This is a genomic window from Fodinibius sp. SL11, assembly GCF_052060035.1.
In the GTDB taxonomy this organism is placed as follows: domain Bacteria; phylum Bacteroidota; class Rhodothermia; order Balneolales; family Balneolaceae; genus Fodinibius.
The window spans coordinates 230686-288356 of record NZ_JBPOEA010000003.1; the positions used below are offsets into that span (position 1 = coordinate 230686).

Genomic DNA, 57671 nt, shown 5'->3' on the forward strand with positions numbered 1-57671 from the left:
ATAATTTGCTAAATAATTTTCCATATACTTTTATTTTTGATCAACGAAGATATACAAGAGCCGGTCCGATCTCCAATTTAATTTATCCTTGGGCTTGCTAACAAAGCAGCATAGTAGTTATATTTGACCACTGTTAAGCCGATGTAGCTCAGGGGTAGAGCGATTCTCTCGTAAAGAATAGGTCGCTGGTTCGAATCCAGTCATCGGCTCATTTGTATTACGATATCAAACAGGGTGCCCATTCTTCGATTAGTTTGTTGAATACTTTTCTTCTTTAAAAATTTCATTAACAGTATGAAACAAATAATCCCCAATCCGGTTGCATAAGACTAACGCAATTAACCCACAAGCACTGTGGATTTTTATATCCTGTAAAAATATATTACCACATACTTTAAAAATCAGGCATAACTACTTTGCGTTCTCTTCCCTTATTTATTTTAGCGATCAGTTTATTTATAAGTTCTTGCGGTACCAGTTCCCGCTTTGGGAAAAAGGATGATCCCCCAAAATCCCGAGAAGCAGGCGAAAAAATTGAAGAAGGAGTAGCCAGCTGGTATGGCCCCAATTTTAATGGCAAATTAACAGCCAATGGGGAAACCTACGACATGTATGGTCTTACGGCCGCTCACCGCACCCTTCCTTTTAATACCATCGTCAAAGTTAAGAATCTGAACAACGGCAAATCAGTCAAAGTTCGCATTAACGATCGCGGACCTTATGCAAAAAATCGTATCATTGATCTGTCTAAAAAGGCCGCCGATGAAATCAATATGCTGGGATCCGGCACTGCACCTGTAGAGTTGATAATGTTGGAGGGAGACCTCAAAAACTCAAAAGTGACGAATTTAAAAGTACCTACCTATACGGTTCAGCTTGCTTCCTTTAATTATGAACATCAAGCCCAATCACACGCAAAAAAAATACGGGGTTCCCGAGTTGCAAAGGTAGACATGGGAAGCAAGAGGGTCTATCGTGTCTATCACGGTATTTACACGGATAAAAATGATGCCCGTAAAAAACAGCGTCAGCTGAAACGACAAGGGTTCAGCGGCTACGTTAAACAGATAGAAAATTAATTTTAAAAAAAATTCTCTCTGTCGGAATGTATTAATTCCAATTTTTGGTTGTAGCATCAGCTATTAAACCCATACCCAACATACAGATGAAGAAAAAAATCATTGTCATTGGCAGCGGCTTTGGCGGACTTGCTACAGCATCCCGACTTTTATCACAAGGACATGACGTCGAAGTTTTTGAGAAACGGGAAAAACCCGGTGGACGTGCATACGTCTACGAAATGGACGGCTTTAAATTTGACGGGGGGCCCACCGTAATTACAGCCCCTTTCTTATTTGATGAGATTTTTGAAGCAGCCGGTAAAAAGCGGGAAGATTATTTTGAGCTAGTCCCCTGTGATCCGTTTTATCGAATCTTCAATTCCGAAGGGAAAAAGTTTGATTACAACGGAGATCACGATTTCGTCTTAAATGAGATCGAGCAATGGAATCCCGACGACAAAGAAGGATACACCAAATTTCTCAAAACCACTGAAGCCATTTTTAACAAGGGTTTTGTCGAGCTGGCAGACCAGCCCTTTTTAAGTCTGTGGGATATGATCAAAGTCGTGCCCGATCTGCTCCGGCTACAATCTCATAAAACCGTGTATAAATACATCGCACAATTCATTGATAATGATTTTCTTCGTAAAGTTTTTTCCTTCCATCCGCTATTAGTAGGAGGAAATCCGTTTGATACCACCTCCATCTACGCCATGATTCATTACTTGGAACGCGAGTGGGGCGTGCACTACGCCATGGGCGGCACCGGATCTATTGTTAATGCATTAGTAAAGCTAATTGAAGAACAAGGGGGTACGTTTCATTATGAGACGGAAGTTGACCAAATAACCATTGATAATGGAAAGGCAACGGGCATTCAGCTTAAAGATGGAACCAAACATTCTGCCGACCAAGTAGTTTCCAATGCCGATGTCGCATTTACTTATCGAAATATGATCCCAGAAGCGGAACGGTCTACATGGACAAACCGTAAAATCGAGCGCACCAAGTACAGCATGTCGCTCTTTGTCATTTATTTTGGTACCAAAAAACGCTATCTGGATTCCAATCTGGAACACCACAATATTATACTGGGTGAGCGATACGAGGAGCTGCTTTCCGACATCTTTCATGACAAGAAGCTGGCTGATGATTTTTCTCTATATCTGCACATGCCTACCAAAACCGATCCTTCTTTGGCGCCCGAAGGGTGCGAAGGATTCTACGTGCTATCGCCGGTACCTCATTTAGATGGTGACACTGACTGGAACGAAAAAGCCAAACCCTATCGCGATGCGATTATTTCATTTCTGGAAGAAAACTATCTGCCGGACCTCGAAGAAAATATCGTTGTTGAGCATCATATTGATCCCCTTCATTTTAAAAATATGCTCAACAGTTATAAAGGATCGGCCTTTTCAGTAGAGCCTATTCTTACGCAGTCGGCCTGGTTTCGTCCGCATAATAAATCCGAAGATGTAGATGATCTGTTTTTTGTGGGGGCCGGTACCCATCCCGGAGCGGGATTGCCGGGCGTTCTCTCATCTGCAAAGATTGCCGAAGACTTGATTTGTAAGTAAGATGAGTAAAAATACAAATGCCCGGCACTTCGAAAATACCGGGCATTTATACAAACCATAAGAAATCTTACAGCGGCAGATTATCGTGCTTTTTCTGAGGCACTTGATCCACTTTGTTTTCGGAAACTTCGAGCGCACGAATTAATTTTTCACGCGTTTCGCTCGGTAGAATCACATTATCAATAAATCCGCGTTCGGCTGCCTTATAGGGATGGGCAAACTCTTCTTTATAATAATCGATGAGCTCTTGTTCTTTAGCTTCGGGATCATCAGCTGCAGCAATTTCCTTGCGGAAGATAATCTCGACGGCACCTTTGGGGCCCATCACCGCAATCTCGGCTGTAGGCCATGCCACGTTATAGTCCGCGCGGATATGCTTGGAATTCATCACGTCATACGCACCTCCGTATGCCTTACGGGTGATAACGGTCATCTTGGGTACTGTCGCCTCACAAAACGCATACAACAGCTTAGCACCATGCTTAATGATGCCGCCCCACTCTTGGTCAGTACCGGGCAAAAATCCGGGTACATCCTCAAAAGTTACCAGCGGGATGTTAAACGCATCACAAAAGCGCACAAATCGTGCCCCCTTTAATGAGGCATCAATATCTAATACTCCGGCAAGAGATAACGGCTGATTAGCCACCACCCCCACGCTGCGCCCGTCAATGCGTGCAAAGCCAACTACAATATTAGTGGCATAATGCTCGTGGACTTCCATGAACGAGTCCTTATCTACAATACCCTCAATAACATCTTTAATATCATAGGGCTTATTGGGATTATCAGGAACAATATCATCCAGCTTTTTAGCCTTGGCCGGATCGGGATCTTTGGATTCTTTTCGCGGCGGTTTTTCCTCACAATTCTGAGGCACATACGTTAGCAGACGACGTAGCTCTTTCAGGCAAAGTGCATCATTCTCCTCGGTAAAATGAGCTACTCCTGACTTTGATCCATGGGCACTGGCGCCCCCCAACTCTTCTGAGGTCACTTCTTCGTGCGTTACAGTCTTTACGACATTCGGTCCTGTTACAAACATATAGCTGGTATTTTTGACCATAAACACAAAATCTGTCAATGCAGGACTATAGACCGCACCACCAGCACAAGGTCCCATCACCGCCGAAAACTGTGGCACCACTCCCGATGCCATACTGTTACGATAGAAGACTTCGGCATAACCGCCCAGCGACGAAACGCCCTCTTGAATTCGAGCACCACCAGAGTCATTAAGTCCAATTATGGGGATGCCATTTTTCATGGCCATATCCATAATTTTGCAAATCTTCTCGGCATGTGTTTCCGAAAGGGATCCGCCAAAGACCGTAAAGTCCTGACTAAATACATAAATTGGACGACCGTGAATTTTTCCAAATCCCGTAACCACTCCATCGCCATCAATTCTCTTCTCTTCGAGACCAAATTTATGGCTGCGATGTTTTACAAAGGGATCAATTTCTTCAAATGATCCCTTATCTAATAAAATATCAATACGTTCCCGCGCTGTCAGCTTCCCTTTGTCGTGCTGTTTTTGAATTCGTTTTTCGCCGCCACCCTTTTCTGCCTCTTTACGCTTTTGTTTAAGTCGCTCTACTTTTTTATCCGAAGCCATCTAATTTTCTTGTTTATTGCGATTTTGTTTCTCCAAAAAATAACTCTGCAGCCGATCGGTGAAATCCACCGCTGCCTCAGAGTACATATCAACTAAGTTACGTTTAAAAATATCCTTCTCAATATACTTACTAACCTCGCGCCAGCTATCATAGGCAGCAATATCTTCAATTGCCTGATCATAAGCACGATCAGAGCCACGGAAGATCTGCTCTACAAAGAACGCCTCATCATCTGATAGCATATTGCGCAGCTTCTTAATTTCTTTATCTGATGCATCTTCCTTCGTCAGATCAATAATGGGCTCTTCAATAAAACCATCCTCATCAATCTCGTCGTTCTCTTCCGCTTTCTGTTCTTTTTTATACTCCTCAATTTCCTCATCACTCATAAAGCGCATCCAAATAGGCGTTGTTTCCTCACCATCTTCTTCAGATACGGATTTCTGCTCTACTTCTGTTACTTGTTCTCGTTTTTTTTCAGAAGATGGAGTATTATTTGGTGATGATGAACCATCCTGCTTTTCTTGTATAACTTCTTCAGGTATCTCTTGTTCGCCACCTGCCTGCGCATCCGTCTCCTCTGTTTCAATCGCCTCATCCTCTGATGGTGCTTTCTTAATCTCCTCTGTTTTCTCAGCTTCATCCGGGGAAACGGTATTCAAAGAATTTGGGTCGGCCTTTTCCTCATCAGTTTCATTAGAATTCGATTGCTGATCTTCTTCGGGCGACAGTTCTTGCACGTCATCCTCTTTTGCTTGTCGAATGGATTCATCGATATCTTTTGAGCCCACCGTTTGGGAATCATGTTTCTCTTCATCTTTTTTGGAATTCGGCTGATCCTCAAAAAGTGAAGACTGATCATCTTCATAACCGTCAAAGTCCAGCAAATCCGGTGATGAAAGCGTTTCAATAAATTCGGCCCTGCTAACGACTGTATTCATTAGGTCAAACTTACGGGCAATTCGCGGCATTTTTTTATCCTCAAAAAATAATCGCAAAAGATTGGTGTCGATCCCATCATTTTGTAGTTGAAAAAGAGGCTCCAGCAATTGTGCCCAATTCAACGGAGAATACCCCGAAGTTAACTTTTGATCGCCTTTGGCAATGATCGTGGTGCATTGTTTCTTACTCAGCGTGTCCAGATCTTTCTTCTGCACATATCGGGACAGCAAAACAGCAAAATGCCGATATACAACAACTGCTTCTAAGCGCTGTTGTAACTGCTCAACTGAAAGCTCATCCTTGGCTCCAAAAACCACTTCCGGCACATTTTTGCGTGGCTGCACCAGCATCTCTATAACATCGGAAACCGCAGTTTCAATAACCGCTTGAGCATAACTGGCCGGCAGACGAGCTTCATCTTCAATAGCATCAATAAACTGTTGCCAGGCATCAATGACGGCATCAGTACCAGTATTTGCCCAATCCGTTTTGGGGATGATCATAGAGTCAGAAAGATTGCGCTTTAGCTCAACACTGATACGGCGAACAATAAAGGGTGGGAATTCCCAGGATCGGAGTTCGTCAATTCTGTAATACTGATCGTTTTCGGGCAAACGATCAATTAATTTTTGCGTTATTTGCTGAATTATTTGTCTCATAATTTTGAGGAAATATATCGTCTAACGAAAGGCAATACAACCAAAGAACTGCTCAATATGTTAAATCCTGAGAATCTTTTGAAATATGCTTTCCATTAGGGGCCTTTCAAAATTGTAGTGTCATCCTGAATTTAGTTCAGGATCTGTTTTTTACGTGCTATAAACCAACTTTAGATTCTGAAAAGAGTTCAGAATGACACAATGGGTTGGATTTGCAAAACCATCTATATAAGTAACGAGTTTAAAAATATAAACTGTCAAATTTTTCATTTAGGATTTGATGATCCCTTATTACCTTTGGCCTATGATCACACTATCTGTTAAACAACTAAAAAAATCATTTGGTCCGAATATTGTTTTTTCGGATGTCTCTTTTGAACACCAGTCGAGTGCCCTTGGCATTGCCGGATCAAACGGTTCCGGAAAATCAACCTTCCTAAAATGCCTGGGCGGACTCTTGGCTCCAAACACAGGAGAGATTGCATGGGAAGATAACGGAACTACCATCAAGAAAACAGTACTGAAACAGAAGTTGGGATATGCCGCTCCCTATATTAACCTTTATAATGAGTTGAGTTGCCGCGAAAATTTGCTATTCATCTCAAAAATGCGACACCAGTCGGATTCTGTAAAAACAATTGACCTGTGGATTTCCAAGGTGGGACTTAAACAGGCTCTTGATCAGCCGTTTGGGAAATTATCCACCGGACAGCAACAAAGGCTGCGCCTGGCATCGGCGCTATTTTATGATCCTGACATCCTGCTTTTGGATGAGCCGGGATCCAATCTTGATAAGTCGGGACGCATGCTTGTCAGTGAAATAGTCGAAGCGTTTGATACCCCAGAAAAACTGCTCATTATTGCATCGAATAATCCAGATGAATTGAGTCTTTGCGATCAGGTATATTCTATTGAAGAGGAGTCATTTGTATCAAGAGAGATATTTGATTGAGTTATGTAGGGACTTTGATTCCGAGTTATTCGCGTAACATCAATCTCCATTCTCCATGCCTTAATTACGTTTCAATCTATAGGGATAATAGCTTAATAACGTATTTTCACTACAGCATCGCAGACTCTGTCTCTCAAACAAGCCTTTATGGTTAATCCCGCTGGCAGGTTTCCCCTTGACAACATTCCTGCACATTAATCCCGCAGCTTGCACATTGCCCGTGACCGTGTACCCAAACCAGTGGAGCCTCCACGCCACAATAAGTACAGCGACGTCTTTCTTGAGAATTATTTTTTGTCGTTGATTGTAGCTCTTCAGCCATAACTCCTATTCCATCAATTCTTCATAAGCAACACCCAGATTATCAGAGAGTGTCCAAAAATCAGCATATAAAAAATGCTCAAACTCTTCGAGTGATTTCTTGTCCATGATCTCACCCTTGCTCAAACCCTGCTCAATACCCTTCTGTGCATAATCCAGCACTGCAGAAAGATAATTTTTCATCACATCGAGGTCTTTCTTGTCACCAGTTACGCCGAACTCCGGCTTAGCATGCCCAAAGATATAGATCGCATCGGAAGGATACTCATCCGCAACCGTCGATAATATCTTAACCCAATTCTTCATGGAACCGCCCGAAGGTCGATCCGTGAAGGGATTCATCCGATTAAACACCAAGTCTCCCATGTGTACCACATTGGCTTTCTCAAAATAAACAACTGAATCGCCGCCGGTATGTCCGGGGCCAAAATAGGTAGTGTGAACGGTTTCATCCCCCAAATCCATTTTCCAATTTTCGGAATAGGTCGTCTCGGGAAAAGCCGTATTCCCTTCACCCTCACTTTCTTCATTCGCTTTTTTCATTAATTTAGGCACATTTTCATGTGCTGCCATCTTTTCAGCCACTCCCTTAAAAATCGGATTGCCGCCGGTATGATCACCGTGGTGATGAGTGTTAATGAGTAGGTTTAAAGGCTGATCCGTTTTATCCTGCAATCCATTTAAACAGTTTTTAGCTGACTCAGGATATTGTGAGTCGACTACTGCCATGCCATTTGGTGATGCAAGCCATCCGATCGTTCCACCGCGCTCTGTAAAATATCCTACATTGCGACGAACGGTGGTAAAATCCCCCTGTTTTTTTGCCAATAGAGATTTAAAAGGAAGAACAGCACCAGCTGCAAGTAAAGAAGATTGAAGTAAAAATTTACGACGATCCATAAGTAGTTTGATTTCTTAAAAGTAAAGGATACAGCACTAATAAACCGAATTGCTATGAAATCATTCCTGCAGAATATGAATTTGAGATGACCTAAACTATTATTTCAAAAAGAAATAAGTAGGCTAAATTTATTTGAATGATCCTTATATCAAATTCTACTTAATAGCCATATCATCCCTAATTAATAATAAAATAGCGGCGTGTGGACAAATTAAATACTTTTCGTTTTCGAACTCAATTTCATGGGTTTGATCCTTAATGAATATGGCTAAATCACCCTCTTCGGCCTGCATTCCAATATATTTGGTTTCGCTGGTTTCTTTCCAAGCTTCATCCACTTCATTGGATGGGATAGGATATCCGGGTCCTGTTTTTACTACATAACCGCTATGGATGTCTTCTTTTTCTTTCACCGTAGCAGGTAATACGAGCCCACTCTTGGTTCGGGTTTCCATATCGCGCGGTTTGATGAGCACCCGATCGCCCACAACTATAAATTTATCAACTGAATTAAGATATTCTTGAATCATCGCTGAAATTTAATTTGTAAAGCTATTGTTCAAACGCCTAAAGGTAACGTCTTTGTCTCACAATCTGAATTAAAGATTCTCTCCATCAACTGTAAAATTATGGACTTAGCAAACAAGTTATGTATTGTGACCGGGGCTAATTCGGGTATCGGTAAAGAAACAGCCCGTAACTTTACTGCCAAGGGTGCATATGTAATTATGATCTGTCGAAGCAAAAAACGCGCTGAAGCTGCTCGTCAAGAAATAATAGAAGATACTGGTAATACGCGCATCAAAATTATTCTTGCTGATCTGTCTATACAGCAAGATGTACAGGATGCGGCTGAGCAGATCAGCAACGAATTTGATCAAATTGATGTGCTTGTTAACAATGCCGGACTCATTGCCAATGAGCGTGAAGAAACGATCGACGGCATTGAAAAAACGCTGGCCGTAAATCATTTAGCTCCTTTTCTACTTACTAACTTATTGTGGGCTGAACTTCTACAATCCGAAGATGCTCGCGTTATCAATGTTTCCTCAGAAGTCCATAAAATGGGTGCTAAGGTATTTGATCTGGACAACCTTCAACTTAGTGAAAACTATTCTGCGATGAATGCTTACGGCATTTCCAAGCTCTGTAACGTTATGTTTACCCACGAACTGGCAAAGCATACCACAGATAGTTCTATTACTACTTACAGCCTTCATCCCGGAGTAGTGAGAACACAATTGGCGGAAGAGGCCGGTTGGGCAATGAAACTTTTTTATTGGATCGGAAAACCATTTATGCGATCGCCAACCTCAGGAGCTGCTACAACAATTTATCTGGCTACATCTGATGATGTAACATCGATGAACGGCCAATATTTTAAGGATGAAAACGTGGCTGAACCAGCTGACATTGCTTTTGATGATGATATCACTTCTCGATTGTGGGAAAGGAGTAAAACATTAACAGGATTATCCTAATACAAAAAATCGCTTCATGCGTATTTTTCGGGATCGCCAGATTAAATTCCCGACCGTATCCTCTGAAATTTTAACATCTACAAGCTCCTCATCCGAAGCTTCTGCAGGCATTTTTTCCTTAGCCTCATCCAGATGAAGGTTATCAAGGAAAAGTTTTAACTGCTTGCGATTGTAGTGCGAGTAGCGATTTTCCAACGCCTGAATGATATCTGGCCAGATTTCGGGTCGCGCCGACCACTCAATTCCTAAGCCAATAGCATTTTCGGGAGCGTCTTCCCCCAAACAAATATTTAGTCGCTCATTAATATCGCTAGGAACCGGCTCATGACGCAATAATTTAGGGCCCAACACATCATCATTCGCACGTGGAAAAAAACTTTTCCACATCTGGTTTGTATAGGGATGGTGGTAATAAACCTCATACTTTTTGCTGTCCTTCCACAGTTGTTTCATCTCATTTATTAGAGCAACCTGCTTGTCGTGATCAGTAATATACATGGGGATCATTTTTTTTAGTTCAGGGTAGTTAGCCCCGAGCCAACATCAACATCGATTCAATAGCAATACCAACTATATGTACAGAGGATCGAGCAATTTGTTCCATTGCTCTAAGACATTTCCTTCAACTCTTTGATTGCATTCGGTAAAGGAATATGCCATACTTCATTTTATATTCTCATTGAAGCGCAACCTCCTTCAATTAATCAATTATTTGATGGTACCCAGATTATATAAAATCTCCAATTTGTCAAAGTTGCAATTTGCTACTGCTGCAATAGCTTTGCTCGGGGTATACCTTGCAGTTGCTTTCACTAATGCAATGGGACAATCAGCCTTTGATCGCGGTAAAAAAATGTACCACCAACGCGCTGCTAATGCTGATTCATTCAAAGCAGATCCTACCAATATTAACCGGGCTATTGATCTTTTCGAAACAGCCCTGGAACAGAATATTAAGTCCGAAGAGTCAGCAATTTACCTGCTTCGTTCCTATTATTTTAAAGGCATGTTTACCGGGCTAAATAACGATCAGCAAAAGGACATTTATGACAAAGGACGCAATTTGGGTGAGAAAATGATGGACCGCTACCCCGAATCAGTTCCCATTAAATTCTGGTATGCAGCTAATATTGGACGCTGGGCGGATGTGCACGGTTTTTTGAAAGCCGCAACCAACGGCATCTCTAAAAAACTGAGAAGAGTTTGCGAAAAAATCATTGAACAGGATCCTGAATACCAAGGAGGCGGTGGCTACCGTATCCTGGCGCAAGTACATTTTCACTCTCCCAATATACCTATAGTGATGGGATGGCCTTCAAAAGAACAGGCCCTAAAGCTTATACAAAAGGCTTTAGAAATTGCTCCGGATCATCCTACAAACCAAATGTTATATGCTAACATATTACTCGAGTTTGACCGGTATCAAGAAGCAAAAGAACAGTTTGAAAAAATAAGCCAAATGGCTATACGAGATTCACACGTAATAGAAGACCGATATATTAAATACCGCAGTCAAAAACTACTCGAAGAACACTTCCATTAACGTAATAGGTTTATCACGAATCCGATAACTTCCCTGTTGAGCTGATCCTCCTTGATTCGTCCGTTAACCTGTTGATCGGCCATAGTTATATACCCTTCAAATGAAAAAGACACCTCTTTGTCCTCATCATTTGGATCGGCAAGCTTGAAACTGATATCTCTTATGTTTTGAAACTCTTCAGTTATATGCCCCAGCGAAATCGAAAAGTCAAGCATGGGATCCTTAAAACCACCGCCGGTATCAATAGCCGAAAACTCCAATTCAATAGTCTGATCTTTGTCCAGTTGTATATCTTGGTCTTTTACTTTTAGCTTCTCCAACACTGCCTGAGTCTGCATTTTCATTTGTTCTTCGTCTTGTTTTACTTTCTGCGGTAACCTATAATAGCCAAGATGAGGATTTATTAAAACGATATGGATAAGAAAGAATGCCCCGGTTGTGCGGTAGAAGTTGATGCCGATACAGAGGTATGCCCCATTTGCGGATATGAGTTCCCGAATCAACCGTTAGGTATTCAAATCGTGACCTGTATCATGATTGTATTGCTTTTACTCTTTTGGGTAGTGTTTTAAAGTTATTACAGATTAAAAATCTGCGATATCTTCATCTAAACCATACAAATATCTTCGTTTATCATCAGGATCTTTCATTCTTGTGATGATATCTGACTCAACCGCTAATCGGTTTCTGAATTTTTTGTTGATAGAATTGATGGTATCATTTCTCAACTTTCGGCGGTAATCGTAATTATCAATATCCGGCCATACCGCCTCATCAATCTTCATCGACTCCAGAAAACCCTGATTTTCAAACAAATATTTTAGCAGCAGCTTTTCATCTGATTTTAACCATTGAATTTGCTGAATCCCTTCTTCGCTCAACAACTCTTTTTCTTTCGGACTATTAACTTTTTGCTGGGAGCGCTTTTTCAGATAATAAGCCCCTGTCAACCCGGCAAGTAAGATAAATAACAGGACATATACCCAGCTACCATCTTCTTCTGACGAGGGAAACTGTAATTCAGATAAAAGAGAATCCTCACTAATCCTGATAATTTCAACAGGGTATTCAACCCGGTCCGTAACCTTCTTTATTCCCACAACGATCAGATCTCCCGAGCTCCGATTAAAAAGAAAATTGGTTGGCACAATTTGGTTTGACTCAATCGAAGGCAATAAAAAAGATTTCCCTACCTGCCCCGTTGCTGTATTAACCGGCGTTAAGAACACTAATTCATCAGAAGTATCTTCGTTAATGGTTGGAATGTACCAGATGTTACTTTTATTGCTATAGGCTGAACCACTTATCCCATTCACCCGTTGTATTCTAACAAGAGATGACGGATCATAAAATCGGTGACTTTGACCAAGTTCTGCTATCTTTTGCCAAGAGTTATCAGCAAAAGAGAAACTCCATATATCATTGCTAAACTTCTTGGCGGTATATTGATCATCAGCTCGCTGTTCCTGACTGGGAATATTTCCACCATAAACGAAAAGCTTATTCAGCGATGAGGAGTAAGAACCCGCATAAGGAACACGAGCACTTGGCACTCGGGATTCAGGATTTACATTTTGCACGCTCCACTCCTGCAGTTTCGAGTTGTAATAAGTAATATAATTTTTCCAGATCCAGTACCCGTATCCTCCGAAAGCATAAATATCGCCCTCTTTAATAAAGGGTTGGTGCTTAAACTGGTTTTTATGAGTGTGAGATTGATCAATTCTTTTAACGCTAAAAGTTTCAGGTTCAACCTCAAAAACGCGCCCCACGCCGCGGTCCCAAAAGCGCAATACATTCTTTTCATTATTATAGGCAAATTCGAACTCAAAAAAATCTTCTGGCAACGCTTTTACGTCTGACAAAAATTGCCACTGTCCCGAACCTAAATCGTATTGCCATATCCCATCACTTAGTACAATAACTAAACGGTTATTGGTGGCATCAATATCAGCGTAAATAATTTCTGCATGAATAAATCGGGGTACTTTTTCCGATCCAGCAACTGAGCTATCCGCTGATTGAGCTAACGTATTATCCACACCCACAAACAATATGCACATAACCAACAAACAGGCTGAACCAATTCTTTTTCTATTCCTTTTTATGAACTGGTTCATAAAAATATTCGAAGAAATCATCTTTTAATCCTATTGTATAAATGCTTCATCAAGGGAGAGGCTACTTGCGCCATAACATATATCATCTGCTAAGCATAGGTCTGTTTATTGTTTCATGCAAATGGAACTCTTCAGTTTTACTTTGTAGATGTTTTTCATTGCAATCGAAAAAAAAATAGACTATTCAAATAAAAGTTTAGGTTTTTAAGAATAGCTAATCTTAAGCCCTATCTGATTTAAATTCGGCAGGGCTTTTTTATAACAATGCGATAACAATTGGTGCGTATATGGTCATCCGTTGATCAGAAAAAACATCTTCTAAAACAAAAAAGCCTCCTAACAGCTATCAAAAGCTATCAGAAGGCTTCTAAAAGTCGGGACGACTGGATTTGAACCAGCGACCCCTCGACCCCCAGTCGAGTGCTCTACCTGGCTGAGCCACGTCCCGATTACCACATGTCAATATTTTAAAAAGAACTACTTTCTATCCAGAATTAGAATTGCTAAAGATAGGGCGGTCGGCGGCAAAACTCAACATCTATATGTATCTATATCTTAATTTATACGAGGTATGTTTTACCTAACTCCGTGACTAATTATTGCTCAAAATCCTGTAATGTTGCGAAGAACCGGGATCATCAGATTTTTGAAATCTAATTCTAATTCCAAAACCAATTTCATCCCCTTTTATAATTTCTGCCTCAGCCCCTAATTGTGCTAACAAGGTATTTATAACCGTAAATCCAATGGTACCGGATGCAAAAATGTCAATATTTTCGGGAAAGCCCTTGCCAAAATCCACGATTCCTATTGTAACAACTCCGTTGTCGTCTTCTATCAGCTTTATAGAAATTCGGCCCTTTAATTGAGCGGGATATGCATGCCGATAAACATTTTCAATCAATTCACTGACAATAATAGATAAAGGAATTGCCTGATTGATATTGACTTCTACATTATCTAACGCAAAATCATATTCCAAATCCAGATCAAATTGACCCGCATTTACTAACTCCGAATTTCTTAGATCTTCAATAAAATCAGTCAAATTTAAGTAAGCGAACCCTTCTTTTTGATAGAGCTTTTCGTGTACCGTAGCCATTGAATCAATCTGGAGCTTACCTTTTTCAAGCACATTGTTTTGCTGATCACTGCTTTGCTCCAATTCCATAAGACTGGACATTACCGCAAGATTATTTTTGACCCGATGATGAACTTCAGAAATTAGCACCTTGCGTTCCTCTTCAACATCCGACAGTTTCCGGTCCAAGGCGATGATATCAGTAACATCGTCTTGAAGTCCCATATAGTGCGTTAACTTCCCGTTTTGATTAGTAATAGGAGAGATACTGAGTCGGTTACAAAAAAAGTTCCCCATTTTTCTTATAGTTTGGGAGAACAACCTTGCACGGTTCATGGTTTTTTATGGCTTCTCGTAAAACATCGAGTCCTTTTTGCTGGCGATCATCCTGCTGGAGAAACCTGCAATTCCTTCCAATCACTTCTTCCCTTTGATATCCTGTCATTTCAAGAAAGGTGTCGTTACAATAAGTTAACGGCCGATCCTCCTGGCGCATATCAGATATTACGGCCCCTTCCAAACTCTTGTCCAACACATCTTTAAGCTCTTTGATACACTCTTGTTGTTCTTTGTTAGCTTCCATAACAAACAAAGTTTCTTTACATAGATTCTTATAATCTAGTAACGCTCAAGAAAATTAAGCTCGCTCTTGACATAATTCAACCAGCACCCCGTGGTTATCTTTCGGATGTACGAAAGCCACCAACTTATTGTCAGCCCCGCGACTGGGTTCATCATTCAATACCGTAAATCCCTCTTCTCGTAACCGATCAAGCTCGGCATGGATATCCTCAACCTCAAAAGCCACATGATGCATGCCTTCTCCCTTTTTGGATACGTATTTGCTGATCACCGAGTCAGAATCCGTTGCTCCCAACAGCTCAACCTTCGATTCACCTGTACGAAAAAAAGCCGTTTCTACTTTTTGATCTTCTACGACTTCGCGTTTATAACATTCTCCGTCCAGAAGCTTTTCGTAGGTTTCCACCGCTTCCTCCAAATCATTAACCGCTATACCAATATGATCGATATGCATTACACAAATTTTATTTTGAAAGTTATTCCAATCAGTTCGCCGATAAACTTATATATTGTAATGCTCTTATACCTTCGAGTCCAAGAATTGGCTTCAGCTCCTCATCAGACATACTTTTATCAACCGAAACCGCGGTAATGGCATTCTCTCCCTTTGTGGTGCGTCCCAAGCTCAAATTAGCAATATTAATATCTTGGTTGGCCAAGGTACTGCTGACTGATGCCAACATCCCTGGTTTATCCACGTTTTGATACATGATGATATCCCCCTCCAGGCGAAGCTCAATACCAAATCCGTCAATCTCGACAATGCGATAATCATCCTCCCCAAAAACCGTAGCTGAAATCTTTTTATAATCAGCTTCTTCATTAAGCTTGATGGTTATCAAGTCATTAAATGTTTTGGTCTGAGTTGCTGTTGTTTCACGGATATTCAAGCCGCGTTCCTCGGCATAGTGACGAGCATTAATAAGGTTAACCGATTCACTTACGTGATGCGACAAAATTCCTTTCAGGATAGAATCAGTTAACACATCGGCAAATTTAGTACACGTACCACTGTATTCAAACGAAAATTCATTAGCGTGCTCAGGTGCCAGCTGAATGGCAACACTTCCCAGCTTTTCAGCCAGTTTTAAATAAGGCTGCACCTCTTTATTGGTAATCAAGGAGATCGATTTACCATTCAGGCTTCCTTTAAAACTTTTCTGCTCCAGTGCATCCGCCATCTGGTGTGCAATCTGTTCGGCCACCTTTTCCTGTGCTTCCTCAGTAGAGGCCCCAAGGTGCGGGGTCGTAATAATTTGAGGATGCTTTAATAACTCGTAAAGTTCTTCGGTGGGCGGCTCACTGGAATAAACATCCAGTGCAATACCTTCAATATATCCCTCATCAATAAGCGTATTCAGATCCTCTTCTTTATAGATCCCCCCGCGGGCACAATTCACAAGGTACATTCCTTTTTTTAGCTGATCAGCGTTGTCCATCGAAATCAAGTTTTTGGTCTTCTCCGTCAGCGGAGTATGTACCGTCAGAAAATCGGTCTCGGAAAGTAACTCATCGAGCTCAAGTAGTTCTACGTCCAGACTTTCAGCCCGTTCCACTGAGGCAAAGGGATCGTATGCTTTCACATTCATTCCAAATTCTTTCATGCGCTTGGCCACTTCACCACCAATTTTCCCGAGTCCCACAATACCAAGGGTCTTGTTATGAACTTCAGTCCCCATGTACTTCTTGCGATCCCAACCGCCGCTTTTCACTTTCTGCACGGCCTGTGGTATGTTACGCGCCATTGCTAAAATCATCCCACAGGTATGTTCTGCGGTAGAAATCGTATTTCCATCGGGCGTATTCATGACCAACACACCGCGGGCTGTAGCTGCATCAATATCGATATTATCAACGCCCACTCCGGCTCTACCTACGACCTTTAAATTTTCTGCAGCTTTTAATACTTCTGGCGTCACATCTGTAGAACTCCGCACCACAATACCATCGTAGGACTTTATTTCATCAAACAGTGCCTGTCCACTTAAATTGTGGTTTCGGACGACTTCGATTCCTCGTTCTTCAAAAACTTTTTCGCAGCGTTCATCAACGTTATCTAACAGTAAAACTTTAAATGACATGGGTATGTGGAATTTTGATTGATTTAAAATTCGGCAAATTCAGTTATTAATTGTTTGATGTCTCCTATTCCCTTTTTGTCTTTAGTCGAACTGACAATAATTGGGACTTCAATATTCATCTCATCCAAAATTCCTTGAAGGCGAAATTTGGATTGTTGTTGCTTGTTGTAAGAAAGTTTATCAGCCTTCGTTAGCACCACGGCAAACGGCAGTCGATTGGTTCCCAACCAGTAGAAAAATTCTTCATCAAGGTCGCTGGGCTCATGTCGAATATCCACCAAATGCAGTACCAGTCTCAGCGTAGATCTTTCAAGCAGATAATCGCGAATATCTCGTCCCCAGCGCTCTCGTTCTTCTTTTGATACCTGGGCATAGCCAAATCCCGGCAAATCAACTAAAAACAACTTGTCATCCACCTGATAATAATTCATCTGCTGGGTTTTACCCGGCACGTTACTGGTACGCGCCAACCCTTTGTGATCAACTAATGCATTAATCAAAGATGATTTACCCACATTAGAACGACCAGCAAAACAGATCTCGGGGAAATAAGGATCAGGACAAACATCCAGAGAAGGGGCACTGGTAACAAAATCGGCTTTTTTAAATGGCATTATATTATTTCGTTATCCTCTTTTTCAATGCCAAAGTTAACCGGTACAGGATACTCTTCGGTAAAACAGGCGGTACAATACCCTTTGGGTGATACATTCGCCTCTTTTACGGCATTTACCAATCCATCAGGGGATAAATACCGTAAGCTATCCACTCCAATCTCTTTAGCCATTTCCTCGATATTGCGATCAAACCTATTAGCCATTAATTCTTTAGGAGTGGGGAAATCCATTCCGTAATAACAGGGGCTAATGATGGGAGGTGAACTTACCATAAAGTGCACTTCGGCCGGATTATCCCTCCGTATCATATCCACTAAATAACGCGAAGTCGTTCCGCGCACAATCGAATCATCTACAATAATAACCGAACGTCCTTCGATCACTCCCTGCACCGTATTGAACTTGGTTCGCACTTTCTGCTCCCGAGATTTTTGTCCCGGTGATATAAAAGTACGCCCCACATAATGATTTCGGATCAATCCAATCTCAAATTTACAGGCATGACCCAATTTTTGATTTTCATGCACATATCCCAAGGCGGCTGTATTACTTGAATCGGGAACTGAAATAATAATCGGCTTTTTATCTCCGGGAGCATTACGTATAACCTCATCAACGGGATGCTCTTTAGCCAGATATTTACCCAAATTGCGACGTACTTTATCAACATTTTCGCCAAAAATTTTGCTGTCAGGACGTGAGAAATACACATACTCAAAAATACACTGACTGGTATCCGTCCCATATTCCGCATCCAGGTGATACGACTTCGGCTCCGAATCGGCCGTTGCATCCTGATCCATTACCAATACTTCACCGGGTTCGATATCACGAATATATTCCCCATCGATAATATCAAAGGCACAGGTTTCGCTTGCCACACAATACGAGCCGTCAACTTTGCCCAGCGCCAATGGACGAAAACCATTGGGATCGCGTACTGCAATCAACTTTTTGTCTGTCAACATCACCAAGCTGTATGCTCCCTCAACCTGATCGAGAGCATCTAAAACTTGCTCAAGCTGTGTCTCTTTTTTGCTGTGTGATATCAGGTGCAAAATAAGTTCGGTATCAGAGGTGCTTTGAAAAAGGACTCCATCCTCCCTGAACCGATCACGCAGCTGTTTGGCATTTGCCAGATTTCCATTATGCCCTATCGCAATATTACCGCTTCGATAGTGCACCCGAAATGGCTGTATATTTGCGGGATTTTTGGATGCTCCCGTCGTAGAATACCGGTTATGTCCAATAGCTGCTGTTCCTTTCAGTTCCTTTTCAAAAACCTTTTGGTCGTCAAACACATTCAACACCAATCCAAAATCGCGGTGTGCGGGCATAACCCACCGATTTTTTTCCTCATCATAATATGAGGTTACAATTCCTGCTGATTCCTGTCCCCGGTGTTGTAATGCATGTAATCCGTAATAGGTGAGAAGGGCTGCATCGGGATGGTTTTGCATCCCAAAAATGCCGCAATAATCGCGTGGCTTGTCGATCATTAAGCTAATTTATAAGAATTGATTTCCAGTGACTGGAAGTTAATAAAAATAGCGCAGTATATGGCAACAATTTGACCATTTTTATTTTGACGACTCAGAAGCATTATCCAGCCTGACATTAACTTCACTCAAATCTACCGCGGTGGAAACCTCAGAGCTGAACGTAAAGTCATTTTTGCCTAAGGCCGTACGTGCCTGATCCATCAGCTCTGATTTGACATTAGCCAGAAAAATCTCCTGCTTGGAAATATCCACTTTGATCCAAAAATACCCTGTTAATTCAACAAAGTTTGGAGTTAAGCCAGTAGTTTGTACTATAGGTTCAGGCTTTTTGATGATATTGTTGTTTTCCTTGATCACATCTAAAAGAACCCGACATGCTTTTTGGACATCATCGCGATAATCTATACCAACTGTAAAAAAACCGCGGCGATACCCATCTCTTGTATAGTTATATAACGGTTTGGCAAGCAATTGTGAACTGGGGATAAAAACATCACAGCCATTTGCCATTTTGATATGCGTATGCCGTAACTCGATATTTTGCACGCGCCCCACTACTCCTTCAGTCTCAATAAGGTCACCGTTTGTAAAGGGACGGCTAAAGGCCATGAAAAAACCAGCGAGAAAATTTTCGCCGATGTCTTTGAATGCAAAGCCCAAGACCACCGCTGTAATACCACCGCTGGCTAAAATGCTGGTTGCAATGCCCGAAAAACCCAAAATATTGAGCGCTATAAGAATACCTACAAGAAAAATGAGACCATAAATTAACTTCCCGAAAAACTTAATATTTGATAAGGTCAAAGGGGTACGATCTAATACATTCTGGTAAACTCTTCTGCCGCCTCTTGCAATAAAATGGAATAAGACCAAAACCAGCAAAGCAAACAGAAATTCAGGTAGCTTTTCCAGAAATTGCTCAAAAAGTTGTTCTAACCGGGCGTATAGTATATCCATAGTATTTTCTTTTTCTTAAGTGATATTTTTAAGAAAGAGAAAAGTTTTAAGTATGGAAACTGCTTTTTTCAGTTAGAGAAAAAGACCATTCCAAATAGGTGAGTTTAATAAAGGATTACGCCAGTAAAAATATTGCTGAACCTATTTCAAAAACATGTTCCAACAACCGATTTAATACGTAAGGGCACGATTAGTCGTGCCCTTACTTTGTCCATTTTAATGTTAAATATCTCAGTAATAGCGCTTTTACTCCTCAAGGGGCATCTTCTTAAACCGAAGGTCCTCCCAAGGTCCGCCATCCTCGAATTTTTCCGGCTCCAGCGTTCGTGCCCGCGGATCTTCTGCTTGCGCCTGTTGCAACACCATCCATCGGGGATAAGGTATGCCAGTATCAGACACCTCATCAAGCAATTCAATTTCGTCGTCAGTCAGTTCAAGATCCACCGCTTTGATGTTATCCTCAAGATGCTCGAGTTTTCGAGCGGCAATAAGCACGCTGCTGATATTATCTCGAGAAAGTGTCCATGCCAGGGCAACACGAGCCGGGCTCACTCCGTGACGCTCACCAATATCTTTTAACGCGTCCACAATTTCGAAACCCTTGTTAATATCAAAAGGCACAAACTGTCCGGCTTCAGCAAAACGGCTTCCTTCCGGGGGCGGATTATCACGGTCGTACTTACCGGTCAGGAAACCACCGGCCAGAGGGCTCCAGACAATAATACCCATATCATGGTAGTTTGCAAACGACATAAAATCGTCCTCAAGGTCGCGCCCGACCAAGCTATAGTACATCTGTGCCGTTATATATTTTTCAAGTCCTTGCCGCTCCTGCAACCCTAAAGCTGTTGCAGCTTGCCAGGCCATATAATTACTTAACCCAATATACCGCACTTTGCCCTGACGAACCAGATCGTCTAATGCCCGAAGGGTTTCCTCCAGGGGCGTATACGGATCCCAGCTGTGCATCTGGTACAGATCGATATAGTCCGTTTGCAGGCGTTTTAGGCTGGCTTCCACTTCTCGCATAATATTCACACGGGTCGCTCCGCTGTGATTGATATTGTCATCCATCGGCAACCGACACTTGGTTGAAAGCACAATATCTTCGCGCTTCCCCTTGAGTGCATTACCTAACAGTTCTTCACTTTCACCCAGACTATAAACATCCGCCGTATCGATATAATTGATCCCATGATCCAGCGCAAAATCAACCATCTTATTAGTCTCCTTCTGCCCGAGTCCGCCCATCTGCATGGCTTCCCCGAATTGCATCGTTCCCAATCCTACTTCACTGACGATTAGACCGCTGTTTCCTAATTTTCTATATTTCATCAATACTCTTTTTTCTTAAAATTTATAAATCTCTTGGCTCGTCCATAAAGCTAAAATTAAATACCCAAACAAGATTCCTCTACATAGCCATATAAGCATTTTTGGAGTGAATGCAAATAAGGAACCCGTTTAAAAGAATGGAAATTTTTAGCTCAAAAAATAAAAAAGCTCCTGCAGAGAACTGCAAGAGCTTTTTCCTGAGAGCGGGAGACCGGAGTCGAACCGGCGACCTTCTCGTTGGCAACGAGATGCTCTACCGCTGAGCTACTCCCGCTTATACATTTGGCTTCTCAACCGCTTTTCAAAGAGTTCCAAATATAAGGCATTCATCCTATATATATCAAGAACAATTAGTCATTTTCTACAAAACTTTTTTTACCATAAAAAGTTATAGAACGATGGTCTCTGATCGTTTTGGGCCTTTGGATAGTATCGTCAATTCAATGCCCAAATAGTCTTCAATAAATTGGAGATATTCTTTAGCTGCTTTGGGAAATTCCTCAATAGAGCCACAATTTTCCAATGATTCATTCCAGCCGGGCATAGTCGTGTAAACAGGCTCAATTTCGTCAATATCCGGCAGATCTAATGGAAAGACTTCAGTTTCTTCCCCATCAATACGATAGGAAGTACAAAGTTTTATCTCATCAAAATCATCCAGTATATCGAGTTTGGTTACCGTAAGCTCGTTCATGCCGTTTAAGCGCACTGCATATTTAAGAGCAACCAGATCAATCCAGCCACAACGGCGGGGACGTCCTGTTGTGGCGCCAAATTCCTGACCCGCTTCGCGAAGTTTTTCCCCGGCATTATTATCCAACTCTGTGGGGAAAGGTCCATTTCCAACACGTGTGCAATAAGCTTTAGTAATACCCATCACTTTCTTAATTGCAGTGGGAGGAATAGCCGAACCTGTACAAGCCCCGCCTGAAGTTGGACAAGAAGATGTTACAAATGGATAGGTTCCGTGATCTACATCAAGCAGACTTCCCTGAGCTCCTTCAAGTAAAATTTCATCACCGTTTTCAATCGCATCGTGCAATAACGCAGAGGTATTTGTGATATACGGCTGTAACGTATTGGCTGCTTCAAGCAGATCATCAATTATAGGTTCAGCCTCAATGGTTTCATGATCATACACATACTGTAAGGCCTCATTAATATCCGCAAGATTATCTTGTAATTTCTTACGCAGTGCTGCAGGGTGAAAAAGATCTGACATGCGAATACCTACCCTTGAAACTTTGCTTACGTAAGCCGGACCGATACCTCGTCCGGTGGTGCCAATAGCATCGTCGCCGCGATGTTCTTCTTTTACCTGATCCAGCAGTTGATGATATGGAAGAATAACATGAGCGGAGCTACTTATTTTTAATCGACCTTTAAGATCACCTCCAATTTCTTCCACTTCTTGGATCTCTTCAAGCAGGGCAAACGGATCGATAACCACTCCATTGCCGATAATACATGTGGCATCACCATTGAAAATACCCGATGGTATGAGATGCAGCACAATTTTTTGATCATCAAACTCAAGGGTATGGCCGGCATTAGCTCCTCCCTGATACCGAACTACATAGTCGGCATCTTTACTAAGCAGATCCACAATTTTACCTTTTCCCTCATCGCCCCACTGGGCTCCTACAACAACACGAATGGCCATAATATCTATTTGACATAAAAAAAGGGGTGAGAAGTCACCCCTTTCATAAATTAAATTTTACCTATTTTACTCTTCCTCTTTGGAATTACCGTATGATTGTACTGCTTTTTCGAGCGTTTTAAAGTGCTTAAAAACAGTAATCAATTTGGTGATAACCAGCAGACTTTCAATTTTATCTGTTGCATTTGCAATACGAAGATCACCACCTGCTTTACGCATTGTAGTGAGTCCGCCAATTAGCATTCCCAAACCCGAAGAGTTCATAAACTTCACTTTACCCAAATCTGCAATAACGTTGGTTCTGTCTTCTTCGATAAGCTCGTGAAGCTTCTCATTAAGTTTTACGGCATCAGGGCCTCCCATCACGTTGCCCTTAAATTCAATTACGACACAATTATATCTTTCAGATACATTAAAATTCATTTGATCGCTCCCCGCTGGTTAATATTAGGAGTTAAGGTTTAAGCTTTTTCTTTATAGCGCTGAATCTCAACGACTGTTGAACTTGCTACAAACAGAGAACTGTAAGTACCAATAATCACACCAAGCATCAATGCAAAAGAAAAGCCTTTAAGCACTTCACCACCAAATATAAATAGAATGGTTACCACAAAAAAGGTGGTCAAAGAGGTAATTACGGTACGACTCAATGTATCATTTAAACTCCTGTTTACCATCTCATCATGATCCATTGTTTTATATAGTAAACTGTTTTCCCGAATCCGGTCGAATACAACCACGGTATCGTTAAGCGAGTAACCCACAATCGTTAAGAAGGCGGCAATTATCGACTGATCCATTTGCAGGCTAAACGGTACAATATCTACGAGAAAGGTGAATATTCCTACCACAATTAACACATCGTGTGCCAATGCTGCTACCGCACCTGCAGAATAAGTCCAGTTTTTAAACCGAATAAGTATATAAATGAAGATTACGATGAGGGCAAAAATAATTGCATTCAAAGCCCCCTGCCTTAGATCTTCGGCAAATCGAGCCCCCACAATATCGGTTTTAATAACCGTAGCGGGGTTATTGGAATATAACTCAGCCATTGTATCAGTGATAAGTGTCTGTACCACCGAAATGTCTTTTGGATTATCTGTACGGATCAATACTTCTTCCGGAGAACCAAATAGCTTAACCACCGGTGTTCCGTCCAGTGGTTCTGTAAGCTCTGAACGGATATCGGTTACTTCAACCGGCTGCTCAAACTTAAGGACAAACTCTTTACCGCCCTTAAAGTCAATACCGTATTGCAAACCTTTTGTTAGAATGCCAAAGATAGAGGCCACAAGCAAAATTCCAGAAACATAGTAACCAATTTTGTGCGCCTTCAGAAAGTTAAAATCAGGATTTTCAAACCATCTCATAATTAAAGTCCCTTATTATAAATGTTGAATTTCTTTGTTATTAACCGAAGCTGATTTCTGCGGATTTGTCTCGCGTCAGGTAATCCACAATAACACGAGTAATCACAATCGCACTAAATAATGAGGCAACAATACCAGCCATCAGTGTAACCGCAAAACCTTTAATGGGTCCAACGCCAAAACTATAGAGAATAATACCAACGAAGAATGTTGTAATGTTGGCATCCATAATAGCACTCATAGCGTTGGAGTAACCGCCTTCAATGGCGGCGCGAATTGTCTTTCCAGCTCGTTGTTCCTCCCTGATCCTGTCAAATATCAGCACGTTGGCATCCACGGCCATACCAATAGTAAGCACAATACCCGCAATACCGGGTAAGGTGAGTGTTGCTTTAAAGGCCGCTAAAATACCCAATATAAAGATGATATTTAGAATCAAGGCAAGATCGGCAATGGCTCCACCAGTTCGATAATAAACAATCATAAAAATAGCTACGATAACCAATCCTATGAGTGTAGAATAAAAACCTGCCTGAATGGAATCTTCTCCAAGGGTTGCCCCAACCGTGCGCTCCTCTACAATTTCAAGGGGAGCAGGAAGAGCACCGGAAAGCAGAATATTAACAAGGTCTTCGGCTTCCTGCACGCTTTCTAATCCCGAAATTGACGAACGTCCATTTGCAATCTTGGTTTCAACATTTGGATAGGAATACACATAGCCATCAAGAACAATTGCAATGGGTTTACCGATATTAGCACCGGTAATACGTGCCCAACGCCGGGCACCTTCGGCATTCATATTCATCGAGACCCGGGGCTGGTTAGTAGCCTGATCAAAGTTAACACTGGCCTCAGAAATCACATCACCGGTGAGCTCAATTTCGGAACGAACGCCAATAAGCTCAAAAAGCTCTTGCCCCTGCTCGGTTTCTGTAAACGGAGAAGCCCCCCACATTAGTTCAATATTTCGGGGTATTAGCTCCTGCACTTCAGAACGCTGCAGTAATTCATTTACCCGAGCAGTGTCTCTTCCCGTTGAGTATCCAAAAGAATACGGATTACGGCCACGGGGATTTAACACCTCAAGCAATGGATTGGACGCAGCCCCCTGTTCAACAGCATCTGTAGTATCCGAAGCAACCTGATCATAATAGTTTACTACTCGATCTTTCGCATTACTTATTTGATCTGGCTGCCCTACCAAGCGAAATTCGAGGCGGGCTGTACCTTTCAACAGATCCCGAATACGTTGTTTATTGGATACCCCCGGGAGCTCAACCACAACCCGGTTGTTCCCCTGCTTAAAGATCGCAGGCTCGGTTACACCATAGCGATCAACACGAGAGCGGATAATTTCCATTGCCCGATCTACCGCAGAAGTTCGCTGTTGTTCCAAATAACTTCTTATTTCTTCGTTTGAAGACCGACGAGTAATATTCTCAGTATCAGAACGATAATAACGACTTAACCGACCATCAGGATAACGCTGTTCAAACAATTGGACCATTTCATTGATAAAGTCGGTATTGTTTTCCTGGGCCAGACTTTTTGCTTCATCAATAACATTAGTAAGTGTTGTATCAATGTTATCTCCCGCTAATTCTTTTAAGAATTGTGCAGTACCCACTTCCAACGTTACGTGCATACCGCCCTGCAGGTCAAGTCCCAGCGACAAGGAGTTCTGACGTAACTCTTGCAACCGCTGTGTATTTTCTTCCACATATTCAGCACGCTCGGCTTCCGGTAAGTCCTCAATATAGTTTTGCTCCAACGTATTAACCACTGTCGGCCATAAATAATAGATTGTAATTGCCAGAAAGGCGACAATAGAACCTATTTTAAATCCATTATCTTTCATGATAAGTTATTTTTAAAAATTAAGAATAGAATGTCATTTTGCAGTACGATATCCCGCTTTTGCGAGGCATAAATAAAGAATAGAGTTGTTCCTGCTTCACCTACGGGGCCCCAATAGCAATGCCCTCTGTCATCGGCTGCATTGCCATAGCAAAAAACTCATCAGATTCTGCCGTATAATTTTTAATAAGAAACAGATGTTTGGATATGAGCGATACAGCAGAAGCTGATCCTATTGCTCCCTTTTGATCCAAAACAACAGAACCCAACCCTTTGGTAATTGATGGAATAGGAATACCAGCCATGGCATTACCGGTTTGAAATTGACTCCATTCAATAAGCAACAGCTGGTAGAAGTGCATTGAAACCGTTGATCCTGCAAAAGAAAAATCAAGGGTCTCGTCGTTACTTTCCAAAATCTGGGACGCCCCTTTTATAAACTCATCCAACTGAGTAGTTGACTTCCGAAGATCATCTAACTCCTTTTGTAAAGTAACACTGTCAGAAGCCTTCACCTTGGTCGTTAACCAGCTTGCAAAAGCCTCCGATGACTGATTTACCTGGGTTTGCTGTATCATATACAGCCCAAAACCTGTACAGATTACAGCAATTACCGTAATGCGAATTATATGTGTACGAAGTCGATTCATCAGTGGCAGAAAATAGGGAGAATGTAAGTATGGGACAAACCTTTTTCTACCGGCCCAATGCTTGCCTTATTAATAAACGCTATTCTTGCACTCCCGGCTGATGCTTTGATATAAACATCTCATCCATCCAGCCATAAAATATTGCCAACATAATGGACGCAAACGATCCAAATAAAAGATTAGAGGACAATGGCATATCCGGATAAAGTACGACATCAAATAATACAGTAATTGCGACCGCCAAGATCAGAAATACAGTCATGCATTTTGCAAATAAACTCATAATAAAGGGTGTTTGTTAATTGATCCGGATAAATATTGATAAAAGTCTGTAAACCTACCAAATTTTGTGGATAAAAAATCTCCGTCGAGATCTTTTAAGAAGCAGTAACCGCCTGTCGCCCCTCACGTTCAAACTCTTCCTTCAAAAATTGACCGGTATCACTTTCTTCCATTTGGGCAACTTCTTCGGGCGTACCCTTGGCAATAATTTCTCCACCGCCAACACCACCTTCAGGTCCCAGATCAATAATCCAGTCAGCCGCTTTAATAAGGTCAAGATTATGCTCAATTACTATCACCGTATTTCCTTTATCAACCAGCTGCTGAACCACATCTACGAGCATACGAACGTCCTGGAAATGTAACCCGGTTGTAGGCTCATCCAAGATATATAGCGTATCACCGGTACCCACTTTGGCAAGTTCACGGGCAAGCTTAATACGCTGAGCCTCACCACCACTGAGCGTTGTACTGGGTTGTCCCAATCGCAGATACCCAAGCCCCACATCCACAAGTGTGCCCAGAATGCGATTAATAGCGGGCACCGAATCAAAAAACTCATGTGCCTCGTTGACCGACATGTTCAGCACATCAGAAATATTTTTGCCTTTATAATAGATTTCAAGCGTCTCCCGGTTGTAGCGCTTTCCATTGCATGTTTCGCAATCTACATAGACATCCGGCAGAAAATTCATCTCAATTTTACGAACGCCATCACCATTACAAGCCTCACAGCGGCCTCCTTTTACATTGAATGAAAATCGTCCTTGGTCGTAGCCCCTAATTTTTGACTCGGGAAGTTCGGCAAAAAGCTTACGAATGTGATCAAATACCTTAGTATATGTGCCTGGATTTGATCGCGGCGTGCGCCCAATCGGACTCTGATCCACCGAAATAATTTTATCCAGATTATCGATGCCATGTACTTCGTCAAATGGCAAGGGTACCGATTTCGAGTTATAAAACTCGGAAGAAAGAATGGGTTCCAGCGTCTGATTAATCAGTGAACTCTTCCCGCTTCCACTGACACCTGTTACACAGATAAATTTACCCAGGGGAATATCAATATCCAGTTCTTTAAGATTATGGCCTCGTGCACCTTCCAGCCGGACCGACTTACCGTTACCCTCGCGCCGTTCATCGGGATAAGGAACAACTTCCTCGTCCTTCAAAAACTTGGCCGTCATTGAATCGGGGTCGAGATCTTCGGGCCGCCCTTCCGTCACAATTTCCCCACCGTATTCACCGGCTCCGGGCCCCATATCAATTACATAATCGGCCGATTCAATGGTTTCCCGATCATGCTCAACTACAATTACACTGTTGCCAAGATCGCGAAGTGTTTCAAGCGAATTGATAAGCTTTATATTATCCCGCTGATGCAGACCAATGCTGGGCTCATCCAAAATGTAAAGGACCCCTACCAGCTGAGTACCAATCTGCGTAGCCAGTCGGATGCGCTGTGCTTCTCCGCCGCTGAGTGTCTGCGCTTCGCGATCAAGCGTCAAGTAATTTAATCCAACATTGAGCAGAAAATCCACGCGGTCGCGCACTTCTTTTAATACCTGGCTGCCTATTTTCTGTTGACGCTCAGTCAGGTTCAGAGTATTGATCGTACTACGCAGCGTATCAATATCCATTTGTACTAACTCGTCGATCGTGTAGCCATCAATGCGGTACGAAAGTGCCTCTTTATTAAGCCGACCGCCACCACATTCAGGGCAGTCAATTTTGCTCATAAACGCCTTGGCCTTATCGCGCTGTTTGTTGGAATTGCTCTCCTCGTACTTTTCAAGGATCATATTCCGCAGTCCCTTGAAGGAGTGCTTGTAGGTAACGTTGTCATCGCGAAAATCATAGCTGACATCGTATTTTGTATCACCGCCGCCCTCAAAAAGTAGCTCCAGCTGCTCATCAGTAAACGCTTTGATCGGGGTTTCAAAATCGAGCCCAACCGAATCGAGCACTGCTTGGATCTGCTTAAAGGCAAAAATGTCGCGCGGCTCTCCCAAATACCGAATAGCTCCTTGTTCAATCGTTTGCTCCTTATTGGGGATCACCAAATCACGATTGACATCGTAGGTATAGCCAAGTCCGTCGCAATGCTGGCAGGCGCCATAGGGAGAGTTAAATGAAAACATATTAGGCGCGGGATCTTCATACGCCAACCCACTTTCCGGATCAAAAAGATTCTGTGAATACAGGTGATCCGTAAATTTAACCTCTCCATCATCCTCTTCGGGTACGGCTAAAACCACATTCCCTTCAGCCATCTCAAGTGCCAGCCGAACACTTTCGGCAATACGTTTTTCGCTCTTTTCATTGATTACAAAGCGATCGACCACAACTTCAATATCATGTTTTTTATAGCGGTCCACCTTCATATCCTCTTCAAGATCCATGAACTCTCCATCCACGCGAACCTGTACAAAACCCTGTTTCATGGTCTGCTCAAACAGCTCGCGGTAATGCCCTTTTCGTCCACGCACCACCGGTGCCAGGCAATACGCCTTGGTACCCTCGGGCATATCCAAAATAGTAGCCACTACCTGGTCAGCCGTCTGTTTTTCCATCTTGTTCCCCGACTTCCAGGAATACGGCACTCCAACACGAGCATAAAGCAGGCGCAGGAAATCATAAATTTCGGTAACCGTACCCACCGTAGAGCGAGGATTCCGATTGGTCGTTTTCTGGTCGATAGAAATAACCGGCGAAAGACCATCAATAAAATCAACTTCAGGCCGCTCCATCATCCCTAAAAACTGCCGGGCATAAGCAGAAAGCGATTCCAGAAACCGACGCTGACCTTCAGCATAAATAGTATCAAAAGCCAATGATGATTTCCCCGACCCGGATATTCCGGTTAAAACCACAAGTTCTTCGCGGGGGATGTTAACGTCTAAGTTTTGCAAATTGTGTTCGCGGGCACCGCGAATAACGATATTTTCTCGCAAGGGTAATACAGATTTTGGGATTCAATAAAACTTTAAAAGATAAGGATAAATCGTATCTTTTGAAGTTTATAATTAATAACAGATTTCCATCATCGAAATCAGGTAAGATAACGGATAATATCAGCGTTTCATTCAATAGTTATGCAACAGCTTTCTATCGATTTAGCATCTCTTTTCAAATTTAGTTTTCGGCAGTATAAATCATACGCCTCATTTATTATTGGTGCTGTTCTTACTTTTATCGTTTTAGCGGTTGTTCCGCAAATCTATTTTATGATGCGCGCCCCCGAGAATCCAACCATAAAAACACAATTTATTTCTTTCTTTTTAACTGCCGTGCAAATATTCTTGAGTCTCGGCTTTACCAAATTAATGTTGCTACTCGTGCAAGATGCTCATGTAAGAGTTGCTGATATGTTCAATAACTTCAGCATCTTTTTCAGCTATTTTGTCGCCAGTCTTATATATGGTTTGGCTGTCTCGGTCGGACTACTCCTGCTGATAGCTCCCGGCATCTGGATTGCCATCCGATTTCAATTCTTCCCCTACTTCATAATCGAAAACGGAGATACTTCATTTACGGCCCTGCAAAAGAGTTATAATTTGTCACAAGACCTCCTCTTGGAACTCTTTGTATTCGGAGTTGCAGTGGTATTTCTAAATATCATCGGTGCCCTGCTGTTTGGAATAGGTGTGATTTTCACTTACCCCCTGACAACCATGGCTACCGCAGTCATCTACAGAAGCCTTATCGAAGGAGCAGATACCATCCCTGCAAACTCCTATCGCACCTGATGACCTGAGTTTAGATAAAGGAACATAAACCCAGTATCAGGGTAAAAAGCACAACAGTAAACCTCAAAAGATCAGCATCATATTGCTATGTCAGCGCGAGTTTGGAAGGGTATTATCGTAGTAGTCATTACCATACTTTTGACCTCTTGTAAATCCTCAGAACCTACAGAATCCACCGGTGATTTTTTATATCCCTATTTAAAAGACGAAGAAGTAGGCTTTTTAGATAGTACTCTTGAGCAACAAATAGAACCTCAATTCAAGTTTGTTAACAATAGGGTTTGGCCATACACCTTTTCTGAAGGCTTGGCAGCCATCAATTTTTTGGGGACCATTGGCTACATCAACCGAGATGGCAATATTGTTATCGAACCCCAGTTTGATTATGCCCAAAACTTCAAAAATGGTTTAGCCCTGGTCCGTAGTTACGGACAATATGGGTTTATCGACCGGAATGGTGACTATATCATAGAACCCCAATTTCAAAATGCACAATCCTTTAGCGATGGCCTGGCTCCCGTGCAACAACACAAACGAAGAAACTGGGGCTTTATTAATCAAAAAGGGGATTTTGAAATCCAGCCTCAATTCGAAATGGCAAACAGCTTTAGTGAAGGCCTTGCCCTTATTCAAACATCAGAACACCACGAATGGGGATATATCAATCCCTCCGGTGAATTGGTGATACCGGCCAAATACCCAAAAGCAAAATCGTTTTCCGAGGGGCTGGCTCCGGTACAACTGGGCTTTAAACAATGGGGATATATTAATAAAAGTGGGGCCGTTATTATCGATTCGAAATTTCTGGAAGCAGAACCATTTTCGGAGGGTAAAGCTGTCATTGCAATGCCGGTTGATAACGAAAATTTGGAACAGAAAAAATACGGCTATATCAATAGACAAGGTAAAATCATCATAGAACCTGTTTATGAGAAGGCGTTCTCTTTTCATGAAGGCAGAGCAATAATAAAGCAGAATGGGAAATATGGGTTCATTAATGAGCGCGGACAGATTATTGCGGAACCCATCTACGATAAAGCATGGCATTTCAAGGGCAATTATGCTATGGTCAAGCTGGGAGAAAAATATGGCTACATTAATAAAGATGGGGTATTTGCACTGGAACCAATCAGCTAACAGTTTGGTTTTTGACACACACAATATTTTAACACCCTATAACTTCTGATAATTGCTCCTATCCGTAATTTTCGGTAACCTTAGGGGTTTTATTAGAAGGACAAATAATCGGTCAAGCATTAATGTACTCCAAAAAATCAGTGGCTTCTGAAGTAGCAAATCCCAAAGACTGGTCTCCCCAATCCTGGAAACAATTTCCGGTAAAACAACTTCCGAAATATCCGGACCAAGCAGCACTGGAGCAGGCCTATAATGAGTTAAGCAACAACCCTCCTCTTATAACTTCGTGGGAAGTTGAAGCTCTTAAGAAAAAGCTGGCTGATGTCGGTGCCGGCAAGAGCTTCTTGCTACAGGGGGGCGATTGTGCCGAAAGCTTTGCGGATTGCAAATCCCCAAAAATAGTAAACCTGCTGAAGGTTTTGCTGCAAATGAGTTTCATTCTCATCCACGAAATGGAAACCTCTGTTATACGCGTGGGACGAATTGCCGGGCAGTATGCCAAACCAAGATCTCGCGACTATGAAATTGTTGATGGTGAGAAAATCCACAATTATCGCGGCGATCTTATTAACAGTATTACTCCTACGAAAGAAGCACGAAAGCCTGATCCCAACCGATTGATTGAGGGATACAATAAAGCGGCGCTTACGCTCAACTTTTTACGAGCCCTGTCGGATGAAGGTTTTGCCGATCTGCATCACCCGGAGTACTGGGAACTCGATTTCATGAAAGAAAACGAGTATTACAAAGATTATGAGGCTATGGTCAATTCTATCCAAAAGGCCGTTAATTTTATGGAGACCATAACGCCCAATGAATTTAGCACGACCCAAAAAATTAATATTTATACCTCTCACGAGGGCTTGAATTTATATTATGACTCTGCGCAAACACAGCAGGTTCCCCGTCGTGAGGGTTGGTATAATCTAAGCGCTCACATGGTTTGGCTCGGAAACAGAACCCGCGATCTGGGTGGAGCCCATGTAGAGTATCTGCGGGGTATTCGCAATCCGATTGGCATAAAAATTGGTCCGAATTATGATCTGGATCATACCTTAAAGTTGATTGAGCGGCTAAACCCCATCCACGAACAAGGAAAAATTGTACTCATTACCCGGTTTGGAAAAGATGAGGTTGAAAATGGGCTTCCTGACCTTATCAAAAACATTAAACATGAGGGTATGCCGGTAGTATGGAGCTGCGATCCTATGCACGGCAATACTTTCAAGACGGATGAAAACGTCAAAACTCGTAATTTTGATGCAATCATTTCTGAAATCCGAAAGACCTTTGCCATACACCGAGACCTGGGCAGCTATCTGGGCGGAGTGCACCTGGAACTTACCGGCGATAATGTTACCGAATGTGTCGGTGGGGCCAACGGATTACACGAGGGACAACTTCACAAAAATTACGAAACCTATTGTGATCCACGCCTAAACTATCAGCAAAGTTTAGAGATGGCTTTCCTTATCGCCAAAGAGTGGAATCAAAGCTACGGAAGTTAGCAGTAAGCAACTTTTTCCAAGCTGTTAATTTCAACTCTGAAAGGTAACATACAGATTAAATGATCTATTCAGGGAACCCTGATTATATTTAACCAAGTCCTGTACCCTACACCGGCTTCTACTGTCACAAATACAGCGTAGCTGACGCTTTGGCGATGGGCCAGTGACATTTTTTGCATCCGGCTGTCACAACTCTGCAAAAAACGCATATCGATATTGGCTGAATGTCAGTACATCGTCCATGAACACCCATTGGCACAGGTGTTGCATCTATAAAAGTGAGTTTAATTCAACTAATATTTTCAAAAATAAAATTCACTTACGAGGTGTCTATTATGACTTTGATGAGATATAACCGACCAAGTCGAGATGTAGCAAACAAACAATTTTCTGATATCATGGACGAATTTTTCAACGATGCGCTTAGCAGCCGTCGTGATAATTTTGTCCCAAGTATCGATATTTCAGAAACAGACGATCAGTTTCTGATTTCTGCTGAACTTCCCGGTATGGAGAAAGAAGATATTACCATTAGCCTGGAAAATGGGCGTCTGGCCATAAGCGGTGAACGCAGCTTTGAAAATGAAGAAAAAGGCAAAAAATATCATCGCGTAGAAACCAAATATGGTTCCTTCGAACGCTCTTTCCAATTGCCAGACAATGTTGATGAGCAAAGTATTGCAGCAACCTACGAAAATGGTTTGCTGAATATCAGCATCGACAAGAACGAAGACAAAGTGAAGAAACAAATTGAAATTAGCTAATCCCGGCTAATATTTGATTCCCAATCCGCGGGGGCTGCTATGAACTGCAGCTCCCGCCTCTTTTTTTCCGTCGGTCTGTACAATAATTTACCACTCTCGGATGTTTATTGAACTGTCAGATATTCAAAATATTATTAATCTTGATTTAAAGAACATTCATTATGGAAAAAGTTCGTTCATCTAATTTACTTTGGGCTTTTGTAGCCGTACTCCTCATCGGTTTTTATACCGTTGATATGCAGACTAACAATGCCTCGATACTTTCACTGCCTGGATTTTCTTCTGATAAAGGTGTTGAGCAATCAGAGCCCCCCCCATCAAAGACCATCAGCGAACTAAATAATGCCATTGTTGATATCGCTGATAAATCGAAACAGGCTGTAGTAACAGTGAATGTCACACAAAAAGTAGAAGCGCGCCCCAATCCCTTTAGCCAGTTTTTTGGAGATCCGCGTCAACAACCGGAAGAATTTGAACGGAAGGGACATGGCTCCGGGGTTATTGTTTCCAAGGATGGATATGTCTTAACAAATAATCACGTCGTTGAAGATGCTAACAAAATACAGATTACGTTATTTAACGATAAAAAATTTGATGCAGAAATTGTTGGCACCGATCCCCTTACCGATATTGCTGTTTTAAAGATTGATGCATCGAACCTTAATGTTATTAAGCTTGGCAACAGTGAAAAGCTCCGTGTGGGCGAAATGGTACTCGCGATCGGTAGCCCGCTGGAAGCCAACTTAGCCCACTCTGTTTCCATGGGAATTGTTTCTGCAAAAGATCGACGCATCGGTATCCTCGAGCAGCGCAATGCTGGTTATGAGAACTTTATTCAAACTGATGCTGCCATTAATCCCGGTAACTCAGGCGGGGCGCTGGTAAATATGGATGGCGAATTGGTGGGTGTTAACTCAGCTATCGCATCGCGTTCGGGTGGCAGTGACGGTATCGGCTTTGCCGTACCGGTGGATATTGCCAAGCGCGTAATGAAATCTATCATCGAAAATGGACGTGTTGTTCGTGGATTTCTTGGTATAACTTCGGGCGGTGAAGTGGACGGCACGATGGCTAAAGCCCTTGAACTCGATAAAGCATATGGTATTATTGTTGGCCAGGTTGAAGATAATGGTCCAGCCGATAAAGCCGGGTTGCGTGAGGATGATATTATCCAAACCATAGATGGAGAACCCATCAGAAGTTGGAGCGGATTTCGAACAAAAGTTGCCACTTCCACTCCCGGAACTAAGGTAGAGCTTGGTATCGTACGTAATGAATCACAAAAAAATGTAACCGTTACGCTTGGTGAATTGCCTACAGATATGGCTGCCAATCAGCAGCGCCAAGACCAAAGTGAAAGCATGCAGAAAAAGTTAGGATTTGCTGTTGAAGATCTTACTCCCCGCATTATTGAGGAACTTGAACTCAGCCAAAATCAAAATGGCGTTATTGTAGCGAAGATATCACGGCAGAGTGAGGCCTATCAACAGGGTCTTAGACGTGGGCATGTTATTACAGAAGTCGATCGTCAAGAAATTTCTGATGCTCGTGACTTTAACACAGCAATGAAAAAGATTGTTGACGAAGGAAAAGAAGTTGTATTGCTTCGGGTACTTATGCCCGGTGGCAACAGTCAACTTATAGCTTTTGAACTCTAAGAAGTTAATACAGTCCCTGATAAAAAGCCCTCCGGTTCGCCGGAGGGCTTTTTTTATGACAAGCTGACGAGTTTTATCACATTTTTTGACAAAACGTTAGCTTTTGGATTGTGGCACCTTATTTGCTCTAATTACTAATGCAATTAAAGAAAAGCTCTATAATGGCATAATTTCATTATGGAATACAAAAATTATTACGACATACTCGGCGTCAGCAAAAGTGCTTCACAAGATGAAATTAAAAAGGCCTACCGGAAGAAGGCGGCCAAATACCATCCTGACAAAAATCCTGATGATCCGTCCGCGGAAGAAAAATTTAAAGAAGTCGGTGAAGCCTATGAAGTGTTAAAAGATCCTGAAAAACGAGAACTTTATAACAAAGTCGGCAAAGATTGGAAAAAATATCAGCGTGCCGGCGGTTCGGCCGACGGATTTAACTGGCAGGATTATGCTCGGCAAAGTCAAGGCCGCGGCGGTTTTGGCGGCCAGCAAAACTATCAAACCGATTTTGATCTGAATGATCTATTTGGTGGTGGCGGTGCCCGCAGCCGCGGAGGCAGCAGTGGCAGGGGCGGCGGATTCTCAAGCTTCTTTGAAACTATTTTTGGAGGGGGAGGCAATCCATTTGAACAGGCGCAACAGCAGCGTACGCAGGGACGACGCTATCAAAGTAATGCAGGCAGCCGGACTTCGAATGCCAAACAGAACCTTAAAGCCAAAATTACCATTCCGCTGCAAGATGCCTATGAGGGCACCTCTCGAACTGTTCGAGTCGGTGGGGAAAAAATGAAAATAAAAATTCCCGCCGGTATTAAAGATGGGCAACGTCTCAAATTAAAAGGCAAAGGCAAAAGTAAAGTATCTAACGGAGCCCGGGGTGATCTTTATTTAACTGTAAATATTGATATGCCTGAAGGATATGAACGAAAAGGAAATAATATTTACTACGATCACGCAATAGATCTATACACTGCTGTTTTGGGCGGCGATACGGTAGTCGATACCATTGCTGGCAAAGCCAAGCTGAATATTCCAGCCGGTACTTCCAGCGGAAAGCTTTTTCGGTTAGGTGGCATGGGCATGCCCGAATTTCGCAATTCTTCAAAGAAAGGCGACCTATTTGTTCGTATCCAAATTCAGGTGCCGGAAAAACTATCCGAGGAAGAAGAGAAATTATTTAAGGAGTTGGCAAAACAGTAACAGGCGCAATTTTATCAACTAAAATGGTGGGGGTATTCGCTCATATCAATTTTATTTTACAGTCCTTACTACACTATCGCCTTTTCTCAAAATTTCGATAGTTGACATAAATAGAGATAACCAATACCAGAAAAAACAAAATTGCTGTTGCGGTATCTACCAGAACAGCACTGAGATCGACACCAGTTAGTTGCTCTATCAAAAACTTGATGTACGAGTTGGGCATGTCGGTATATCCCAATTCCTGTCGCACCTGCCAATGCCATTCGGTGCAAAGGCAATAGCCGAATCCGTACCAAATTCCCAATATAAACCAAGAAAATGCTGTTATAAGTAAGGTGGCAAGATTCCAGCGTCGGGTTGATTTCCACATCCATCCCAAAAGATTAAATAGGATTAGGACGGTATGAAAAATAATAAATCCAAGATCGAGTAAAGTATACATTGCAGAAAATGATGTTAAAAATACCAAAAGCATTTACCTTTCTTCCAAAAAGTAGGGATATTCATCTGCCGATAAAACTTTCTACTCAACTGTTTTGATTATGGTTTTCATTCTTTTGATTTCAACCCTGCTGTTTTTCCCAGCCAATGATCTTATACACAATAATTTTTGGGGGCAAAACGGGCATCGCATTGTGGGCGATATTGCTGCCGATCACCTGTCTCCGGAGGCACAGGAAGAAATTGATCGCGTGCTCGGTCACGAATCAATGGCTATCGCCAGCACCTGGATGGATAAAATAAAATCTGACCCGGCATACGACCATACCCACGATTGGCATTGGGTTACCATTCCCGATGGGATGACTTATGAGGAAGCGGAAAAGAATCCAAATGGCGACCTCATCAACGCCATCCGAACATTTGTTAAAGAACTGAAAAGCGGAAGTTTATCATCCAAGGAAGAAAAGAAAAAACTAAAAATGCTCATCCACCTGGTTGGGGATATCCATCAACCCCTGCATGTGGGCAATGGTGAAGATCACGGCGGGAATGCTACCGAAGTTGAGTGGTTTTATGATAAGTCAAACCTGCACCGTGTATGGGATAGTGAGATGATCGACGACACCCAATTAAGTTATACCGAATTTTCTGCTGCAATAAATCATCCTACTGAAAAACAAATTAATCAATGGCAAAGCAGCGGGGTGCTCGATTGGGCTAAAGAGGCTATGGAGCTGCGTGATCAGGTATATGATCTCCCTAAGGATCGCCAAATCAGCTATAAATATCAGTATGAAAATCGTGACCTACTGGAACTTCAGCTTCTTAAAGGTGGCATTCGACTGGCCGGTATATTGAATGGAATTTACGGGAATAACACGTCCACTCCCTAAAGCATCCACGCTTGTAGTTTATTAAACACCCAGATGGATATTCCCTTAAATACAGATTACATCCAGTAAATCTTATTTAAACACCTCATCCATCATCTCTTCGTGTATTTGCATTGCATCTTTGCCCCAAAGTACAAATCGTATTACTGAGACATATTCCATTGCATCGATGCGATCGTGAATAGTCTGAAAAGCCACCCGTGCAGCATCTTTCATGGGATAGCCAAAAGCACCCGTCGAAATCGACGGGAAAGCAATCCGCTCAATTTTTTGTTCTTCGGCCAGCTTAAGGGCATTCCTGTAACAATTGGCAAGTAGTTCCTCTTCAGGTTTATCACGTCCATACACTGGTCCCAAACAATGGATAATATACTTATTCGGCAAGTTATGTCCGCCGGAAATAACTGCTTCGCCCGGCTCAATAGGCGCCATCGACTTTGTTTCTTCGGTGAGCTCAGGTCCCGCTGCCCGATGGATTGCTCCTGCTACTCCACCGCCGGTTCGCAGCTCGGCATTAGCGGCATTCACAACGGCATCCATATCCGATTGATTAGCAATATCCCCACGCTTTAACTCAATTGTTATTCCTGATTTCTGGAGTTCTCTCATAACCTGTTTGATCTGTTTATACTTACTTTTAAAAACACAAAATGCATAATGTAAATTCAACATATGAACATTAATAACAAGATATCCTTAGTGGAATAACATACTGTCAGTCGACTGCCAAACAGGCTCTCTGTCTTTCCTAAATGGCAGTTTGCTCCGAAAAGCGTCAGATTAAAGACCCGCAACACTGAAATTTAGGCATATCTTAGGATTCGGTACGGTATTGGCTTCTTTAATAGTGAAATAATCAAAAAAGAAATGTTCACCTAAGTATTGACTTATTATGAACTTAGATAAACTTACACTTAAAGCACAAGAGGCTGTCCAAGCAGCGGTAGAATTGGCCTCCAGCAATAATCACCAGGCAGTGAGTCCCACCCATCTTCTGATGGCTTTTCTGTCTGATTCTGATAATGTAATCAATACCATATTAAATAAGCTGGGTGTTCGATTGCCGCAGTTAAAGTCTGAACTTGAGCGACGAATCGATAAGCTCCCTGTAGTAAAAGGAGCTTCTGTTTCGGGCCAATATCTTTCCAACGATTCAAAAGAGGTGTTTGATAACGCCCAAAAATCGGCTGATAATCTGGGGGATGAATATATCAGCTCCGAACACGTACTCATTGGGATGTTGGAGTCCAAGAGTGAAGCCGGCAGCTTGTTGAAAGAAAATAGCGTCACAAAAGACGATGTGCTCAAAGTACTTGAAGATGTACGCGGCTCACAGAAAGTGGATGATCCCAATGCTGAAAGCCGCTACAATGCTCTTAAAAAATATGGGCGTGATCTGAACGAACAGGCCGAAAAAAACAAGCTCGATCCAGTGATCGGACGTGATCAGGAAATCCGTCGTATTATGCAGATCCTATCGCGTCGTACAAAAAACAATCCTGTTCTGATTGGTGAAGCCGGCGTTGGTAAAACCGCTATTGCCGAAGGTCTTGCCCTGCGCATCAACAAAGGTGACGTTCCCGAGAGCCTGAAAACAAAACGTATTATTGCCCTTGACATGGGCGCCCTGATGGCCGGGACCAAATTTCGCGGTGAGTTTGAGGAGCGCCTCAAAGCAATTGTAAACGAAGTCAATGATTCAGACGGCGAAATCATCCTTTTTATTGATGAGATTCACACCCTTGTAGGGGCCGGTGCTACCGAAGGAGCTATGGACGCTGCTAATATCCTAAAGCCCTCGCTAGCACGCGGAGAACTACATGCCATCGGTGCTACCACCTTGGATGAATATCGTAAGCATATCGAAAAAGACCATGCCTTGGAACGACGCATGCAGAAAGTCTTGATCAATGAACCCTCGGTGGAAGATACGGTTTCGATCTTGCGCGGCTTGCAAGAGCGATATGAGCTGCATCACGGGGTCAAAATTCGTGATGAAGCCCTGGTTGCTGCTGCTGAACTCTCACATCGCTATATCAGTGAGCGGTTCCTGCCGGATAAAGCCATTGACTTGATTGACGAAGCCGCTTCACGGCTGCGTTTGGAAATTGACTCCATGCCGGAAGAATTGGACCAGGTTGAGCGACAAATTCGTCAGCTCGAAATTGAGCGCGAGGGACTCAAACGCGATCAGAACGAGGAAAAAATTGAAAATATTGAGAAGGAGCTTGCAGATCTCGAGGAAAAGCGCAGCACCATGCGCAACCAATGGGATACGGAACGAGATCTTATCAAGAAAACACGCGACCTAAAACAGGCGATTGAAACAGCTCGCAATGAAGCTGAAAAAGCCGAACGGCAAGGTCGGTATGAAAAAGTTGCCGAGCTGCGATACGGCACCATCAATCAGCTGGAAAAAGACCTTGAGGAAACCCAGGAGAACCTTGAGGAAGTACAGGAAGGTCGCGCTATGCTGAAAGAAGAAGTGGAATATGAGGATATTGCTGATATCGTCTCACGGTGGACCGGAATTCCTGTGCGCAAGATGTTGCAAAGTGAACGTGAAAAACTGGTGCATCTGGAAGAAGAACTTCACAAACGTGTTGTCGGACAGGATCAAGCCGTAGAAACCGTATCAAATGCGGTACGTCGTTCACGCGCCGGACTCCAGGATGCCCAACGACCGATTGGTTCGTTTTTCTTCTTGGGATCTACCGGAGTCGGTAAAACGGAACTTGCTCGCTCGCTGGCTGACTTCCTCTTTAATGATGAAGACGCCATGGTTCGCATTGACATGAGCGAATATATGGAGCGCCACAGCGTCAGCCGACTTGTGGGTGCACCTCCGGGATATGTTGGATATGACGAAGGCGGCCAGCTTACTGAAGCTGTGCGACGTAAACCTTACTCGGTCATACTTTTGGATGAGATCGAAAAAGCACACGCGGATGTATTCAACATGCTGTTGCAGGTGCTTGATGAAGGCCGCTTAACCGATAACAAAGGAGTCACAGTGGACTTCACCAACACCATCATCATAATGACCAGCAATATCGGATCGCACCTGATCTCTGAAAAGATTGAGGAAACCGGCGGTGAATTTACTGATGAAGTGTATAATAAATTGCAGGATCAACTGATGGATCAACTCAAAAAACAGATTCGTCCGGAGTTCCTGAACCGCGTGGATGATGTAATCGTATTTCATCCGCTGGAAAAAGAACACATCCGCGAAATTGTGGATATCCAGTTGAAACGTGTTCACAAGATGCTTGATAAAAAAGGTATCACGCTGTCTGTTTCTGATAATGTTAAAGACTGGCTGGCTGACCGCGGTTACGATCCCGTTTATGGTGCTCGTCCGCTGAAACGACTTATCCAAACGAAGATTATCGATGAGCTGGCTACCGAACTCATCAAGCGCGTGGAAGAAACTGAAACGCATTTCGAGGCTACCATCAGCAAGGATGGTGAACATATCGAATTTGCTGAAGTCTATGACGATGCCGAAGCTTGGGCAGGATAGTTCAACAATTAGTTATCACTGATGATTAATAAATAGCGCGGGAATTATTCCCGCGCTATTTATATTTACAGTAAGTTTTCCGGATTCAAACCTTTTAAATCATCGGTAATAAACTTACGTCCCTCACGAATTTTCTCCCCATCCAAGTATACATCCGCGCCGATACATACCAGATCCCAGTGGATATTACTCTCATTACCATTAGGAGCGATCTCGTAATCATTACCAAGGGTTAGATGGTTCGAACCATAAATCTTTTCATCAAACAGAATATCGTACATTGGTTCCTCAATAACGGGATTCAATCCAAAACTAAACTCCCCGAATTGGCGTGCCCCGGCATCGGTATCCAAAATATCTTCAAGTGCTTCATTATTTGAAGAATCCGAATCAATTACCACTCCATCGCGCACTTCCAGTTTAACATATTCAAATGGTTTGCCCTGATATACACTGGGAGCATACGTAATATGTCCGTTTACTGATGATAAAATGGGGGACGAGAACAACTCTCCATCGGGAATATTGCGCTTCCCAAAGCAGGGAATCCACGTCTGCCCTTTTACCGAAAACGAAACGTCGGTTCCCTCTCCTTCGAGGCGAATCATGTCGGTATCTTCGAGCCGGTCTTGGAGAGGCTGCATCGCTTCGGCAAGCTCGGTATAATCCAATAGACAGGCTTTATAATAAAATTCTCTGAATCGCTGAGTGGGCATCTTCGCGTTCATGGCAAATGCTTCTGACGGATACCTCAGCACCACCCAGTTGGTATTATTGACGCGCTCTTTATAATGTACCGGGTCCACGAAATAATCAGCGTAAGCTTTATTGGCTTTTTTACTGACGTCGGCCTGCTCGTAAATGTTAAGTGCAGCACGAACTCCCACAAAAGCATCCATCTTTTTCATGAGAGGTAGCTGGTCGTTTTTAGCTTGTCCTTTCCAGAATTTTTTGTCGCCGGTCTCAACGAGCAGTCGTCGAATTTCCGTGTCCTCAATCTGTACGTAAGGATTAACTTCCATCTCCCGGGCGTGTTCTACCAGTGCCCGAAGCAAGCCTATGCCATTCAACCCCACCAGCTGTAACATCACATTTTGACCTTTTTCCAGCTCACAGCTGAATTCTAAAATTTTCCTCGCTAATTTACGATCTTCGTTTGAATACATACTTCTATATTGTAATTACTTCATTTGATGTGTTCTGCTATAATGTACCGAGATCCTGAAACAAGTTCAGCATGACATATTTAAAATGGCTCAGCCACTCAATACTAAACCTAATAATCATAATTCCACTTTAAATCCACGCCCTGACGAATATTATTACCCTGTCGGAGAATTAATTTAAGATCTTTCCGCAACATATACTCCAATAAAAATCCTGTTTCAGGGGTGGAGCCCGTAATGACGTTTTGGATTGCAAAAAATACCTTAGGATTAAGATACCACCCTGTCATAACAGACGTCCCCGTTTCGCCCCCTGAGTGTGTATTATCAATTCGAACTACATCGATCCCCAGCTGTTGAGTAGCAAGCGCTTCCACCCTGTCCAGTAATACATCTAAAGCCACATCGGCGGCCGTCGTATTGCTCCCGGAACTGGCAACCACCTGTTTCCAGGAATCCAAGGCATAAAAAGGCTGGCCAAAAAGCGTATAGCTGATAATATTTTCGAGTTCCATGGGCGGCTGACTCTCATATCTGAATTTGGGATCCTCAACGGTACCCTCAATAATATACCAGATCACAATATTTTCCTGCGTTTGAGGGGGCTCATATTTTGTTCGTATTCGAAGCTGGGGATTTTCCGGGTTTCCACTGAACGTTACTACCCCTTCTTCCAGATCAAATCGTTTCCCAAAAGGACGTGCATACCCATTTGAAGCACTCATATCACCAAAAAGTTCAAGATCTCCTCCACTTTTTTTCATCAAATCCAACATCCCGTCCAGCTCAATTTCCATTTCCAGATAACGCTCGTTCTGTATAAAGAACCGGCGATTAAACCCAACATCCACATCCAAAGCTAAGGAGTCATAAACACTTATCGAGGAATCTTCCCCATCCTCAGCATCCAGCCTTACGCTTTCGACTGACTTTTCTCCAAAATTGTCCAACTTAATAAACCCGCTTAGAAAATCGAGACTTCCCGTAACCTTTGGACTCGTTACCGTTCCTTGTGTTCGAGCATTAAGATTTACAACTGCATTATATTCTGCGGTATTGGCGGCCCGGAAATTCTGGGCAGTCACCTTGAGATCAATATTTCCTGGAATCAGTTTTTCTAACGCCAGTGTACCGCTGGCTTTAATATTACCGTTACCACTTTTTGCAGAAAATGACGAAAGCTTTATTTGGTTGGGGGCAAAATTTGCAGTTGTGGTAATGTTCTCTACCGTAATTCCGGCCGGCACCAATCTAACTTTACCCTGTTTCAGCTCCAGATATCCATCTGTTTTTAAATCTTCCATTGCGCCTTTGACCTGTACAGAACCATTAAGCCTACCCCTTACCTCTCGGGCCAGTAGCGGATCTATAAAATCATTCAGTGCCCTTAAATTAAATTCATCCGTTTCAATATTGACAGCAATGTGATCTTTTTGCTGCGGCAAATCCACTTGAAAAGTTTTCATATCAATAAACAGGGGTAACCGAGCACTAATTTGGGCAGCCTGCTGCTTTAGCGACATCACTGAAGCATCCAAGGTAAGCTCTTCGTCAATGTGCCGGTAATTTGCTCCTGCCGTAATGGAATCAATGGCAACACCCGACAACACCGCATTTTTAAGGATCATATCAGCATCAAATTCAGGGTTTTCGGCTGTGCCGTCAAGAGTTCCCCAAAACGAAATAAGACCACTCGTTTCCGTATTTTCGATCCCTTCAAAATATGACTGGAAACGCTTTATTGAAATATCTGACACCCTCAAATCGCCCGACACCGGTTCTTTAAAAAAGTCCTCCTCAAAGGTCTCGGGATCTCCAAGCTTAAAGGGCAAATTAGTTTCCCCGCTAATTAATTCATCCCCTTGATCTTTGAGCGATACAGTACCCTGCATCCGCTCATCGGCTATATCAGTAGAGATCAACAGTGAATCAAAACTGGCACCTTCAAAGTTAATATCTGATAATAACATTTTGCCCTTAGCCGACAAATCGGTATCCCGGCGATCAATATTAAATTCTCCCGATAGCATCCCCTGAAAATAAGTCTCTCCCAACAAACTGCTTTGAATAACAGCTGTATTTAGGGCATTGCCTTTTACAAAACCACGTTGTTCATCTGCACTCACTATCGGTAATCCGATCTCCAAAAATGATCCGTCCCCAGAAGAGATACGCAGCGTATCCATACGCAGGATCTCATTTTGATACTGCAGCTCAAAAGACTCCTCGAGCGTCAACATTCGATAATCACTAATGAAATTTAATTCATCGGTATTTATTCTAATGGAATCTGTTGCAACCTGATAAGTGCCGGATTGCTCGATACGCCCTTCAGTCGAACTTGAAACTTGAAAGTCATACTGCCCTTCAGCTGAGTCTTCAAAATAATTACCTCGTGCCTTAAGGCTTAAGTTCTGCAGCCGAACGCCCGAAAATACCGGTTCCTGCAAATTCAAGTCCGCCAGGTAAAGCAACCTCTCCCCGAAGTTGATATCCACCGATCCTTGTGCACGATCAGCCAGAAAAAGCGAATCATAAACAACCTCATTTACATCCAGTCTTCCCAAAAATCGTAGCCCTTCATTCTGGGCCGGACTTAGTGTTCCACTAATATCTCCCACCGCCTGCAATTCGTTGGCATTTGCCAAAGAGGCCAAAGATGTCAAATCCTTAAGCTGTAAATTTAACAGCAGTTCGTTATTCGCATTATATCGATCCAGCATATTCAATCGAACACTGCCCCCTCCATCGGCGATGCCACTTTTTATGCGGGCACTATCCACCGTTACAACGCTATCTTGAATAGAGAAATCACCAAAAATCGTGTCGACGTTTTCCCCATTTATAACAGAAGAATTGACCTCTAACGTTGAACGAAGCTGCATCGTTGCAGGGTCAAAACCAGTTCCCTTCCCCTTGAACAGACCATTTATTGATGTGCTAAAATTCTGTTCTGCCAACAGCACACCCAGGTCCAACCCTTCTGTTTTTAACTGATATTCATACGAGGGCATTGTCGTTATGTCATCCAGCGATACGACCATATCAATACGCCCGTTATGAAAATTCATTCCCCCATCTATGGAAACTTCGTTACTACCAACTCGTCCCTTTACTTTTGCGTTGGTGATGGTATGCCCTAATAACGTCCCCTGCTGCATACGCCCGTTATACTTCCATAACTCCTTCTGGGGATACCAGTCGGTGCCCTCAAAAGATAAATCAAAGGTTAGGTTTCCCTGATAGGTCGTATCTTGCAACCAATGACCCGGATTTACCTTTTTACCCCGCACGCGACCTTTTACGTAAGGCTGTTCCGACCAAATATCCCGGGCGGACAATTCTGCCATCATGCTTTGCTGATCTTCAACCGCCTCTACAGTGAAGGCAAGAGATTGGTTTTTGACCGATCCACGGCCCGATAATTTTTGCAGCTTATAAGGATCACTTTCAATCTGCGAGGCCGAAAAGGATAGTTCGCCTGAAGCGTTCGTTAAATCAGCAATATTCAATCGGCCGTCAAATGCAGCATCTAAGTTCTTAAAACGGGGATACGTGGAATCCGCTAAAAGTGAGGCCAAATTTATTGATTCAGCTGTGGTGGTAAGCTGTTCAACAACTACATCAGACTGCCAAACAACCCGGCTGCGCATTTCAAACGATTGTAGTCCTTCGCCATCTATAAAAAGACCAAGATTAAACTGCTCCGGACTTCCCTCTACTGAAAATGTAAGATCCAGGTTTTCACGAATAGGATATTCCTCCATAATACCAGTAATATCCGACCAATAAATGGGTGTAGATGCGATACCAAGCTGTAGGCTCGTATCAGCCATATTGGCATAGCCATTAGCTTCAACAATGGACTTTCCTGTTGCTACCACCAACTTTTCGAGCGTTACTCTTTGCTCTTTTGCTGAAGCCATGGCTTCTACATTCAGGGATTGCTCCAGATCTGCCTCCGTAATCTTCAAAGAGAAATCACGCAAATTAACTTCAAAGGCACTACCGTCATATCCAATACTGCTTGCAATATTCATTTGGCGGATACGGTAGCTCGATCCCATTGGCAGACTATCGGATGTAACAGAAACAGTACCATTATCCAGCATAAAATTTTGAATGCGAAATGCCATCAATGATGATTCTGTTGTGTCGGATGACTCGACCGCCAAACGCTCAATATTCCAACCTTCTGCATCTTGTATGGCATGCAATGTGGGTTGATAGATTTCCAGATCAGCAACATCGATCTTTCCACCCAATAACGCCCAGATATTGTACGAAATATGCACAGAATCGACGCTGGCAATGGTATCTTCACGGGATAATGATATCTGGGACAAGGTGATATCTTTCCATAAATCACCTGATAACTTTTCTATAGACAGTTGCGCATTGAGTTGTCCATTCGCTGTAGATACAATCGCTTCTCGAACCCGATCTTGCACAAAGGCTGTTTTTAAGGATAGGCGCAGAATCAATCCCAACACGATAATTGACAAACACAGCCAAAGCAACCGCATTCCCCAACGTCCTAAAGTGCTATGTCTATTATTCTGCTGATCCATTAAAATGCTTGTCCTATACTAAAATGAATGCCTATACGATTCCATGCGTTGCCGTAATTCGTCCCCTGGTAAATATCTAAATCCTGATTGGTAGGATTTAGTTTATAACCAATATCAACTCTTACGGGTCCCAGCGGTGATTGATAACGAAGTCCGCCCCCTATCCCAAATTGTATAGGCCGTTGGCGAATACGGGCAAACGTTTCCCATATCTGTCCGCCATCCAAAAAGGCGGCCATGCCAAAGCCATCAATTAAAAAATTTAACTTCTGACGAACTTCCACATTAAATCCAAGCATCGCCTTACCTCCCAGCGGAACGTATGTATTAAAACCGGTACTGTCGCCCCGGACTCTTTTCGGTCCCAATTCATTGCGGTACCATCCCCGCACTGAATTTGTCCCCCCAAGATAAAAACGGATATTACTTGGCAGAGAATCCGAAGAAGCATGAAATAGCCCGCCCCCCTGCAGCCGGGTAGCCAACATCGTGGAGCTCGAAAGTCTCGTAAAACGACGAATATCTGCTGAAACCTTCTGAAAACTAAATGAGGCAAATCCAAAAAATCCCGAGTATTCCAGATAAGGCTGTATCACCCATCCTTCTTGCTCTCGGCCATAACCCTGCCTGTAGTAACCGCTCAGTTGTAATGATGACAGATCGTATTCCAGCGTGGTATCGGGCAGACTAATATCCCTTTGTCTTGAGAGCTCTTTGTTTTTTGTGAACTCATACGAGGCTGAACCGGTCAAATTTTGACTATACTGATAGATAAAACTATTGGTAATACCTGCACGCAGCAATTCATAATTACTTTCCAACAAATGCTGACCAAAGGGAGATATAATAACACTACTTTTGGTATTGAAAATGTAGGGAAACTGATATCCCATATTTACATATTGCTCAATAAATGATGCCCGGGCCAAAACATTAAATTTATGCCCCCGGTGAGCCACATTACGATGTGTCCAGCTGGCCTGTCCGCGGAATTTATCCTCAGTTCCAAAACCTGCCAGCAACTCAACCGAACGCTGTTCATTTTCTCGAATGCGCATCAATAAATTAAGTGTTGAATCTTGGGGCTGAGCAGGAATACTGATAGTAGCAAAGCGAAATAAATGATGATTGAACAGCTCTTGCTGAGCTTCCTGTAGTTTATTTAGGCTAAAGACTTCACCTCGGTGCAACGAGGATTCGCGCAATACATAATTCTTGTCAACAGTTTCAATACCCTCTACTTGTATCGAGTCGATATACGTTTGGGGACCCAAATCTGCCTGGATGGATAGGTTCGCAGAAAGAGCAGCAGAGTCCACTGCGGCATTAACTTTAACATCAACGTATGCGTATCCAAGGTTTTTAATCACATCCGAAAAACGTCCAACCACCTCAGGTTCTTTTATGATTGCATAGCGGTTCCCTTGTTGATATGAATGCTGGCTTTGGGCACGGCCAAAAGTACGGCTCTCCCAGACCCGTCGCACATCTTTATCATCGCCTTTAATTTCGTACTCGACATTTTGAATTCGGACGGGATTGTTTTCTTCTACCCTGAAAATAACCGCACGTTTCCACGGCTTATTTTTCGTATTAACCTCATATCCTACTTCAACATTTATGAATCCCCGCCGTTGGTAATAATTACGGATGCGAATCACATCTCTTTTTACCTCTTTTTCATTAAACTCAAAGCCGGTTTTATCCCAGAATTTTAATTTTTCTCCAAATCCCGGTGCCTCGGTAGAAATCTGGCTTTTCAGCACTACTCCTGTAAAAGAAGTATTGCCTTCGAAAGAAACGCTCCACACCTGGGGAATTCTCTCAGACGCGTCCGACCTATTTTGGGCAACCGTTGATGTAACACCGAAAGATGCTATCAGTATAGTCAGGGATATATATTTCAGCAGGACAGTTAGCCGCACAAAGATCTTGACCTTATTTTGTACAAATAAACTTGAAGATATGATCAAAAAAAGTGAAAGAATAATAAAATTTATCTAACGGTTAGTAAATCGACTTAAAACAAACACAGAATATTTAACAATGATTTTAAGCATTTTGAATAGTACTTTCGATACTAAATTAAGCGTAACCACGAAACCCTGTTCATGAGAATAACTAACAAAATCCTTCATGCTCTAACAGTATTTTGCCTCCTCATATCTTTCTTGGGATGCTCAACCTCCGAAGAATTTTCAGGCTATTCCTATGACCCCGAAGGCGTTACCGAAACCTCGGATAAAGAAACCAATCCCCAATATACACGCATTATTGGCGTCGATGACGGTAATATCTGGGTCAGCAATGATTTTTCCGGTGCACGGATGAGCGACTTCTACCAAGTTAATGATTCGTTGTATCGCGTGACCATCAAACCCGAGCGTAATGAAATTAATAATAGTCCGTGGTATGCTTTTCAAATCTGGAGCACTCGACCCGATACCATCGACCTGCAATTAACATACGAACACGGAGAACACCGATACCTTCCCAAACTCAGTAAAAACGGCAACGACTGGCAACCTATTGACAGTACCAGCTTTTCGACTGATAGCGCAAATGGAACCGCAACGTTGACACTCAACCTCAAAGAGGAGCCCCTATGGGTTTCAGCGCAAGAGTTGTTTACATGGAATAAATACAAAAGCTGGCTCGATTCACTGTCTCAACAATCATTTATTACTCCTGATACCGTCGGCTTTTCACATAAAAAGCGCCCCATAATGAAACTAACCATTAGTGAGGCGGAACCCCATAAGTCACTTGGAGTCATGATTATAACCGGACGCCTGCATCCACCGGAAGTCACCGGAGCGCTGGGTACCGAAGCATTTATCAATGAACTGTCTTCCGATACAGATCTGGCTCGTGATTTCAGAAAAAACTTTGAAATCTGGGCCTATCCCTTTGCCAATCCCGACGGTGTGCAACAGGGCCACTGGCGCTATAATGCGCGGGGTGTAGATCTCAACCGCGACTGGGAAAATTTCAACCAGCCTGAAACCCGCGCTATCCGCGATGATCTTTTGCCCTTAAAAGATGATAGCCTGCGACAAATATATTACGGCATCGACTTCCACTCCACTGATGAAAATATTTTCTATCCCATAAATCGTGAGGTAGAAACCTTTCCCGACAATTTTACTTACCAGTGGATTGACTCCTTAAAACAGGAGTTTCCTGACTATCCCATTGAAGTAGAGCCTTTTCCGCCGAACTCACCTATCACCAAAAACTGGATTTACCACACATTTGGCGCTGATGCAGTGACCTATGAAATCAGTGATAACGCCCCGCGCGACAGTATGCGAACGGTTACCCGAAAAAGTGCTCGCATTATCATGCAGCAATTACTTAATGAGGAGAAAAAACAATAAGCGTATAAGCCATACTTAGCTATGTTCAAAAATCAGTAAGGCTATAGCAATATACTATTGTTCATGATTTCTTTATCTTCGATTGCTATAATCAGCATTATTAAAGAGCTGTTAGTTTGCTATCTGATTTCTTAACGCTTTACCATGGCACATTCGCACGACCACGGACATCATCACCACGGCGAAGACCAAACCATTGGCCGTCTTTGGATTTCCATTATACTCAACTTTATTATAACTGCTGCTGAATTTATTGGCGGACTTATCTCCGGCAGTTTGGCCCTGCTTTCCGATGCGCTTCACAATCTTAATGACACCACCTCACTTGGTATCAGCCTGGTGGCTCGCAAAATTTCCAAGAAAGAAGCCAATCGCGACAAAACTTTCGGCTACAAGCGTGCCGAGATTATCGGGGCCTTTATTAATCTCATTACGCTCGTAATCATTGCTCTTTTTCTGATCAAAGAAGGTGTTGAACGCTTCTATAATCCCCAGCCCATCGACGGCATGGTGATGTTCATCGTAGCCATTATTGGACTGCTGGGTAATGTTATTACTGCTATACTACTTTACCGCGATTCCACAGAAAACCTAAATCTGCGCAGCGCCTATATCCATATTTTATCAGATGCTTTTTCATCAGTAGGTGTCATTATTGCCGGTCTGCTCATCCTCTGGTACAAGCTGTATATCATTGATACCATTCTTACACTCATCATTGCCGGATATATCCTCTGGCACAGCTACTATATGCTGCGGCAGACGATCAACATTTTGATGGAAAGCACCCCTGCCAATATCGAAATTCCCAGCGTACAACAAGCCATGGCTACCGTTAACGGCGTGCTCGATATTCACCACCTGCACGTTTGGCGGCTCGACGAAAAAAATATCTTATTAGAAAGTCACGTCGTTATCGACGGAGAAAATATTGGACAGATGGAATCCATAAAATCAGCCCTTAAAGGTCTCTTGGCCAAGAACTTTGATATTCACCACTCCACCCTCGAATTCGAACTCGAACCCTGTGAGGAACACCACGAAAGTCCCTGCAATTAAACAGCTAATTATGAGCTCTTCGCTAAAATCACTCTTCATCGCAATTATTCTTATCAGTATGATCTCTGCCTGTGGGGGACCCGACCCACTGTACGACCTCAGCAGCGACACTTTTCAACTCCGTAATTCCGACAGTACACAGGTCGATTTCCCTGAAGATTACAAAGGCAATATTTCGCTCATCACCTTCATATATACCAACTGTCCCGATGTGTGTCCAGTCATTACTGCCAACATGACCAACATCCAGCGCGAGCTTGATGACACCAGCGGAATCAACTTCATCGAAATTACCTTTGATCCCGAACGCGATACCCCCTCAGCCCTTAACGAATACAAAAACCTATATGGGCTCAACAGTCAATTTACCATGCTTACCGGCGATACAACCACCATTAATTCAATACTTGATAAACTCGATATCGTTGCCCAAAAAGTCATCGTCGACTCCCTCGGCTACGACAGCACCAACTACGCCATGCGTCATTCAAACACCCTTTACCTGATGGACAAAGACGGATATATCCGCGCCGAATATCCCGCGCACCGCGTAAAACCCGAACATGTCAAAGACGACATTAATTACCTCCGATCAGAATGAAATCAATAACATACCTACTGCTTATTTCACTATCCGGCTGTTTCCTGTTTTTGGGATGTGGTTCGGAATCGAACTCTTCGAACGACTCCGAATCAAAGCAAGAAGTCGTTCTCGGAAAAGTTGACCTCGACAACGCCTGGGCACGTCCCGGCTCACAACAGGGTAACAGCGCTGCATACCTGCGTATTTCCAACGGTACGGCCTCCACCGATACGCTGGTATCTTTCAGCAGCGATGTTGCCGAAAAAGTAGAACTGCACAAATCCATCGAAAATGATGACGGTACCACCAGCATGCAACCTGCGGGACAGCAAGTCATTCCGGCCGGAGAAAAATTACAGCTCGAACCCGGCGGGCTGCACCTCATGCTCATCAACTTAACAAGAGAGGTAGCTGTTGGAGACTCTCTGCAACTTTCTTTGGAATTTGCCCACGTGGGTACCATAGAAACTATTGTCCCTGTACAAATTCAGAATTAGTTTTTAATGGGCCATACTATTACCGCAAGTAATGGCATCACAATAACACATTGCTTAAATTTGCGTTGGTGATGGAGTTCGCCTTCAACCGTTCCGACTACCCTCGGAACTGATGACTCCTGTAAACAATAAATATTTGTGTCTCCTGGACTCCTTTCAAGGTCTGCATATACATGGATAATTACTCGTGCAGAAATAAGTTCAGTATGACACCCACTGATAATTTTTAAAGAAATAACTTAACAGGAGTTATCTTATGCTACAATCCATACTGGCGGTTGGTATCGGCGGATTTTTCGGTAGCATCTTTCGCTATCTCATTACCCATTATATGAATATTAGCACGCAGTCCACCTTCCCTTTCGGCACACTTACCGTAAATATTGCCGGTTCTTTTCTTATCGGAATCATCATCGCAGCCGCACTTGAAGGGGATCTAAATAAATCGATGCGCCTGCTTTTAGCAACCGGTTTCTGTGGAGGATTTACAACCTTCTCTTCCTTTTCCTACGAATTTTTTTCGTTGCTCCAACACGAGCAAACCGGATACGCTTTTTTATATGCCGCCGCCAGTTTTATCTTAGGAATTGCTTTTGTCTGGCTGGGCTTTTATCTCATTAAATAAAAAAGGCGGGATAAAATCCCGCCCTTCAACAATCCTACAAACTTACATTTACCCTACTCCTCAAATTGCAAGATATTCGCTTCTGAACCGCTTGGCAATGCAATATTCAGCATATTGGAAATTGTCGGAGCAATTTGTGGTATAACCGTTTTTCGACTGCTTTGACCCTGAGGTACATTCCATCCATAAAAAATGAGTGGCACATGCGTATCATAATTATATGGTGATCCATGGGATGTACCCGTCGGGTAATTCGAATCCAACCAACCCGACTTCAGCTGAATATATACATCTCCAGATCGACCGTAATGAAATCCATTTTGATACATCTTCTGCTGTCCACTGCTGTAATTTTTATACTGCAGGTTATGAGCTGTATTCGTTGAAAGTACACCCTCAAACTGAAGCAGAAAATCAGCCGCTTTTTCCTGTATAATCTTCAGTGAAAGTCCTTTTTTCTGCACCAGGTCACGATCCAGATACACTTGCTGATTGATATAATCCTCAACCCACTCTTGGTCACCAAACTCTGTTTTCAAATATACCGAGAGTTCCTCAACAGCGGTGTCACTGTCAAAATAACCGCCGGGTAACTTTTTATCGATCAGCTCTTGCGGAACATCCACTGCCCCGTGGTCCGAAGTTAAAACCACCACATAGTTTCCTTTGCCAATCTCTTTATCCAAATCATCCAGCAAATCGGCAATAGTCCGATCCAATCGCAAGTAGGTATCTTGCAGCTCAATAGAATGTGGCCCGAACCTATGACCCACATAATCAGTTGATGAAAAGCTAACGCCCAGAAAGTCCGTTGCCTCTCCGGATCCCAGATCTTCACTTTCAATAGCCGATTTTGCGAGCTCTGCAATCAGCGTATTTCCATATGGCGATGAACTAACAATTCCGTAATCGTCTCCCCGGTTGGCTCCCAAATCATGCGGAAACACGGGCGCATCCTCATTTTCAAAGGTAGCCTCATACGGCGTGTCATCTTCATTGCTTTCGGCATATTGACCGATAGGTAACAGCGTTTCCCACGTGCTATTGGCAAAGTCTTTGGCTAACCCTTTTTCGTTGAAGTTCTGTACCCACTCCGGCAGCTCAGATATATACCAAGAACTACTCACAAAATTACCGGTCTCACTGTCATACCAGTAAGCGGCATCGCCAAGATGTCCCGCCGGCAGCACCGCACCCCGATCTTTGATTGAAACAGTAATGACCTTACTCTCGGGACTTGCTGATTTTAGCTCATCGGTAACCGTAGTACTCAACAGATTTCGGGGCGACATTTTTCCGGCGTCGTTATCGGTCCCAACCGATGATACTGTGGAATCAGAAACCACATACATGCTCTTGTCGATACTGCGATCGTACCAGGCGTTTCCAACAATACCGTTTACCGATGGTGTTGCGCCCGTATAAACCGATGCATGCCCCGGCCCGGTATAGGTTGGAAAGTAATTAAAGTGATTGTTATTAAAACTAAAACCCTGCTTAACCAATCGCTTGAAACCGCCGTCTTCAAACTTATCCCAGTACAACGGAATATAATCATAGCGCAACTGATCAACGACAATACCCACCACCAGCTTGGGATTATCAGCTGTGGGTTTAGATTCGGGAAATTCTTGTGCCCATCCAGCTGAAGTAAATAGCAAAAACATGAGAAAAATACTGCAAAGGGTGTTCATTAACTTCATAAGTCGTCAGCTTTTAGTAAAATTTTCTTAGGCCAAAAAGTAAGTTCTTTTAAGGAAATTTCGAATTAGGATTCTGTAAAATAATTTATGTCCATCCGTGTTATAAAAGGCAATACTTCCATCGAACATCGATAGATAAAGAACAGCATTTTTAATACCTTCAAAACTGATTGGCTTCAGAAACCAAACATCAAACGGCCCAGTGAATAACACCATAAAACACTTTTTCTTTTTTGCCCTTATTTTTGCTGTAGGCAGTACTATATTTCAGCAAAATGTGGTGCAGTTAGGCAACGTTGGCAGTTCCCATTCAGGGTCAGACACCCTTTGCCAACAGCTCTCTAATGGGAGTATTTCTAATCCTTCCGGAGACGTTGATCCCCTTTTTGAACATGATTCCAAATCGAATGCCGATGATGCCCCTCTAAAAACTATTACAAGCTGTAACTCATTGATGAATATCCTTCCAGCCCAAAGCAATTTTTCTTTTAATCCGGGAGGGAAAGAAGTTACAATCGGCATTTACAAACCTACATTCTCATCCCAGGCTTTTGTATTCCAAGAGCCCGATCCTCCTCGGCTCGGTTAATCCTTGCTGCCTTTCCGTAATAAATTCAGGCTTTAAAAACCATACTGCTGGGCAAATACCATCCCAGTATTGTTTAAACAGCATCTGTTAACTATGAGGTACTTAAAACAACGCAAAGAGCTTATTCCTTTGATTGCCGTAGTTATACTGTTTGGCATAGCAGCTCATGATCTATTTAGCGAACAAAAGGATAATTCTACAATCCTTAATTCCGGGAAAATGATTGATCCCGCTACGATAAGTGGTCGAACAGCCTGCGAGGTACCAATTCCGGATATTACCAAGCGAAAACAATCAGAACTACCCGCCTTTGAGGCAAAAGAAATTTCCAACTAACCATTATTATTGATTATGAACTTTTCTCGATTTCCAACGCACAAATTTTTCTTCATCTCGATAGCCCTGCTAATAATAGCATGCGGCACCCCTAATGAACAACCATCAGATAACACACAAACAGCTACGGGACAACCAGCAAGCGCCCAAAATTCATCTCAACAGCAATTTAAAAAGGCACCTGACTTCACACTCGAAACCATGGAGGGCGATATGTTTACGCTTTCCGATCATGAAGGAAAGGTGGTAGTACTAAATTTCTGGGCAACCTGGTGTGGGCCCTGCCGCAAGGAAATTCCTGATTTTATGGAGCTGTATAAGGAAATGAAAGACGACGGAGTTCTATTTGCCGGTGTTTCTCTGGATGAAGAAGGCTGGGAAAAAGTTCGTCCCTATGCCAATGAAATGGGTATAAATTATCCCATTATGGTTGATGATGGACATGTTTCTCGTCAATACGGTCCCATTCGCGCGATTCCAACAACGTTAATCATCAACAAAAAAGGACAGGTAGAATATGTGGCGCCCGGCATGCTCACAAAAGAAAAATTAAAACCCATACTCACTAAGTTGGCCAATCGATAACCTATAATTTTTTACATTTGAGTTATGAGTTCTACAGAAAAAAGTAAAAAGTCGGGCTGGAAACAAAGCCTTATTGAGTGGGGCGTAATTTTTGCTATCGGAGCTATTCTCTATGCTACAGGATTACATACCGAAGTGCTGGGCACCATGCAACGAGCCATGCTATGGACCGGGTTCTTTGATGCTGATACCTCACAAATTGCCACTACTGATGGTCCGATGCTTTCTGATTCGGATTACCAATTTGCGATGCGACAAACAAATGGCGAAACCACATCACTGAGCGATTTTCGCGGCGATGTCCTCTTTGTAAACGTCTGGGCTTCATGGTGTCCACCCTGTGTAGCTGAAATGCCCACGATTGAAACCCTTTATAACAATGTGGCTGGTCATAAAAACATCCGTTTTATTCTGTTATCGATGGATGAAGAACCCCAAAAGGCGGTCAATTTTATGAAGAGAAAGGATTTTGGTATGCCCTATTATTTCCCGGCATCAAGCCTGCCCGCAGAATTTCGAAGCCAGTATCTGCCCAC

52 protein-coding genes, 3 tRNA genes and 1 riboswitch (2 of these 56 only partly in view) are annotated in these 57671 nt (G+C 42.8%); of the genes, 24 read left to right on the forward strand and 31 right to left on the reverse strand.

The genetic code is table 11. From position 1 onward, the window contains the following. A protein-coding gene (locus tag ACQ76V_RS06510; protein WP_440999679.1) for a rhomboid family intramembrane serine protease crosses the window boundary here: on the reverse strand, positions 1–24 show its 5' portion. The gene continues 594 nt to the left of window position 1, outside the view; 24 of the gene's 618 nt are visible here — the first part of the coding sequence; its start codon is at positions 22–24; the stop codon falls past the left edge of the window. 113 nt (positions 25–137) lie between these two features. On the opposite strand from ACQ76V_RS06510, the gene ACQ76V_RS06515 reads away from it, so the two are divergent. From ACQ76V_RS06515 to ACQ76V_RS06525, 3 genes are all read left to right on the forward strand, one after another. Then, a tRNA-Thr gene (locus ACQ76V_RS06515) sits at positions 138–209 on the forward strand. Between the two features lie 207 nt (positions 210–416). Further along, positions 417–1079 (forward strand): septal ring lytic transglycosylase RlpA family protein, encoded by a 663-nt coding sequence (locus ACQ76V_RS06520; protein WP_440999680.1) that lies wholly within the window; start codon positions 417–419, stop codon positions 1077–1079. Between the two features lie 86 nt (positions 1080–1165). Continuing rightward, entirely contained in the window at positions 1166–2641 is a 1476-nt protein-coding gene (locus ACQ76V_RS06525; protein WP_440999681.1) for a phytoene desaturase, read from the forward strand. A 67-nt stretch (positions 2642–2708) separates the two neighbouring features. Here the strand turns inward: ACQ76V_RS06525 and ACQ76V_RS06530 are convergent, their stop codons facing one another. Further along, positions 2709–4259, reverse strand: a complete 1551-nt coding sequence (locus ACQ76V_RS06530; RefSeq protein ID WP_440999682.1) for an acyl-CoA carboxylase subunit beta — start codon at positions 4257–4259, stop codon at positions 2709–2711. Further along, positions 4260–5861, reverse strand: coding sequence for a hypothetical protein (locus ACQ76V_RS06535; protein WP_440999683.1), 1602 nt, complete (start codon positions 5859–5861; stop codon positions 4260–4262). It abuts the gene before it with no gap. A gap of 304 nt (positions 5862–6165) precedes the next feature. Here ACQ76V_RS06535 and ACQ76V_RS06540 point away from each other — a divergent pair, with 304 nt between their 5' ends. Then, positions 6166–6813 (forward strand): ABC transporter ATP-binding protein, encoded by a 648-nt coding sequence (locus ACQ76V_RS06540; protein ID WP_440999684.1) that lies wholly within the window; start codon positions 6166–6168, stop codon positions 6811–6813. Between the two features lie 327 nt (positions 6814–7140). Here ACQ76V_RS06540 and ACQ76V_RS06545 read toward each other — a convergent pair whose 3' ends face one another. Together ACQ76V_RS06545 and ACQ76V_RS06550 are read right to left on the reverse strand one after the other, a co-directional pair. Continuing rightward, complete coding sequence (locus tag ACQ76V_RS06545) at positions 7141–8034, reverse strand: MBL fold metallo-hydrolase (RefSeq protein ID WP_440999685.1); 894 nt, start codon at positions 8032–8034, stop codon at positions 7141–7143. Positions 8035–8190: 156 nt separating this feature from the next. Continuing rightward, entirely contained in the window at positions 8191–8565 is a 375-nt protein-coding gene (locus ACQ76V_RS06550; RefSeq protein WP_440999686.1) for a co-chaperone GroES, read from the reverse strand. Between the two features lie 99 nt (positions 8566–8664). Here ACQ76V_RS06550 and ACQ76V_RS06555 point away from each other — a divergent pair, with 99 nt between their 5' ends. Further along, complete coding sequence (locus ACQ76V_RS06555) at positions 8665–9516, forward strand: SDR family oxidoreductase (RefSeq protein ID WP_440999687.1); 852 nt, start codon at positions 8665–8667, stop codon at positions 9514–9516. Here the strand turns inward: ACQ76V_RS06555 and ACQ76V_RS06560 are convergent. Further along, the gene (locus tag ACQ76V_RS06560; protein WP_440999688.1) at positions 9508–10014 is read right to left on the reverse strand and encodes a hypothetical protein; all 507 of its coding nucleotides are present in this window, start codon (positions 10012–10014) and stop codon (positions 9508–9510) included. The genes ACQ76V_RS06555 and ACQ76V_RS06560 overlap by 9 nt on opposite strands. 217 nt (positions 10015–10231) lie before the next feature. Here ACQ76V_RS06560 and ACQ76V_RS06565 point away from each other — a divergent pair, with 217 nt between their 5' ends. Beyond that, positions 10232–11059, forward strand: coding sequence for a tetratricopeptide repeat protein (locus ACQ76V_RS06565; RefSeq protein WP_440999689.1), 828 nt, complete (start codon positions 10232–10234; stop codon positions 11057–11059). Here the strand turns inward: ACQ76V_RS06565 and ACQ76V_RS06570 are convergent. Next, entirely contained in the window at positions 11056–11403 is a 348-nt protein-coding gene (locus tag ACQ76V_RS06570; RefSeq protein ID WP_440999690.1) for a hypothetical protein, read from the reverse strand. The two genes, ACQ76V_RS06565 and ACQ76V_RS06570, sit on opposite strands and share 4 nt — an antisense overlap. Positions 11404–11472: 69 nt before the next feature. Here ACQ76V_RS06570 and ACQ76V_RS06575 point away from each other — a divergent pair, with 69 nt between their 5' ends. Beyond that, positions 11473–11631 (forward strand): zinc ribbon domain-containing protein, encoded by a 159-nt coding sequence (locus ACQ76V_RS06575; RefSeq protein ID WP_440999691.1) that lies wholly within the window; start codon positions 11473–11475, stop codon positions 11629–11631. Between the two features lie 12 nt (positions 11632–11643). On the opposite strand, the gene ACQ76V_RS06580 is transcribed toward ACQ76V_RS06575, so the two are convergent. The 18 genes from ACQ76V_RS06580 to uvrA form a co-directional block, all read right to left on the reverse strand. Then, positions 11644–13122: a kelch repeat-containing protein gene (locus tag ACQ76V_RS06580; RefSeq protein WP_440999692.1), complete on the reverse strand. Its 1479-nt coding sequence runs from the start codon at positions 13120–13122 to the stop codon at positions 11644–11646. Between the two features lie 431 nt (positions 13123–13553). Then, a tRNA-Pro gene (locus tag ACQ76V_RS06585) sits at positions 13554–13627 on the reverse strand. A 144-nt stretch (positions 13628–13771) separates the two neighbouring features. Then, positions 13772–14485 carry a sensor histidine kinase gene (locus tag ACQ76V_RS06590; RefSeq protein ID WP_440999693.1) on the reverse strand — a complete coding sequence of 238 codons (714 nt, stop codon included), beginning with the start codon at positions 14483–14485 and terminating at the stop codon, positions 13772–13774. Positions 14486–14537: 52 nt separating this feature from the next. Further along, the gene (locus tag ACQ76V_RS06595; protein WP_440999694.1) at positions 14538–14843 is read right to left on the reverse strand and encodes a PAS domain-containing protein; all 306 of its coding nucleotides are present in this window, start codon (positions 14841–14843) and stop codon (positions 14538–14540) included. A 54-nt stretch (positions 14844–14897) separates the two neighbouring features. Next, entirely contained in the window at positions 14898–15296 is a 399-nt protein-coding gene (mce, locus tag ACQ76V_RS06600) for a methylmalonyl-CoA epimerase (RefSeq protein WP_440999695.1), read from the reverse strand. A 31-nt stretch (positions 15297–15327) separates the two neighbouring features. After that, positions 15328–16923, reverse strand: a complete 1596-nt coding sequence (gene serA, locus ACQ76V_RS06605; protein ID WP_440999696.1) for a phosphoglycerate dehydrogenase — start codon at positions 16921–16923, stop codon at positions 15328–15330. Between the two features lie 23 nt (positions 16924–16946). Beyond that, the gene (gene yihA, locus ACQ76V_RS06610; RefSeq protein WP_440999697.1) at positions 16947–17537 is read right to left on the reverse strand and encodes a ribosome biogenesis GTP-binding protein YihA/YsxC; all 591 of its coding nucleotides are present in this window, start codon (positions 17535–17537) and stop codon (positions 16947–16949) included. Continuing rightward, complete coding sequence (gene purF / locus ACQ76V_RS06615) at positions 17537–19039, reverse strand: amidophosphoribosyltransferase (protein ID WP_440999698.1); 1503 nt, start codon at positions 19037–19039, stop codon at positions 17537–17539. Before purF ends, yihA begins: the two co-directional genes overlap by 1 nt. 81 nt (positions 19040–19120) lie before the next feature. Beyond that, positions 19121–19999: a mechanosensitive ion channel family protein gene (locus ACQ76V_RS06620; RefSeq protein WP_440999699.1), complete on the reverse strand. Its 879-nt coding sequence runs from the start codon at positions 19997–19999 to the stop codon at positions 19121–19123. A gap of 246 nt (positions 20000–20245) precedes the next feature. Continuing rightward, positions 20246–21334, reverse strand: coding sequence for an aldo/keto reductase (locus ACQ76V_RS06625; protein WP_440999700.1), 1089 nt, complete (start codon positions 21332–21334; stop codon positions 20246–20248). Positions 21335–21536: 202 nt separating this feature from the next. Continuing rightward, a tRNA-Gly gene (locus tag ACQ76V_RS06630) sits at positions 21537–21608 on the reverse strand. A gap of 114 nt (positions 21609–21722) precedes the next feature. After that, positions 21723–22997, reverse strand: a complete 1275-nt coding sequence (locus tag ACQ76V_RS06635; RefSeq protein ID WP_440999701.1) for an adenylosuccinate synthase — start codon at positions 22995–22997, stop codon at positions 21723–21725. 66 nt (positions 22998–23063) lie between these two features. Next, positions 23064–23420 carry an STAS domain-containing protein gene (locus tag ACQ76V_RS06640; protein WP_440999702.1) on the reverse strand — a complete coding sequence of 119 codons (357 nt, stop codon included), beginning with the start codon at positions 23418–23420 and terminating at the stop codon, positions 23064–23066. 38 nt (positions 23421–23458) lie between these two features. Continuing rightward, a complete protein-coding gene (gene secF / locus ACQ76V_RS06645) occupies positions 23459–24370 on the reverse strand; it encodes a protein translocase subunit SecF (RefSeq protein ID WP_440999703.1) in 912 nt (303 codons plus the stop codon). A 40-nt stretch (positions 24371–24410) separates the two neighbouring features. Next, positions 24411–26228, reverse strand: coding sequence for a protein translocase subunit SecD (secD, locus tag ACQ76V_RS06650; RefSeq protein ID WP_440999704.1), 1818 nt, complete (start codon positions 26226–26228; stop codon positions 24411–24413). Between the two features lie 100 nt (positions 26229–26328). Next, the gene (locus ACQ76V_RS06655; RefSeq protein ID WP_440999705.1) at positions 26329–26877 is read right to left on the reverse strand and encodes a hypothetical protein; all 549 of its coding nucleotides are present in this window, start codon (positions 26875–26877) and stop codon (positions 26329–26331) included. Positions 26878–26956: 79 nt separating this feature from the next. Beyond that, positions 26957–27160 (reverse strand): hypothetical protein, encoded by a 204-nt coding sequence (locus tag ACQ76V_RS06660; RefSeq protein ID WP_440999706.1) that lies wholly within the window; start codon positions 27158–27160, stop codon positions 26957–26959. A gap of 94 nt (positions 27161–27254) precedes the next feature. Further along, positions 27255–30113 carry an excinuclease ABC subunit UvrA gene (uvrA, locus tag ACQ76V_RS06665; protein ID WP_440999707.1) on the reverse strand — a complete coding sequence of 953 codons (2859 nt, stop codon included), beginning with the start codon at positions 30111–30113 and terminating at the stop codon, positions 27255–27257. A gap of 141 nt (positions 30114–30254) precedes the next feature. Here uvrA and ACQ76V_RS06670 point away from each other — a divergent pair, with 141 nt between their 5' ends. The 6 genes from ACQ76V_RS06670 to ACQ76V_RS06695 all read left to right on the forward strand — a co-directional run bounded on the left by ACQ76V_RS06670 (position 30255) and on the right by ACQ76V_RS06695 (position 37175). After that, positions 30255–30908: a hypothetical protein gene (locus ACQ76V_RS06670; RefSeq protein WP_440999708.1), complete on the forward strand. Its 654-nt coding sequence runs from the start codon at positions 30255–30257 to the stop codon at positions 30906–30908. An 87-nt stretch (positions 30909–30995) separates the two neighbouring features. After that, positions 30996–32045: a WG repeat-containing protein gene (locus ACQ76V_RS06675; protein ID WP_440999709.1), complete on the forward strand. Its 1050-nt coding sequence runs from the start codon at positions 30996–30998 to the stop codon at positions 32043–32045. A 122-nt stretch (positions 32046–32167) separates the two neighbouring features. Then, the gene (locus ACQ76V_RS06680) at positions 32168–33553 is read left to right on the forward strand and encodes a 3-deoxy-7-phosphoheptulonate synthase class II (protein ID WP_440999710.1); all 1386 of its coding nucleotides are present in this window, start codon (positions 32168–32170) and stop codon (positions 33551–33553) included. 335 nt (positions 33554–33888) lie between these two features. Beyond that, the gene (locus tag ACQ76V_RS06685; RefSeq protein ID WP_440999711.1) at positions 33889–34317 is read left to right on the forward strand and encodes an Hsp20/alpha crystallin family protein; all 429 of its coding nucleotides are present in this window, start codon (positions 33889–33891) and stop codon (positions 34315–34317) included. Positions 34318–34478: 161 nt separating this feature from the next. Then, positions 34479–35975 carry a Do family serine endopeptidase gene (locus ACQ76V_RS06690; RefSeq protein WP_440999712.1) on the forward strand — a complete coding sequence of 499 codons (1497 nt, stop codon included), beginning with the start codon at positions 34479–34481 and terminating at the stop codon, positions 35973–35975. Positions 35976–36152: 177 nt separating this feature from the next. After that, on the forward strand, positions 36153–37175 hold the full coding sequence (locus ACQ76V_RS06695; protein ID WP_440999713.1) for a DnaJ C-terminal domain-containing protein: 1023 nt from the start codon (positions 36153–36155) through the stop codon (positions 37173–37175). A 73-nt stretch (positions 37176–37248) separates the two neighbouring features. Here the strand turns inward: ACQ76V_RS06695 and ACQ76V_RS06700 are convergent, their stop codons facing one another. Beyond that, positions 37249–37620, reverse strand: a complete 372-nt coding sequence (locus ACQ76V_RS06700) for a DUF2784 domain-containing protein (protein WP_440999714.1) — start codon at positions 37618–37620, stop codon at positions 37249–37251. Between the two features lie 100 nt (positions 37621–37720). Here ACQ76V_RS06700 and ACQ76V_RS06705 point away from each other — a divergent pair, with 100 nt between their 5' ends. Continuing rightward, the gene (locus ACQ76V_RS06705; RefSeq protein WP_440999715.1) at positions 37721–38515 is read left to right on the forward strand and encodes a S1/P1 nuclease; all 795 of its coding nucleotides are present in this window, start codon (positions 37721–37723) and stop codon (positions 38513–38515) included. Positions 38516–38587: 72 nt separating this feature from the next. Here ACQ76V_RS06705 and ACQ76V_RS06710 read toward each other — a convergent pair whose 3' ends face one another. After that, positions 38588–39124 (reverse strand): macro domain-containing protein, encoded by a 537-nt coding sequence (locus ACQ76V_RS06710; protein ID WP_440999716.1) that lies wholly within the window; start codon positions 39122–39124, stop codon positions 38588–38590. Between the two features lie 283 nt (positions 39125–39407). Between ACQ76V_RS06710 and clpB the strand changes: the two genes are divergently transcribed. Further along, positions 39408–42041 carry an ATP-dependent chaperone ClpB gene (gene clpB / locus ACQ76V_RS06715; RefSeq protein WP_440999717.1) on the forward strand — a complete coding sequence of 878 codons (2634 nt, stop codon included), beginning with the start codon at positions 39408–39410 and terminating at the stop codon, positions 42039–42041. 65 nt (positions 42042–42106) lie between these two features. Here the strand turns inward: clpB and ACQ76V_RS06720 are convergent, their stop codons facing one another. From ACQ76V_RS06720 to ACQ76V_RS06730, 3 genes are all read right to left on the reverse strand, one after another. Next, on the reverse strand, positions 42107–43207 hold the full coding sequence (locus ACQ76V_RS06720) for an aminopeptidase (protein ID WP_440999718.1): 1101 nt from the start codon (positions 43205–43207) through the stop codon (positions 42107–42109). A gap of 110 nt (positions 43208–43317) precedes the next feature. Beyond that, entirely contained in the window at positions 43318–47778 is a 4461-nt protein-coding gene (locus ACQ76V_RS06725) for a translocation/assembly module TamB domain-containing protein (protein WP_440999719.1), read from the reverse strand. Beyond that, positions 47778–49703 carry a BamA/OMP85 family outer membrane protein gene (locus ACQ76V_RS06730; RefSeq protein WP_440999720.1) on the reverse strand — a complete coding sequence of 642 codons (1926 nt, stop codon included), beginning with the start codon at positions 49701–49703 and terminating at the stop codon, positions 47778–47780. The genes ACQ76V_RS06725 and ACQ76V_RS06730 overlap by 1 nt, the downstream gene beginning before the upstream one ends. Positions 49704–49889: 186 nt before the next feature. Here ACQ76V_RS06730 and ACQ76V_RS06735 point away from each other — a divergent pair, with 186 nt between their 5' ends. The 5 genes from ACQ76V_RS06735 (at position 49890) to crcB (ending at position 53922) form a co-directional block, all read left to right on the forward strand. Continuing rightward, positions 49890–51158, forward strand: a complete 1269-nt coding sequence (locus ACQ76V_RS06735; protein ID WP_440999721.1) for a M14 family metallopeptidase — start codon at positions 49890–49892, stop codon at positions 51156–51158. Positions 51159–51302: 144 nt separating this feature from the next. Continuing rightward, positions 51303–52217 carry a cation diffusion facilitator family transporter gene (locus tag ACQ76V_RS06740; protein WP_440999722.1) on the forward strand — a complete coding sequence of 305 codons (915 nt, stop codon included), beginning with the start codon at positions 51303–51305 and terminating at the stop codon, positions 52215–52217. A gap of 10 nt (positions 52218–52227) precedes the next feature. Further along, complete coding sequence (locus tag ACQ76V_RS06745) at positions 52228–52818, forward strand: SCO family protein (RefSeq protein ID WP_440999723.1); 591 nt, start codon at positions 52228–52230, stop codon at positions 52816–52818. Further along, positions 52815–53297: a copper chaperone PCu(A)C gene (locus ACQ76V_RS06750; protein WP_440999724.1), complete on the forward strand. Its 483-nt coding sequence runs from the start codon at positions 52815–52817 to the stop codon at positions 53295–53297. Before ACQ76V_RS06745 ends, ACQ76V_RS06750 begins: the two co-directional genes overlap by 4 nt. Before the next feature lie 58 nt (positions 53298–53355). Further along, positions 53356–53426, forward strand: a riboswitch (Fluoride riboswitch). 127 nt (positions 53427–53553) lie between these two features. Further along, a complete protein-coding gene (gene crcB / locus ACQ76V_RS06755) occupies positions 53554–53922 on the forward strand; it encodes a fluoride efflux transporter CrcB (protein ID WP_440999725.1) in 369 nt (122 codons plus the stop codon). Between the two features lie 53 nt (positions 53923–53975). On the opposite strand, the gene pafA is transcribed toward crcB, so the two are convergent. Further along, positions 53976–55625: an alkaline phosphatase PafA gene (gene pafA / locus ACQ76V_RS06760; protein WP_440999726.1), complete on the reverse strand. Its 1650-nt coding sequence runs from the start codon at positions 55623–55625 to the stop codon at positions 53976–53978. A 202-nt stretch (positions 55626–55827) separates the two neighbouring features. Here pafA and ACQ76V_RS06765 point away from each other — a divergent pair, with 202 nt between their 5' ends. From ACQ76V_RS06765 to ACQ76V_RS06780, 4 genes are all read left to right on the forward strand, one after another. Beyond that, on the forward strand, positions 55828–56214 hold the full coding sequence (locus tag ACQ76V_RS06765; RefSeq protein ID WP_440999727.1) for a hypothetical protein: 387 nt from the start codon (positions 55828–55830) through the stop codon (positions 56212–56214). A 93-nt stretch (positions 56215–56307) separates the two neighbouring features. Further along, positions 56308–56550: a hypothetical protein gene (locus ACQ76V_RS06770; RefSeq protein ID WP_440999728.1), complete on the forward strand. Its 243-nt coding sequence runs from the start codon at positions 56308–56310 to the stop codon at positions 56548–56550. A gap of 15 nt (positions 56551–56565) precedes the next feature. Continuing rightward, positions 56566–57135: a TlpA disulfide reductase family protein gene (locus ACQ76V_RS06775; RefSeq protein ID WP_440999729.1), complete on the forward strand. Its 570-nt coding sequence runs from the start codon at positions 56566–56568 to the stop codon at positions 57133–57135. 24 nt (positions 57136–57159) lie between these two features. Continuing rightward, a protein-coding gene (locus tag ACQ76V_RS06780; RefSeq protein WP_440999730.1) for a TlpA family protein disulfide reductase crosses the window boundary here: on the forward strand, positions 57160–57671 show its 5' portion. Its footprint extends 109 nt past the window's final position; 512 of the gene's 621 nt are visible here — the first part of the coding sequence; the start codon lies at positions 57160–57162; its stop codon lies off the right edge, out of view.

Bases quoted from the DNA above. Each gene is read 5' to 3' on its own strand.
- ACQ76V_RS06525 (WP_440999681.1), top strand. From the start codon at position 1,166: ATGAAGAAAAAAATCATTGTCATTGGCAGCGGCTTTGGCGGACTTGCT.
- ACQ76V_RS06530 (WP_440999682.1), bottom strand. From the start codon at position 4,259: ATGGCTTCGGATAAAAAAGTAGAGCGACTTAAACAAAAGCGTAAAGAG.
- ACQ76V_RS06535 (WP_440999683.1), bottom strand. From the start codon at position 5,861: ATGAGACAAATAATTCAGCAAATAACGCAAAAATTAATTGATCGTTTG.
- ACQ76V_RS06540 (WP_440999684.1), top strand. From the start codon at position 6,166: ATGATCACACTATCTGTTAAACAACTAAAAAAATCATTTGGTCCGAAT.
- ACQ76V_RS06545 (WP_440999685.1), bottom strand. From the start codon at position 8,034: ATGGATCGTCGTAAATTTTTACTTCAATCTTCTTTACTTGCAGCTGGT.
- ACQ76V_RS06550 (WP_440999686.1), bottom strand. From the start codon at position 8,565: ATGATTCAAGAATATCTTAATTCAGTTGATAAATTTATAGTTGTGGGC.
- ACQ76V_RS06555 (WP_440999687.1), top strand. From the start codon at position 8,665: ATGGACTTAGCAAACAAGTTATGTATTGTGACCGGGGCTAATTCGGGT.
- ACQ76V_RS06560 (WP_440999688.1), bottom strand. From the start codon at position 10,014: ATGTATATTACTGATCACGACAAGCAGGTTGCTCTAATAAATGAGATG.
- ACQ76V_RS06565 (WP_440999689.1), top strand. From the start codon at position 10,232: ATGGTACCCAGATTATATAAAATCTCCAATTTGTCAAAGTTGCAATTT.
- ACQ76V_RS06570 (WP_440999690.1), bottom strand. From the start codon at position 11,403: ATGAAAATGCAGACTCAGGCAGTGTTGGAGAAGCTAAAAGTAAAAGAC.
- ACQ76V_RS06575 (WP_440999691.1), top strand. From the start codon at position 11,473: ATGGATAAGAAAGAATGCCCCGGTTGTGCGGTAGAAGTTGATGCCGAT.
- ACQ76V_RS06580 (WP_440999692.1), bottom strand. From the start codon at position 13,122: ATGTGCATATTGTTTGTGGGTGTGGATAATACGTTAGCTCAATCAGCG.
- ACQ76V_RS06590 (WP_440999693.1), bottom strand. From the start codon at position 14,485: ATGGGACTTCAAGACGATGTTACTGATATCATCGCCTTGGACCGGAAA.
- ACQ76V_RS06595 (WP_440999694.1), bottom strand. From the start codon at position 14,843: ATGGAAGCTAACAAAGAACAACAAGAGTGTATCAAAGAGCTTAAAGAT.
- mce (WP_440999695.1), bottom strand. From the start codon at position 15,296: ATGCATATCGATCATATTGGTATAGCGGTTAATGATTTGGAGGAAGCG.
- serA (WP_440999696.1), bottom strand. From the start codon at position 16,923: ATGTCATTTAAAGTTTTACTGTTAGATAACGTTGATGAACGCTGCGAA.
- yihA (WP_440999697.1), bottom strand. From the start codon at position 17,537: ATGCCATTTAAAAAAGCCGATTTTGTTACCAGTGCCCCTTCTCTGGAT.
- purF (WP_440999698.1), bottom strand. From the start codon at position 19,039: ATGATCGACAAGCCACGCGATTATTGCGGCATTTTTGGGATGCAAAAC.
- ACQ76V_RS06620 (WP_440999699.1), bottom strand. From the start codon at position 19,999: ATGGATATACTATACGCCCGGTTAGAACAACTTTTTGAGCAATTTCTG.
- ACQ76V_RS06625 (WP_440999700.1), bottom strand. From the start codon at position 21,334: ATGAAATATAGAAAATTAGGAAACAGCGGTCTAATCGTCAGTGAAGTA.
- ACQ76V_RS06635 (WP_440999701.1), bottom strand. From the start codon at position 22,997: ATGGCCATTCGTGTTGTTGTAGGAGCCCAGTGGGGCGATGAGGGAAAA.
- ACQ76V_RS06640 (WP_440999702.1), bottom strand. From the start codon at position 23,420: ATGAATTTTAATGTATCTGAAAGATATAATTGTGTCGTAATTGAATTT.
- secF (WP_440999703.1), bottom strand. From the start codon at position 24,370: ATGAGATGGTTTGAAAATCCTGATTTTAACTTTCTGAAGGCGCACAAA.
- secD (WP_440999704.1), bottom strand. From the start codon at position 26,228: ATGAAAGATAATGGATTTAAAATAGGTTCTATTGTCGCCTTTCTGGCA.
- ACQ76V_RS06655 (WP_440999705.1), bottom strand. From the start codon at position 26,877: ATGAATCGACTTCGTACACATATAATTCGCATTACGGTAATTGCTGTA.
- ACQ76V_RS06660 (WP_440999706.1), bottom strand. From the start codon at position 27,160: ATGAGTTTATTTGCAAAATGCATGACTGTATTTCTGATCTTGGCGGTC.
- ACQ76V_RS06670 (WP_440999708.1), top strand. From the start codon at position 30,255: ATGCAACAGCTTTCTATCGATTTAGCATCTCTTTTCAAATTTAGTTTT.
- ACQ76V_RS06675 (WP_440999709.1), top strand. From the start codon at position 30,996: ATGTCAGCGCGAGTTTGGAAGGGTATTATCGTAGTAGTCATTACCATA.
- ACQ76V_RS06680 (WP_440999710.1), top strand. From the start codon at position 32,168: ATGTACTCCAAAAAATCAGTGGCTTCTGAAGTAGCAAATCCCAAAGAC.
- ACQ76V_RS06685 (WP_440999711.1), top strand. From the start codon at position 33,889: ATGACTTTGATGAGATATAACCGACCAAGTCGAGATGTAGCAAACAAA.
- ACQ76V_RS06690 (WP_440999712.1), top strand. From the start codon at position 34,479: ATGGAAAAAGTTCGTTCATCTAATTTACTTTGGGCTTTTGTAGCCGTA.
- ACQ76V_RS06695 (WP_440999713.1), top strand. From the start codon at position 36,153: ATGGAATACAAAAATTATTACGACATACTCGGCGTCAGCAAAAGTGCT.
- ACQ76V_RS06700 (WP_440999714.1), bottom strand. From the start codon at position 37,620: ATGTATACTTTACTCGATCTTGGATTTATTATTTTTCATACCGTCCTA.
- ACQ76V_RS06705 (WP_440999715.1), top strand. From the start codon at position 37,721: ATGGTTTTCATTCTTTTGATTTCAACCCTGCTGTTTTTCCCAGCCAAT.
- ACQ76V_RS06710 (WP_440999716.1), bottom strand. From the start codon at position 39,124: ATGAGAGAACTCCAGAAATCAGGAATAACAATTGAGTTAAAGCGTGGG.
- clpB (WP_440999717.1), top strand. From the start codon at position 39,408: ATGAACTTAGATAAACTTACACTTAAAGCACAAGAGGCTGTCCAAGCA.
- ACQ76V_RS06720 (WP_440999718.1), bottom strand. From the start codon at position 43,207: ATGTATTCAAACGAAGATCGTAAATTAGCGAGGAAAATTTTAGAATTC.
- ACQ76V_RS06725 (WP_440999719.1), bottom strand. From the start codon at position 47,778: ATGGATCAGCAGAATAATAGACATAGCACTTTAGGACGTTGGGGAATG.
- ACQ76V_RS06735 (WP_440999721.1), top strand. From the start codon at position 49,890: ATGAGAATAACTAACAAAATCCTTCATGCTCTAACAGTATTTTGCCTC.
- ACQ76V_RS06740 (WP_440999722.1), top strand. From the start codon at position 51,303: ATGGCACATTCGCACGACCACGGACATCATCACCACGGCGAAGACCAA.
- ACQ76V_RS06745 (WP_440999723.1), top strand. From the start codon at position 52,228: ATGAGCTCTTCGCTAAAATCACTCTTCATCGCAATTATTCTTATCAGT.
- ACQ76V_RS06750 (WP_440999724.1), top strand. From the start codon at position 52,815: ATGAAATCAATAACATACCTACTGCTTATTTCACTATCCGGCTGTTTC.
- crcB (WP_440999725.1), top strand. From the start codon at position 53,554: ATGCTACAATCCATACTGGCGGTTGGTATCGGCGGATTTTTCGGTAGC.
- pafA (WP_440999726.1), bottom strand. From the start codon at position 55,625: ATGAAGTTAATGAACACCCTTTGCAGTATTTTTCTCATGTTTTTGCTA.
- ACQ76V_RS06770 (WP_440999728.1), top strand. From the start codon at position 56,308: ATGAGGTACTTAAAACAACGCAAAGAGCTTATTCCTTTGATTGCCGTA.
- ACQ76V_RS06775 (WP_440999729.1), top strand. From the start codon at position 56,566: ATGAACTTTTCTCGATTTCCAACGCACAAATTTTTCTTCATCTCGATA.